Consider the following 57,671-nt stretch of genomic DNA (forward strand, 5'->3'; position numbering starts at 1 on the left):
CCCCAGAAAAGAATGGATAATACCCGTTAAAGCCTGGCTCAAACGTAAAAAGCCTCAGTCGTATTATATAAGATCTAAGCTCATACACCCGATAATTCAATTTGAACAATTTTAAAAAATAATAAGCTAGGGATTAAATCAACTTCATGGAAATTAGAAAATTAAACTCTCTAAGAGCTTTAGCTGCCCTTATCGTATTTGTTACCCACTTTTCAGATATAACTCATTGGCTAAATGGCTCTCTAGGAGGTGGCTCTGGTGCCTATGGTGTAATGTTATTTTTCCTTCTTAGTGGCTTTCTAATGTCACTTCTCTATTTAGACACCAAGTTTAGCAGAGCAAACATTGAACGATACCTATTAGCTAGAGCTGGCCGAATTTTACCCCTATACCTTGTAATTGTTTTTAGCTCTTACTTATTAACTCAAAATAATTATGACATTTTATATAACATCACTGACCTTAATTCGTTAATAGGGCACCTTTTGTTTATACATGGCGAAAGCGTGCTTTGGACAATTCCACCAGAAATACAATTCTATATTATATTTATCGCTTTCTGGTTTTTAGCAGGCGATAAAAAAGGGTGTATATATTTACTAATCGTAGCCTTTATGATTTTTTGGTATTTAGCTGATTTCCCGAGATTATTTGGTGAGATTGAAAGTATTCCTTACAACTTATTCAGTATTTTAAGAACGTTTCCGTATTTTTTTATTGGCGTTATATTTGGTTTGCATTACAAATCACTTAAGGTGCCGAGTTATATGAAGAGCAACTGGTTTATATTAGCTTTGTGTTTAATACCTCTGTTGTATCCTGATTTTTCACCTGTTAACGAGGCTGACAAGAAAAGAATGTGGCTTAGTTATGAAGTTCTATTTGTTATGAGCACTGTATTCTTTTGTGTTGTTTTTTTAGTACCGAACAACAATATTTTTTTAGCAAATAAGATTGGTGACTTTTTAGGTAAAGTGTCTTACTCATTCTATTTATTGCATTTGCCTATTATTGGAATGGTTAATAAATTTAATTTAGATACTGAACTTAAGCTGTTGTTATCACTGAGCTTGAGTGTATTTTTTGCGCATATATCTTACGTTTTCTTTGAAAGGCCTATTGCAAATAGAATTAGAAGCTTCTCGAATACAAAGAGGCTCAACATTTAGTTTTCACACATTTAAGGAAAAGAAGTAATGTTTAGTAAGTTTATTAAGCTGGCGCTTACTGCTGTTGTTTTTTGCTCTCTACCGTTAAGCGCGAAGGAGAGTACAGAGTTTAAAATTCGAAATACGCAAACCTTGCAAATAAAATCTGAAAAAAGTGGATTAGAATATGAGCTCTATATACGCTTGCCCAACAATTATGCACAAAGCAATAAAAAGTACCCTCTGGTATTATTGAATGACACGGGTTATTCCGTTGCTGCGGCAAGTGGCATTGTACATCTCATGGCAGGCAGAGATATTGAGGATGTGATTATAGTCGGGATTTCATACTCCAAAGGACATGACCCTTTGATTAGTCGTACTCGGGACTACACACCAACATATGCCCCAAATGAAGGAAGGGGGCATTCGCTCGAAGCTCAAAAGTATTCAGGTAAAGCTAGCCAGTACATTAGTTTCATTTCAGATGAAGTTTTACCTTTGATTAACCATACATACCGAATCAGACAAGATAAAAAAATATTTGTTGGTCATTCATATGGCGGGCTGCTTGGCGCCAACATTTTGATCACTCATCCTGAACTGTTTAATCACTACATTTTAGGTAGCCCATCGTTCTGGTATGACAATAAAGCAATGTTTCAGCTGGAAAGTAATTATGCAAAAAGTAATAAGGCCATGAAAGCACAGGTGTATATGTACATTGGGAGTGAAGAAGGCAACATGGTTAAGGAAATGCTAGCATTTGAGGAGCAGTTAAAGTCACGAAATTACCAAGGGTTAATTATCCAGTCCAAAGTACTCGAAGGGTTATCCCATCACAGTGCTTTTGCAGTGTTATTAACTTATGGTCTTCAAAAAGCTATCCCTAAACAAAGCAAAGACAACTAATAAGTTTAGACTGCGGCTGCCTAACAGGTTTGCTGCTAAAAGCATTATGAAGGACTCCAAATAATTTAAAAATATAACTCAATGGCTTTGCTCGGCTTGTGTTATGTCTATTTCAGGCATCTTATTTAGGTGGATATTTGTTTATACCTTGGTTCCTATGGTTAAAAACTAAGAGCAAGGCTAAACAAAACAGTAATCAGCATAGCGATCTATAACAAAACCAATTAGGTCATATCTTGACTTCATACATTATAATTTATCACTGATCGCTTTTCGCTCAAAACCGTCTTGCTAAAGTAAGTTTTTTCGTTCTACGTTGATTATATTCTAGTTGGCCAACCATCACGGTAGAGCCCCATATCGGCCGCGTATCCAACCGCACTAAATTTGCCATGGGCAAAAATGTCGTTGAAGTTGAAAATAAGCTTTTAAAAGTAGTGCCGAAAGAATTCAAAGTTGATGTTCACCACTGGCTGATTCTACATGGCCGTTATGTATGTACCGCCCGAAAACCGAAGTGTGGCAGCTGTATTATTGAAGATTTGTGTGAGTTTAAAGATAAGAGTGAGTGAGGCGACAATTATTGTAGCCTCACTAAATGGCTTGTTCTTTTGGGTTTACTTAAATATAAAAACTGTTGCTCGTCGTGAGAGGTATTAATCAACATCTCACCTTTTTCTGAGCCTTGATGAATAACTTCGGTTAAGCCGTTGCCCATATTAATCGTAACCAGCTTAAAACTCTCTTCCTTATCTAATCTTAACGATAACCTGCTATCCGCCACTCTCACTCCGCTGATATGTTCATCAGATGCTGACCACACATGCTCCTGCTGAGAGTGACTATTGATACGAAACACATTTTTGCTATTAGCAAAGTAAATTTGATCTTTTGAGTCCAGCGCCATTGAATAGCAAACAAGCCTTTCACCTTCGGTTTCATAAGTTTCTAACGTTAATGTATTTAGATTTAGCTTTGCAAGGTGAAAAGTAACGCCATCATCTGCTCTGTACGAAACCAGTACTGCATTTTCATGATAAAAATGTTCACGTAAACCAAATGGTTGATGACTGTGTTTGAACACTTCAAATGTTGCTGATTTCACATTAATTTTGAATAATTTGTCCTTACTGGCTGTGATAATGCCAGTGCCATCGGGAGTCCACACAACACCAAACAGTTCTTCATTATTAGGGTTAGAAAAAACCATCCGTTGTTGTCCACCTTCATAGATATAAAGCTGCTTTAGCCCTGTGCGATGAGATTCAAAAACAAATCGTTGATCATCAGGAGAAAAAATGGGTAAAAAATCTAAAGAAGAAGTATCCACTAAGGTTTCAAATTCACTGGGCGATGTCTTAGTCTTACGTAATATATCCACATCGACATTGCGCAGTTCCATGAAAATTTCTGTGCCCGCGGGATTAAACTGAGCATCTCGAACAAACTTGTAATTATTAAAATCGATCACAGAAATCTTTCCTTGCATATCGACCAACTGCAATTTAGTGCGATTACTGATCAGCAACGACTCTCTATTCGGGTGCCAACTGAGCCCCTGAATACTATCCTCAATTTCAACTAAATTAGAGATGCTAAGCGTCTGGGGATTAATTAAATCGATTCGATACCGGTTTAACCCCATTTCATAACCTAGCGCTATTTGGGCTTCGTCTGGCGATAATGCAAGTGCTTTCATCCAGTCTTTTCCTTGTGCCTTCAATAACTGTCGTTTTTCACCACTTTTTAAATCTATAAAAGACAGCCAAGTATCGTTATTCTCTTTATTTTTCTCGACAAAATAAATTCTATTCTTACTGTGCCACTGTAATTTACCGCTGCTAACCTGAAAATTAGCAAACGCTCGTAAATCAGTACTTTTTATCGGCGTTAATGTAAGTAAATCCAACGACATATAAGACATCACATCTTGGTCATTGCTATTTTCCATAAACGCCAAAGCAGTCCCTTCGGGATGCCAACCAAGACTGTAATAACTGGAGCTATTTTCAGTTAATTGAACTTCTTGCCCAGTTGCGAGCTCTCTAAGCCAAATGTTTCTTTGCTGTTCATTTCCTCGTACAAAAGCTAAATATTGACCATTTGGCGAAAGAGTTAAGAAGGCCTCGTTCGCTTCATTTGATGAGACAGGAAGTAATTGAAAAAAGTCGGTTTTGATTGACTGAGGCTTATGCAAGAGCCAAAAGCACAGCGTCACGACTGTGATTATCGCAATGAGGTAAGGCGTAATACGAGGCTTTTCGACGACATCACTCGGTAACTCCAAACAATATCCACGTTTGGGATGAGTAACTAAAAGTTTAGCATTTTTAGAATCTTCTTTTAACGCTTTTCTCAGTAAAGCAATACAACGTTGAACTGAACTCGGATTAAACGTGGATACAGGCCAAACTGAAGAAAATATCTGCTCCTGACTCACCACTTCTCCTTTGTGACGAAACAAGTAATGGAGTACATCCATCACTTTAGGCTCTAAAATAACCTCATATTCTCCAGATGAGATGCGACACCGACTGACATCGACATCAAATTTTCCAATTTGGAACCTGTCCATTACTTCCTCAAAAACAATTAAAAATCAATGCTTAAGGTTTTCTTAAGAAATTGATAAGGCCTATTTCATTGTCTCATCTCTTTCACTTCAAGAGACTTCAATCACCTAAAACATATTAACATTACACAACGTGAAACTAACTTTGTTTTTAATAATTATATTTTGCAGTGCCTTCTTGTTGTTTCAAATACAACCTATGCTAACGAAAGAGATGCTCCCACTCTTTGGTGGAAGTGCAACGGTGTGGTCCGCAAGCATGCTTTTTTTTCAAAGCATATTACTTTTCGGATACTTATACGCCCACTTGTTGAGTAAATTGAAGCTCAAATCACAGTTTTTAATTCAAGCTTCATTCCTAGGCATTTCCGTCTTTTTTACTTTTAATACCAACTTCCCCGCTATCGCGAACAGCTCTTATCCTGCACTTCAGGTAATAATGCTATTAATGCAACAAATAGGATTCGCATTTTTTTTATTAGCATCCACCAGTGTATTGCTGCAACATTGGTTTTTTAAAACATCTAACCGAGATGTCCCTTATCATTGGTACTCTCTGTCAAACCTAGGCTCTTTGATTGCCTTGATAAGTTACCCTTTGTTTGTTGAAGTTAATTTTCCAGTTCCTCAACAAAAAACTTATTGGTTCGTGGCCTTTGGTTTTTTCATCGTTTTACAGCTCATACTGATGGTTGCACTAAAAGACTCAGAGTTATCCACTCAAAAAGCCAATCAATCTGATAATCAAAGCAATATAGCTTCAAAAAACCTACTGTTGTGGATTGCTTTATCTGCAACCGGCACCATTATGCTCATAGCGACAACGCAAATGATCAGCACTAATATTCCGCCCATGCCATTTGTGTGGATCTTGCCTTTGGTCATCTACCTCTTGAGTTATACCTATTCTTTTTCGTCAAAGGGAGCCTATAAGCGCACTTTGCTGTCACCATTTTTATTGTTTGCCATTAGCGCTGGTTTGATGATGTATTTTCTGGGCAGTCAATTTAATGCCATTTCTCAATTAACAATGTTCAGTTTGATATTGCTCATTTGCTGTCTCGTATGTCATGGCGAGTTACGCATTCATGCTCCAAATGATGAAAATATGACTTTGTTTTACGTTGCTATTTCATTAGGTGGTGCATTGGGGAGTGTGTTTACTACCCTTTTAGCTCCTTTACTCTTTTTGCGAATCACCGAGTACGTGCTTGGGTTGTTGTTGGTACTTTTATTATTCGTTTGGTGTAGCGGCCTCAAAACTGTTAAGTCTTTATCGTGCAAAGCTTATGTCGGTTGGACTGGTGTGCTTGGCCTTTTCGCATGTGTATACTTCAACGTTGAACAAAGCTTTAGTCAATTCGATATTGAAAACAAAAGAAATTTTTATGGCTATGTCTCTGTTAAAGATATTGAAGTAGACAATATCAATGAAAGGCGCTTGATTGATGGTACAACAGTCCATGGTTCACAGCCTTTGGGAAATAAATCAACTAGCCGTGCTTCTTATTATCAAGATGATAGCGGCATTTCTAAGACTCTCAGTTATTTGCAGCGCAAAGATACGCTCAATATAGGGATTATAGGCTTAGGCGCGGGTGTATTGGCAAGTTACACTCGTCCAGGAGATAAATTTAGCTTTTATGAGCTGAACCCTGCTGTCTATGAGATGGCGAGCAAATATTTTACTTATTTAGACGATGCAAAGGGAAAAGTCGAAGTCATTATTAATGATGGGCGCATCGCTTTAAATGAAAGAAAAAAAGACCAAGGCTCACTTTTTGATGCTTTAATTATTGACGCATTTTCTAGTGATGTCATCCCAGCACATTTACTCACCCAAGAAGCGTTCGAGTTGTACTGGCACAATTTAAAGAAAGATGGCTTATTAATCCTTCATATATCCAACAACCATATAGATCTCATGCCAGTATTGCGGGCGCATAACCAACAATTTGAAAAAGGATTAATTCAATTCAAAAAATTAGGGCAACAAAGGGAAAGCTTCGGTTCTGATTGGGTCGTGTTAACTTGCAATTTATCCTTTTTAACTGCGTTCAGATCTAATAGTAACCTAGTTAAACCCGAAAACTTTGCCAATTACCCAATACGATGGACAGATCAACACTATAGTCTTTTACCCCTAATGAAATATTAGCGTGATACAAATCTACAATATTTCATGGTAGCATCAAGGAAAAAATATAACGCATTGAATTAAGGAGTGTTAATGCAAAATCTTTTCCTCAGTTTTATTATTCATTCCGCACTTTTATCAATTTTTGTGCTGGGATTAACAAAGCTTAAACTGGTGAAAATCAACATAGTATGGAGCGCGATTTCTTTTACATTGTTTGCAATATACTTTATAGCCTTATTTATGGGTGGCGATTTGATTCCGATTGCCAGCTACTTTCCTGATTTAGATTGGAATTGGTCGGGAAAAATCGCGGCAATATTAGTCTGGTTAATCGCTTTAGCCGCACTGCTTAGATTTAAAAAAGGCTTCCATGCAAGTGACGCAGGTTTCACTTTTAAGCAAAACGAAAACTCAACAGCTCCCGCTCTGTTAGTGATATTAAGTGCTTTAGCATTTCATGTAACTTTAGTTTCTTTTATTGGTAATGGGCCTGAATACACTACTGAGGAGTTATTTTTCCAAGCTACAATGCCGGGCTTTGATGAAGAACCAATGTTTAGAGGAATTATTCTCTACACTCTCTCTTTAGCGTTGATTTCAAAGCACTTTAGTATTTTTGGTGCCAAGATAAATGTGGCAGGATTAATTTTAGTTACACTATTTGGACTTGTTCACGGCGTGATGTACACAGAAGGGCAATTCATATTTAACCTAATACCATTATTTATAACGGGCTTTTACGGGTTCATCTTTTTATGGCTGAGAGAAAAAACTGGCAGCCTTTTATTCCCAATCGTTGCTCATAACAGTTTAAACTTTGTAGGACAATTTTTTTAACTATTACCATGGTTGTTTATCAAATGACAGCGCGTAATTAACCATATTGACTAATTGACTAATAAGGATAGCGTTGCATTCACCAGTTGAACTCACAGTATAAAACAGTCAATCAGGTAGATGTCACACATCTACCTGATTCAAACTTTGGTTAATCGACCATTGATAGCGTATCAATCACAGAAAATTTATGTGTATTTAAAAGAAAAATTGATGTGTAAATTGCACAATTAATTGAACACTTTCAAAGTATTAATTTCACAAGTCATACTGCTTTGGTTATGCTAGGGGACATTATAAAATGATATTGTGAAAATCCCCTATGCTACCATTACTTCGTATCTTACTCATCGAGCAAGATCCAAGCACTTTACAAGCGCTTTCTAAAAACCTATCTAAAGCGATTCCTAATTTTGAGCGAGACGATATTCATATCGACATTGTTGAACAACTCGAACTCAAACAAGCGCTCGAGTGTGTAGTCGAAGATGGTGATATTCAAGCTGTTGTGCTCAGTTGGGATGCGCACAACAAGGCGGGCGAGCGGACTTATAGTCGTTTTATCGAGCAATTAAAAGGGATCCGTCTTGAATTGCCAGTTTATGTGATTGGTGATGACAGCGAGGGGCTAGAAATCATCAATGAATCGGAAGAAATCGAGTCGTTTTTCTTTAAAGATGAAGTCATCTCTGATCCTGAAGCGATTTTAGGTTACATGATCAACGACTTTGATGATCGTTCCGAAACCCCATTTTGGACGGCATACCGCCGATATGTCGGTGAATCAAACGATTCGTGGCACACCCCCGGTCATAGCGGGGGCTCTAGCTTTAGAAACTCGCCTTATATCAAAGATTTTTATCAGTTTTATGGCCGTAATGTATTTGTTGGCGATTTGTCAGTGTCGGTCGATTCGTTAGGATCATTATCCGATAGCACCAATACCATTGGCCGTGCCCAAGAATCCGCAGCCGCCACTTTTGAGGTCAAACATACCTATTTCGTCACAAACGGTTCTTCGACTTCAAATAAAATTATTTTACAAACCTTACTGCGTAAGGGCGATAAAGTGATCATCGATCGCAATTGCCATAAGTCGGTGCACTACGGCATCTTGCAATCAGCCAGTTTACCTATTTATTTGTCGAGTATTTTAAATCCTAAATATGGGATTTTCGCACCGCCATCGTTGGCCGATATCAAACAAGCGATCGAACAAAATACTGATGCTAAATTGTTAGTGCTGACTGGCTGCACCTACGATGGCCTGCTCAGTGATTTAAAACAAGTGGTCGATTTTGCCCATCAACATGGTATTAAAGTCTTTATCGATGAAGCTTGGTTTGCTTATTCTCTTTTTCACCCCAGCTTGCGATATTATTCAGCCATTCATGCAGGTGCCGATTATGTCACTCATTCAGCACATAAAGTAGTCTCAGCATTTTCTCAAGCGTCTTATATTCATGTTAACGATCCTGATTTCGATGCCGACTTTTTCCGCGAAATTTACAGTATCTATGCCAGTACATCCCCAAAATATCAGCTAATCGCATCTCTCGATGTCTGCCAAAAACAATTGGAGATGGAAGGCTATAAATTGCTCAACACCCTTTTAAACCATGTTGATAAATTTAAACAGCAAATGGCGTCACTTAAGCATATAAAAGTGTTAGACAAACAAGACTTTATGAAAATTTTCCCGCACTTTAGCGGCGATAACATGGGTCATGATCCCCTAAAAATTCTTATTGATATTAGCGAGTTGCCCTACTCACTCAAGGATATTCATAAGTTTTTATTAGATGAAATTGGGTTAGAAATAGAAAAATATACTCACAGCACCATATTAGTATTACTGACACTTGGCGGTACACGTTCGAAAATTATTCGTCTGTACAATGCATTGAAAAAGCTCGACAGTGGTAAAGCTAAGTTGGCAAAATCAACAAGGCGTTCTCGCTTGCCTGAGAATTTACCTGCCATAGATTTAGCGTGTATTCCAAGCGATGCGTTTTATGGCGAACGAGAGTCGGTACCAATTGGTAAAAGCAACAACCGTATTTGTGCCGGTTTAGTGACTCCCTACCCACCAGGCATTCCGCTTTTGGTTCCCGGTCAGCATATTACTGAAGAACATATCGAGTATCTTAAAGAGTTGGCGGGACAAGGTTTGACCATTCAAGGCAGTTTCGATGGTGAAATCTATGTCCTTAAAGGCAAAGTAGACAAGTAAAGACCGCTGTTTAATACGATCGCAGTGCTTTCCACTTATGCAGCCATACCCTCTGGCATGGCTGCCACATCGAACCGTATATATATAATAATGCCCGTTATTTTAAGCCTTTATCGAGTGATCTATCACAACTTGGCAGCTTATCTGATGGAACGCTTCATTCCGCCTCAATGCCATTTAATAGGCATGCTTTATCAATGTAAAATCAAACAACATCGTTGGTATGCCTAAAACAACTCCTGACCTTAGAACGACGTTGCCTGAATAAACCATTTATGTGACTATACTCGCAAAAAATGAGGTAGTTTATTATGCGTTTACTCCATACCATGCTTCGCGTGGCTGATTTAGAAAAATCCATTGCTTTTTATACTCAAGTGCTCGGCATGAAAGAGCTGCGCCGTGCAGACAATCCCGAGTATCGTTATACATTGGCTTTTGTTGGTTATGCCGACGAGTCAGAGCAAGCTGTAATTGAGCTGACCTACAACTGGGATACTAACAGTTATGATCTAGGCAATGCCTATGGCCATATCGCCTTAGAGTTTGATGATATCTATCAAGCCTGTGAGCTAATAAAACAACGCGGCGGAATTGTGAGCCGAGAACCTGGCCCTGTGCTTGGAGGAACAACTGAAATAGCTTTTGTCAAAGATCCTGATGGTTATGCGATTGAGCTCATTCAAACAAAAACGAAGCTCGACGATTTTTAGTTTTTTGCTTTAAATGGAGTTACTGATTAAAAATGAGTTTTTTGATCAGTAACTCAATATCTGAGGATGCGTCGAGGTCAAATTTAATCCCTACATATTCATACTCGCCTTGTTTTTTAATGCTGCACACCATCCCCTTAGATGAAAAGCTATCCTCATGATTAAGCTCACCTAAGCGAACAGTGACACTGCCTCGCACCTCAAGCGTAAATGGATGATCTTTTTCTATTAATACACGGCATCCTTCTGCCGAAACATCTAAAATATTGACTTGCGAGCTATGCTCTGAACAACTCAAGCTGCCTTCTATTAACGTCGGGATCCGGATTTTCTCCCTTAAAGATTGACTTTCAACTGCTCGAGGCAATGAGCACACCAACATTTTAGTTGGCGCTTCAATAATTTTTTCAATCGTTGTCAAAAAAGCCATGACCGCTCCAGTGCCTTCTTCACATAATGCTCGCACAGTACAGACTGTTTGTGGCGTTAAATGCTCTTCAAGATCGTCATATTTTCTGCAATCTGGTTTTTGTAGAAATAAATATTGATTTGGTAAGTAGCCAATATAAACGCTTCGTGCAGAGATCCGCTTTCCAACTAGGTTCGTAATCTCAACCGTGATGGGCGATGCAGGCTTTAATTGAGTTAGGATATGATGTATCGGATTTTTCAACTATCTGACCTATCTAAAAAATAAATTGATAGAAAACAGTATAGGATAAAAAATCTGTTAATTAGAATTTAATGAAGAAAGATCAAAAGGATGGTGGAGCTATGCGGGATCGAACCGCAGACCTCTTCGCTGCCAGCGAAGCGCTCTCCCAGCTGAGCTATAGCCCCTTTATTACTACATACTTATAGTAAAGGTGGCGTCCCCAAGGGGATTCGAACCCCTGTTACCGCCGTGAAAGGGCGGTGTCCTAGGCCTCTAGACGATGGGGACGCAAAAACGCTGTTTTTGTGTCACTAGGACTGGTTATTTACACTCTCACCATACGAGCTTTAACGACCTCTACTCGCTTACGCAAATAAAGTGGCGTCCCCAAGGGGATTCGAACCCCTGTTACCGCCGTGAAAGGGCGGTGTCCTAGGCCTCTAGACGATGGGGACGCAAAAACGCTGTTTTTGTGTCACTAGGACTGGTTATTTATACTCTCACCATACGAGCTTTAACGACCTCTACTCGCTTTCGCAAATAAAGTGGCGTCCCCAAGGGGATTCGAACCCCTGTTACCGCCGTGAAAGGGCGGTGTCCTAGGCCTCTAGACGATGGGGACGCAAAAACGCTGTTTTTGTGTCACTAGGACTGGTTATTTATACTCTCACCATACGAGCTTTAACGACCTCTACTCGCTTACGCAAATAAAGTGGCGTCCCCAAGGGGATTCGAACCCCTGTTACCGCCGTGAAAGGGCGGTGTCCTAGGCCTCTAGACGATGGGGACGCAAAAACGCTGTTTTTGTGTCACTAGGACTGGTTATTTATACTCTCACCATACGAGCTTTAACGACCTCTACTCGCTTTCGCAAATAAAGTGGCGTCCCCAAGGGGATTCGAACCCCTGTTACCGCCGTGAAAGGGCGGTGTCCTAGGCCTCTAGACGATGGGGACGCAAAAACGCTGTTTTTGTGTCACTAGGACTGGTTATTTACACTCTCACCATACGAGCTTTAACGACCTCTACTCGCTTACGCAAATAAAGTGGCGTCCCCAAGGGGATTCGAACCCCTGTTACCGCCGTGAAAGGGCGGTGTCCTAGGCCTCTAGACGATGGGGACGCAAAAACGCTGTTTTTGTGTCACTAGGACTGGTTATTTACACTCTCACCATACGAGCTTTAACGACCTCTACTCGCTTACGCAAATAAAGTGGCGTCCCCAAGGGGATTCGAACCCCTGTTACCGCCGTGAAAGGGCGGTGTCCTAGGCCTCTAGACGATGGGGACGCAAAAACGCTGTTTTTGTGTCACTAGGACTGGTTATTTAAACTCTCACCATATGAGTAGAAAGTCACTCTAATCAGCACTCGAGGCTAAATTAGAATTGGCGTCCCCAAGGGGATTCGAACCCCTGTTACCGCCGTGAAAGGGCGGTGTCCTAGGCCTCTAGACGATGGGGACACAGTGCTTATAAATAAGCTGTATCACTAGGACATTACACGTGTATATATGGTGGAGCTATGCGGGATCGAACCGCAGACCTCTTCGCTGCCAGCGAAGCGCTCTCCCAGCTGAGCTATAGCCCCATATACTTTGCAAGACACATTCATGTATTGCTGAGTGCGGGGCGCATTCTATGCAGCCACTAATTTAAAGTCAACATTTTTTTAAAACACACCTACCAAATGCGGTATTTTTCAACAAGATGTTGATAAGTTGAACAACTTTACTTTAGCCACCTCGACAACGTTTATTTTTCAAACAAATATCACACTTCTTTCTAATAGCGATCAGACTCATTTATCCGCTAATACCCCAGCCCACGGTTTTTCTTTTTAGTGGTTTTAATCTGGCGCTGACTATACACCTTGTGTAATACAACAAAAAAGAGTGCATTTAATTAATAATAGTCATTGATTCCATCCATAAAGTTACCACCGTCCCATTTACACACGCTAATTTCCAGCTCCCCTCACACAAGTAAATGACTCTTCCCTGTATCTGAGCATCGTCAGTGGGCGCTTTTCAGCTCAACAAAGAAAATTATTTAAGTAACAAAATAAAATTGCATATTAATGTACCACTTTGTTCCTCTCTAAACTTTAGCCCATTCGGTGATTAAACACTTTCCCCTTGGACACGACAGCCTAGAATATTTTCAAGCGACTTTATATCTGGCTTCTTTCGCTATCACCTTGACACAAGCTCATGTTCCTAGAGCTAATAAATAACGACATGAAGTAGGGGTTAATTAATAGAATGAGTTAAAAAACAGCAAGGTGTTTATTTTACATCCGAACAACATCAATATTGATTATAAAAACCGCATCCAAACCAAAAAGTGACAATCTAGTATTGACACAAAAACAACTCAATCTATAATAGCGCCCCACAACGACAGCGATTAACCTTTAATTGTTAAGAGCTTTGTTGTACTAAATTAAGCGGGTCGTTAGCTCAGTTGGGAGAGCATCGCCCTTACAAGGCGAGGGTCACTGGTTCAAGTCCAGTACGACCCACCACTTAATTTAAGTTTCTTATGGGTCGTTAGCTCAGTTGGGAGAGCATCGCCCTTACAAGGCGAGGGTCACTGGTTCAAGTCCAGTACGACCCACCATAAGAAACAACCTGTAATTTGGGTCGTTAGCTCAGTTGGGAGAGCATCGCCCTTACAAGGCGAGGGTCACTGGTTCAAGTCCAGTACGACCCACCAAATTACACTTATCTAAATGGGTCGTTAGCTCAGTTGGGAGAGCATCGCCCTTACAAGGCGAGGGTCACTGGTTCAAGTCCAGTACGACCCACCATTTAGATACACTTTACGGGTCGTTAGCTCAGTTGGGAGAGCATCGCCCTTACAAGGCGAGGGTCACTGGTTCAAGTCCAGTACGACCCACCATTTAACTACAATGGTAACCGTAAAGAATTAAATTGATTATTTGGGGTCGTTAGCTCAGTTGGGAGAGCATCGCCCTTACAAGGCGAGGGTCACTGGTTCAAGTCCAGTACGACCCACCATTTAATCAATCACTTATATGTGGGTCGTTAGCTCAGTTGGGAGAGCATCGCCCTTACAAGGCGAGGGTCACTGGTTCAAGTCCAGTACGACCCACCACATATAACCCCTTCTAAGTCGTTCCAAGACAACTTATCAAAACAGTTTTTAAATCAACAAAATAGCACATCTACCTTCGATAAAACCTTGCTAGTTCGAGATCTGTTTTATATATTCATAATTACAGTTTATGGATAAATGAAGTCAATGGTCAGTAAAACTCTCTTTCAATCTAAGGTTCTGATCGTAGACGATCAACCCTTAGCTCAAAGCTATATGAAACAATCTCTAGAAAGTATTGGCTTTAGAGAACTGACTTGTGCAGAGCATGCCCATTCGGCAATTCGCTTATGTGAAAAACAAAAATTCGATTTAATTCTCTGTTCATTCAACCTAGGTCGCGATAAAGATGGCTATCACTTGTATGAAGAGTTAAAAAACAAACGTTTAGTCCGCCAATCAACAGGCTTTATCTTTATCAGTGCTGAAACAGATGCTAGCCTTGTTCGCAGTGTGGTCGAATTACAACCCGATGACTTTCTAGCCAAGCCGTTTGCCCTTCGTGAACTCAGTGTTCGCATTGAACGCTTACTCAAACGAAAACGTGCACTGGCAAAAATTTATGATTTTATTGATGTCGAAAACTATTCTAAAGCGCTCAAATACATTGAAAGTAGTTTAAGTGGCGATGGCATGGCTCATTACTCCCCTATTCTATTACGTTTAAAAGGAGAGTTACTCATCAAACTCAATCGCTTTGCTGAAGCGAAAGAGTTTTTTAAATCAGTGTTAAATTTGCAAAAATTTACTTGGGCTAAAGTGGGGCTTGTAGAATCGTTTATTGCAAATCATGAGTTTCAAATGGCTAAATCCCTCTTAGAAGCTATGGTGGAAAAACCTGAAACAAAACTAGTCTCTTATGATTTACTTGGCAAACTCGAATTGCGGCTGAAAAATTATCAAGAAGCGCAAGAATATTTGGCCTCAGCCTCTGAAATGTCGCCGCGGAATATTGCTCGTCAAACATCATTATTAAATGTTGCACGCATTAATCACGATTATGAGCAACACTACGATACAAACCGCACGATTTTAAAATATGCAAAACACTCCATTCACGATTGTCCAGATATTTATCTCAACGTTGCACGAGCCGGGGTCGATTATGCCTTAACCACAGAGCAATCCGACTTAATTAATCGGCTCACTCGGCAAACCAATGATTACTTATCAGAGCTAAAACAGCAGTTTCCCGATGCCGACACTCAAGAGCAACTTGATATTGTCCGAGCTCGTTTACACTACCTTAAAGACGAACGAGATAAAGCCGTAGCACTAATCAATCAATTAGTTGAAGACGATGGTCCTATTCGCTGCTTAGAAGATACACTCGATAAAGCAAAAGCCTTACACGAATTGGGGTTTCATCAACGCGCAGCTGTCTTGTTTGATAAAATTGCAGAGCACTGCGCTAAATATCCAAGTAAAGATGAAACATTCACAGCCTACATTCATCAAGAAAAACAAGAGCGCAACGACATAAAACATGGGCCTCGTGAGCTCAATAACAATGCAGTACAACAATATCAAAACGGCAAGTACCAACAGGCCGTAGAAACCTTTACGCAAGCATTTCGCGTTATGCCGCGTAACCAGAGCATTGCGCTCAATCTCCTGCAATGTATTCTAAATGCCAGCCACAATGGGCAATCGTTTAATACTGAGCTTATTAACAAGTGTACAAAAACGATTGAAACCAGCCGATTAGATAACGATCAACGGCTCCGGTATGACAAAATCAAAGAACAACTCCAGCAAAGTGGCTTATAACCCATTTGCTAAGTTTACTGACAAATAAAAACGACGACCAAGGCAGGCGTTTTTATTTGTCATCGGTCGGATTTTCTTTTTCAAGCGGCTCTGGCCAATCACTAAAAAACACCGATAAATAACGGCTATTTATTAAATATAAAATGACCCACAATAAAAGCATGGCTTGAATGGCGATAAAGTTTGAAAAAGCAAAATGGTTTTGTGAAGCGAGCCAGATTAACCAGCTCAAATCAACCAGCGCGCAAAGCACTACCGGCCACTTCATAAAACGCCAGATTTTACCTAGGGCAGGTTTCGCTTCGGGTCGTCTTAAAAAGTACAGCACTACCGTCGGCAAAGCGATAGATGCTATCGCCAAAGCAACAAAAAATTGCTGCTTATCACGGTAAAACAGTGTCATGATATCGAGCTCAGGTCGACGCGAAATGGCAGCCAAAATCCAAATCACATAACCTCGCATTAAAACCATCAGGGTTAAAATAAAGCCCAATGGCGCTTTGTAAAGACCATGTTTATCCCAATACTCAGGCCCGAACTTCTTCATAGCTGGTTTTTCCGATCGGCAATCACCCCTAGCACAACAAAAATCACTCCGATCACCGGTGTTAACCAGATATTTTTTAAGCTCGCTAATCCTTGTCCGATTAATGGAGAAAGCCAGAGTGTCAACGCACCATAACCAAATGCCGTGATCACAATAAACAGCACTGTCCGAACAATAAAATGCTGACGCCCAACGATACCTTTTATAAACTTATTAAGATCATTGGCATACAAAGCAATCAAACACACAGTAATCAGCATCGCAATTTGATTTAAATACGGATGTAAAAATTGGGCCGAAAATTGAAGTCCATCTAGCAACCATTGGGTCAGTTTATCCACCTAGTTGCTCCAATAGCGCGATTAAATCATCTTCAAGCAACACTGGAACACCTAAATCTTGTGCTTTGGTTAATTTTGAACCGGCTTTATCACCTGCCACCAGCGCATCTGTTTTTGCCGAAATACTGCCCGACACTTTAGCCCCTAATGCTTGCAAACGATTTTTTGCATCACTACGACCCATTTGCGACAAAGTTCCCGTTAACACGTACGTTTTACCAGCCAACGGTTGTTCATCTTGCGTTTTAACGGCAATCTCAGGCCACGTCACCCCTGCTGCAAGCAGTGCATCAACCACTTCTCGATTATGCGTCTCTTTGAAAAAGAAATTCACATGCTTTGCAACGATTTCACCTACATCAGAGACCTCTTGTAAGCTTTCTACAGAAGCAGTCATCACTTTTTCTAACGTGAGGTAATGATTAGCGAGATTCATTGCGGTTGCTTCACCCACTTCGCGTATACCAAGCGAATATAAAAAACGATTCAAGGTTGTATTTTTAGCTGTTTCTAACGCGGTAATTAATTTTTGAGCCGATTTTGGCCCCATTCGCTCAAGCGTTTCTAAATGGCCTTGTTTGAGTAAAAATAAGTCAGCCGGTGTTTGGATCAGTTCACGCTCAACCAACTGCTCAACAATTTTGTCACCCATGCCATCAATATCAAATGCTTTTCGTGAAGCAAAATGCTTAATCGCTTCTTTGCGCTGCGCCCCGCAAACTAAGCCGCCACTACAGCGTGCCACCGCTTCACCTACCGTTCGTTCTATTTGTGATTGGCAGATAGGGCATTCGGTGGGAAAATTGATGTCTTCAACCTCAGCTGATCTGCGCTCTAACACCACTTGAGTAATTTGTGGGATGACGTCACCTGCGCGGCGGATAATCACCGTATCACCAATTTTGACTCCTAAGCGCTCAATCTCATCTTGATTATGCAATGTGGCATTAGAAACTGTTACGCCGCCAACAAACACTGGCTCTAAACGCGCTACAGGTGTGACTGCACCAGTGCGCCCAACTTGAAACTCCACACCCAATAATTGGGTTATTTCTTCTTGCGCAGGAAACTTAAACGCAATGGCCCAGCGCGGCGCGCGTGCCACAAAACCAAGCGTTTGCTGTAATGCTTTTTCGTTAACTTTAATCACAACACCATCAATTTCATATTTAAGGGCACTGCGACGAGTCATAATATCTTGATAATAAGCCAGCGCTTCATCCACACCCGTGACGAGCTTCGTCTCTGGACTCATCGGTAAGCCCCATTCTCCTAAGGCCTGCAACTGGGCGTAATGATCATCAGGCACGACTCCCCCTTCGATGATGCCCATCCCATAAGCATAAAACATCAACGGCCGCTTAGCGGTCACTTTTGAATCGAGTTGACGTAAACTACCCGCGGCTGCATTTCGTGGATTTGCGAAGACTTTGCTGTCATTTTTCAACGCGTCTTCATTCATTTTGATAAAACCCGCGCTATCCATAAACACTTCACCACGCACTTCTAAACGCTCAGGGACCGCATCTCCGCGCAGTTTCAGCGGTACATTACGTATGGTTTTAACATTTTCAGTAATGTTTTCACCAGTTTGACCATCGCCACGGGTCGCAGCTCTGACTAATACACCGTTTTCATACAAAATCGACACAGCTAAGCCATCTAATTTAGGCTCACAGCAAAACGTCAATGTGCTGGTATCTTTTAATCTATCTTGCAGACGTTTATTAAAACTACGAAATTCCACTTCATCGAATGCGTTATCTAATGACAGCATCGGCACTAAGTGCTCAACTTGGCTGAAATGGCTCAGTGCTTCCCCCCCTACTTTTTGGCTAGGAGAGTCTGCGGTTAACAACTCTGGGTGAGCGGTTTCAAGCGCCATCAACTCTCGCATTAGGCGGTCATATTCAGCATCAGGGATACTTGGATTATCCAGCACATAATAGTGGTAATTGTGTTCTTCTAATTGCGTTTTAAGAGCTGAAATAGCATCGGTGACTGCGTGTGTCATACTTACCTCTTGGACTGCCACATCCATAATCTTTTAATGGCCAATTGTTGGCTCAAAATGAAAAAGCCACCAAAGATTGGTGGCCAATTTTTTAAATAGCTTGAAGCTGTTTATTGGTCAAATTCACGTATTTTTTCAACATATTGGCGAACCATTGCCACTGTCAAAAGCTCTCGGTTATGATCAAATACTTGAGCTTCGAATTCATCGGCTAACTTTTTCGCCGCACTATGCAACATATTAAATGCAGGTAAACTATCCCCTTCACAAGGCAACGTCATAAATAAACTCACCCCAGCAGTGCTGAGTTGTTCCATATTGTCTATATCAAACGTACCTGGGTTGAACATATTCACTAAACGAAATAACACCGGTCCGTTACCTGATGGGTCTTGATGGCGATTAAAAAAACCTTCAGGTGAAAACTTAAAGCCAAGCGAAAGTAACAATGGTAAAAGTGACGCACCTTGCATACTCAAACCTTCAGGCATTTGAATATGAAGAATAATAAAATCAGCCGGTACATCAGTGTTGCTGGCTTGAGTACTTACTGGCTCAGCCTCTGCTTCAGGCTGAACATAATCATCATCTAAGTCATCAAGATTATTTAAATCAATTTTATCAAGTTCAGCATTCGGTACATCATTGTTGACATTAATAGAAATATTGCCTAATTCGGGCTCATCGCGATCTGCACTAAAACGTGGTTGTACTGAAGATTCGACAGGCTCATGCTCGGGCGTTGGCGTCGATGCAGCTGGCGCTTCAGCTTGATCTTTTTTACGCACTGACCACAGGCCATGTAATAATAAACCACCAATTACCAGTGCACTGATAATCACTAACACCCATCTTAATTCGTCGGCCATCCGAATACCTTTATATTATTGATTCCAAGAGTATATCTATATTTGTACTGCGTTGTTAGTCCGCTTTTTACCGTTAGCAACACAATCAAGCTTAAAAATTGTAGACCCTATATAAATAGCAGACTATTCATTGATTTTAAATAGTTTTTGCCATTTCTACGGCCTGTTCTATATCAACAGAAACCATTCTTGACACGCCAGGCTCCGCCATCGTAACGCCTGTCAGTCTTCCTGCCATTTCCATCGCCACTTTGTTATGGCTGATATAGATAAATTGTACCGTTTGCGACATTTCCTCGACTAAACGGCAAAAGCGCCCCACATTTGCATCATCAAGCGGGGCATCCACTTCATCCAGCATACAAAAAGGCGCCGGATTAAGCCTAAAAATTGAAAACACCAATGATAATGCGGTCAGCGCTTTTTCTCCACCACTTAACAAGTGAATTGTCGAGTTTTTCTTACCTGGAGGGCGCGCCATGATGGTGACACCACTTTCAAGCATGTCATCTGAAGTTAATTCTAGGTACGCTTGCCCCCCACCAAACACTTTGGGGAACAAATCTGCCAACCCCTGATTGATTTGATCAAACGTTTGTCGAAACAAACTTTTTGTTTCACGATCGATTTTCCCTATCGCGCCTTCTAATGTATCCAAAGCATCGACTAAGTCTTGGTATTGTTCATCTAAATACGCTTTGCGCGTTTTAGCTTGTTCAAACTCATCAATCGCCGCAAGATTAATAGCTCCTAACAGGCGAATTTTTTCGCTGACTTGATTCAATCGAGCCTGCCAACGTGTTGGATTTGCATCCGCACTTAGCTGTTCGAGCACATCTTTGAGCTGCACATTCATTTCACCAAGTGGCTCAAGAGCCGCGTTTGCCTTTAATTGACTCGCTTGTAAGGTCAGGGCTAAGTCTTGACGTTGTGTCTCAAGGGCTAAGAGTTGCTGCTGCGACGCTTGCAAACTTTGCTCTTTTTGCTGTAATTGCTGTTTTTTCTCCTCTCGCTGCTGGTCCAACTCTACCTTACTTGCTTGCGCAATGATTTCTTGATCAAGTGTCTCTTGTATCGATTGCGCAAGCGCCTCTAATGGCGAGGTCAGTTCATCCAATCGCTGGGTTAATTGTGAACATTGTACTGTTAGCTGCTGATCCGCTTCTTGAGTGGCAGCTTGCTGTTGCACAATCAGCTGATGAGCACTTTTGAGACTTTCTATATTCAATGACTGTTTATGCAACTGTGCTTTTGCTTGATTTAACGTACTTTGTTGATGATTAATATTCAGTTTATGGCTTTGGTAAGCTTGCTCTGCTGATTGCGCCTGCTCAGCAATATGCTCAATTTGGGCTTCTAAATCAATTAAGGCTGACTGCGCCACCTCAACATCGAGGTGTAACGTCTGCTCAGTCTCAGTGAAACTTGCCATTGCAGCGGCTAGATGGTCATGCTGTTGCTGCCATTGATGTTGCGAGAGGGTTTTGACTTCTATTTTACTTTGTAACGCCGCATCTTGCTGCGCAGCAGTATGAATAGTGTGTTTAATTTCGATTAATTGCTGATTAAACTCATGGACTTGCCGTTGCTGTTCAGCTAATTTTTTTTCGCTCAACTTCAGTTGATGTTCCACAGTCTGTTTTTGCGTTGTGAGCTGAGCAATTTTACTCAATTTGAGTAAAATTGAGTCAGCATGGGCATACTCGTTTGGTTCAATATGCCAATTAGGGCCGATGAAACGACCCGATGAAGTCATCGCACCCAGCCAAGGATGTTGTTCCCAATCAATTGGCTGTTCAGCATCCTCAAGATATAAAATACGGTCTAACCACTGCGGATAAACCCCAGTGATAATAAATTGACTTAACGCATTGTCTGGCACTGTTGTATCGTGGGGCCATATAGCCGAATTCTCATTTTGCGGGTGTTCAGCAATAATTGCATGGCTAAACTGCGCCAACGCCTGCTCTATCACACACTCAAACCCTGGCTGGACTGCCAGCTGATGCAACAAGGTTGTGCGTGTTTGAGTATGTTGTTCAGATTCAACCACGTCGCCCAATGCAGCTAAATGCGCATTTAAATTCGTGAGAACTTCTTGTTCAGTACGCACCTGCTGCAACGCAACCTCAAGGGCGCGCTGCGCTTCTTGCAAGCCCTTTTCTACTTGCTCTTGTGTCGCTTTATCGTTTGCTAATTGGGCTTTACAGTGCTGTACCTGTAGTTTAAGTTCATCTAATTCAGTGCGTAAATCTTGCTCAAGCAACACTGATAATTGTTGATTTTTATCCTGCTGCTGATGCTGTAATTGCTGCAACTTTAGCTCAGCAGCTTGCACGTGATGCTGACTAGTTTGTAATTGTTTTTCTATTTGGTGATTTTGGCGCTGAGCATCTTGCCAACGAGCAAATAACCCGACTTCATGTTCAGTTAATTCATCAAGGGTTGTCTCGAGTAATGCTACCTGTTCGCGTTGCGTTTCAATTGCTAGCTCAGCGTCATCCAATTGAACTTGTGCATCAGTGTATTGCAGTGCTAAAGATTGCTGAACAACGGTATTGCGACTTTGCTGAGACTGTGCCGTCGATAGTTGCTGCGTAATGTCACCCTGTTGCTGTTGCAGACTAATTTTTTGCTGCTCAAATTTTGTGTGCTGATTGGCCAACAAAAAAACCTGTTGTTGTGCTGCTTGAAATTGCGCTTCTAGCTCGCTTAGTGCCGTTTTTAACGCTAATAACACATCGTCGTGGCCCGAGTGGGCTTGTTTAAAAAATGTAATTTGTTGTTCAAGTTCAGTCAGCGCTTGCTCGGTTTGTAAGGATTTATCGTTTTGCTGCTGCCAACGAAGGACCGCCAGCTCGCTTTTAAATTGTCGCTCACGATGTTTAAGTTCTCGATACTGAGCTGCTTGCTCTGCTTGCACAGTGAGTTTGTCGAGTTGCGTTTGTAATTCTTGGCGCAGATCGAGTAGGCGCTCGAGGTTTTCTTTCGTACTGCGTAAACGGGTTTCCGTTTCTCGTCGGCGCTCTTTGTATTTAGACACTCCCGCCGCTTCTTCGATAAACACACGCAATTCTTGCGGCTTGCTCTCGATTAAGCGCGAAATCATCCCTTGTTCAATAATCGCATAACTGCGAGGACCTAAACCAGTGCCTAAAAAGATATCCGTGATATCCCGTTTACGGCATTTCGTCCCATTTAGGTAATAAAATGATTGTCCATCGCGGGTAACCAAGCGCTTTATGGCCACTTGATTTCGGTCGACTAACGAGCCAGCCAAATACCCTTGAGTGTTATCAAACAACAATTCAACGGAAGCTTGTGAGACAGGTTTGCGGTTAGTCGAGCCATTAAAAATAACATCCGTCATCGCATCGCCACGCAAATTTTTAGCTGAGCTTTCGCCAAGCACCCAACGCACCGCATCGATGACATTGGATTTGCCACAGCCATTGGGCCCGACAACACAGGTCATTTTATCTGGAAAAGGGATCTTGGTTGGCTCTACAAATGATTTGAAACCAGCTAATTTTATGGTGCTTAAGCGCATCTTTTTATTTATTAAGTTCGACAGCGTTGACTGTAGCAGATCGGCCTTATAATTTTAATACTTTTGCCATCATTTGTATGCTTGACTATGCAACATGGTGTTACAAATCAACTTCTCACGCTATTCCCATTAAAAATATCCCACCTTATAATGAAAAAAAATTCCTCGGTGGTAGATAATGCAACTTTCTCAAGGTTTTCAATATTTTTTAAGTGGTTTTAGCTTAATTTCTAATAAAGGGCTTAAACGCTTTGTGTTTATTCCATTGCTAATCAATTTACTGATTTTCGGTGGCTCCCTGTTTTTTATTGTCGACTGGCTGACGCAAGGTATCACTTACTTTAATGGCTTTTTACCTAGCTGGTTAAGTTGGCTTGAATGGTTGATTTGGCCCATTGCTATTTTAGTCATTTTATTTACCTATTCGACCGTATTTTCGGTGATCACGAATTTCATCGCCGCTCCTTTTAATGGCTTATTGTCAGAAAAAGTTGAGCTGCACCTAACAGGCCAGCGCGTCAATGATGATGGTTTTGCCGATTTACTCAAAGATGTGCCTCGTATGCTCGGCCGCGAACTCAGTAAACTGCTCTACTATTTACCAAAAGCGATTGGCTTTTTTATTTTGCTGTGGATTTTACCTGTTGCTGGGCAAATTCTTTGGATAGGCTTTACCTGCTGGATGTTTGCGGTGCAATACAACGATTACCCGTTTGATAACCACAAAATTAAATTTACCGAAACACGCCACAAGCTCAAGCAAAATCAGGGCTTATCTTATGGCTTTGGTCTTGCAGTTATGCTGTTTACTATGATACCAATAATAAATCTAATTGTGATGCCGGTTGCAGTCTGTGGTGCAACACGGTTGTGGGTCGAACAATTTAGAAGTGACTATCGCAATTAATGGGCTTAATAACGCATTCAGTCGTGTATTGAACTAAGCTCATTAGCTTATCACTGAACCAACAATAAATAACAACAAGGAGAAAGTGACTATGCGGATCCCGATTTTTCAAGTAGATGCGTTTTCAGAGCACCAGTTTAAGGGCAACCCAGCTGCGGTAATGCCACTTGATGCATGGCTCAGTGATGAGCAATTACAATGCATTGCCGCGGAGAATAATTTGTCTGAAACCGCTTTTTACATTGTGGATACCGATCATATTCACTTACGTTGGTTTACACCCACAACCGAAGTTGACTTGTGCGGTCATGCAACATTGGCCACCGCGTGGGTATTGGTGAACGAGTACCACTACCCAGAACAAACCATGCGTTTTAAAACGCGCTCAGGGCTATTAACGGTCAAGCACGACAATGGCTTATTTGAGCTTGACTTTCCGACCAATCATGCCAAAGAGTGCTCGGTAAAGGCACCGTTGTTAACTGCTTTTGGCGAAACACCGTTGGAAATCTTATCGGCCGATGATTATTTATTGCTGTTTAAAGATGAACAGACAATCCGCGATTTAACCCCTGATTTTGCTTTGTTGTCGCAATTGCCTCTTCGTGGTGTGATTGCAACCGCACGGGGCGATAAAGTAGATTTTGTTTCACGCTGGTTTGGGCCAAATGTCGGCGTTGAAGAAGATCCTGTCACAGGATCAGCCCACACCGTACTTACGCCTTACTGGGCAAATAAACTCGACAAAACTCGACTGAGCGCAACCCAAGTTTCGCAGCGCAGCGGGGATTTAATCTGTGAGCTCAAAGGAGAACGGGTTTTAATTAGCGGCAGAGCGAGCCTCTATTTAAAAGGCGAAGTGTTTTTAGCTAGCTAATTTCAATGCCGATAGAATAAAGCACTCAGCCTTACCTATCGGCAACACACCGCTAAAGCACGATATTAGCAGCAAGATAACCTAAATAACCGACTAATAATATCCCGCCTTCTAACCGCCCTATTTTACGGCCAGTATATAAAAATAGCAGCAGTAATACAGACGCCACCAGCAGTACCCATTGATCAAAATCGAGCACTCGCTGGTTTACAACTAATGGATTAAGTACCGCAGACACACCTAAAATACCAAATAAGTTAAAAATATTGCTGCCTAAAATATTTCCTACCGCGACATCACCATGTTTACGAATTGCTGCAATGAGCGAAACCGACAATTCAGGAAGTGATGTGCCAACTGCAATAATTGTTAGACCCACTAAGGATTCCGACATCCCAAAAAAACTGGCCAAACTTGTTGCGCCAAGTAGCAATAGTTTTGAACCAACAATCAGAAACGTCAATCCTAACACCAGCATGCTGATCGTCAGCCACATAGATGGCGGTAACTGAGTGATTTCCTGCCCTTCATCGACATGCATTTGCGCTTCTGGACTTTGTAAGGATTTTTCGGTGTAGTATGTAGCAACGATATAAACCAACAAAATAGATAGCAACAGCCCCCCCTCGAAGGCTGAAATTGCGCGATTATAGGCCAGCCAAACAAAGATGAGCGATGAAGTCAGCATCACTGTTGCATCACGTTTTAACGCTAAAGGCGAAATTGTCAGCGGAGTAATCACCGCACATAGACCTAAAATCAGAAATATATTCCCAATATTACTGCCAACAACATTTCCAATTGCTATCTCATCTTGGTGATTAGCGGCAGCATCTAATGAGACAACCAACTCAGGAGCTGACGTTCCAAACCCCACAATGATTAAACCACTGATCAACGCAGAAACATTAAATCGCTTTGCGATTGCTAACGAACCACGGATCAGCGCCTCACCGCCAGCCGTTAGGAGTGCTAAACCACACAAAATCAAAAATAAATCGAACATGGACATCACCCACTGACATAAAGTTACGACATTATTGAGTAATTAATAGAACAAGTTAATCAATTCCATTGAGTAATTAACAAGAGTTTTTATATTTATCTTCAGAAAGCTGCTAAATTTAAGGGTTAGTGATAGATAATTTGGCAAAGATAACACTCTGGTACTCGTCAATCTAGGGTCGAAAGACGACACAGTGAACACTTTGTTCTCGTTAAAGAGAAAGACCGATAAACATTCACAGAATTGATAGTGAACATTTATTTCATATATACAAATTATTATACAAGTACGATACAATTTGCAGCCGTGTAAAAGGTATCGTCAAAATATCGCAAGTAAAACCAGCTTTTAGTGTGCTGGAAAAAAAAGCTTTTTCATTAGGGCATTACGAGACACTGTAAAATCAGTTAAAATGCTTAACTTCATATCTAGTTAAAATACCGAGAGTTTTCTATGAGTTTGTATACTAAGTACATGGAAGAAATCCAAACCCGTAAAGCGGAACTTGGATTAAGCCCAAAACCAATCGATAGTGCTGATCTACTATCTGAAATCATTGCTCAAATCAAAGATACAAATAATGAGCACCGTAAAGATTCATTGAATTTCTTTATCTACAATACCTTACCAGGTACGACTAGCGCCGCTGGCGTGAAAGCACAGTTTCTAAAAGAAATTATCTTAGGCCAAGAAACAGTTGCAGAAATCACTGCAGAGTTCGCTTTTGAGCTGCTTTCTCACATGAAAGGTGGTCCTTCAATCGAAGTACTACTTGACCTAGCTCTTGGCAATGACGCCGCCGTTTCGGCACAAGCTGCAGACGTACTTAAAACTCAAGTATTCTTATACGATGCAGATACTGCACGTCTTGTCGCAGCATATAAAGCCGGTAATGCGATTGCAAAAGAATTACTTGAAAGCTACGCACAAGCTGAGTTTTTCACTAAATTACCAGACATCGCTGAAAAAATTGACGTGGTCACTTACATTGCTGGTGAAGGTGATATTTCAACAGATTTACTGTCTCCAGGTAATCAAGCGCACTCACGTGCAGACCGTGAATTACATGGCAAGTGCATGATCACCCCTGAAGCACAACAAGAAATTGTTGAACTTCAAAAGCAACACCCGAATGCAAAAGTAATGTTAATTGCTGAAAAAGGCACCATGGGTGTAGGTTCATCACGTATGTCGGGTGTCAATAACGTGGCGCTTTGGGCTGGTAAACAAGCAAGCCCGTACGTGCCATTTATTAACATTGCGCCAGTTGTTGCGGGTACTAACGGTATTGCGCCAATCTTCTTAACCACGGTTGATGTAACCGGTGGTATTGGTCTTGACCTGAAAAACTGGGTGAAGAAAGTCGACGCAAACGGCAATACAGTTACTGACGAAAATGGTGACGCAGTCCTTGAAGAAGCCTACTCGGTTGCAACGGGCACGGTGTTAACTATTAATACTAAAGAGAAAAAACTGTATAACGGTGACAAAGAGCTTGTTGATGTATCGTCAGCATTCACACCACAAAAAGTTGAGTTCATGAAAGCTGGCGGTTCTTACGCTGTTGTTTTCGGTAAAAAACTCCAAACGTTTGCTGCTGAAACTCTGGGTATTGATACACCACTTGTTTATGCGCCTTCAAAAGAAATTTCACACGCAGGCCAAGGCTTAACTGCCGTTGAAAAAATCTTCAACCGTAATGCTGTGGGTGTATTGTCTGATTCTCCACTTCATGCAGGCTCTAACGTGCGTGTTAAAGTGAATATCGTTGGTTCACAAGATACAACCGGTCCAATGACTTCTCAAGAGCTTGAAGCAATGGCTGCTTCAACCATTTCACCATTGGTTGATGGTGCATATCAATCAGGTTGTCATACCGCATCTGTTTGGGATAGCAAAGCACAAGCGAATATTCCAAAGCTCATGGCGTTTATGAATAAATTCGGTTTGATCACAGCACGTGATCCTGAAGGTATTTACCATTCAATGACTGACGTTATTCACAAAGTACTCAACGATATTACCGTTGACGACCGCTCAATCATCATTGGTGGTGACTCACATACGCGTATGTCTAAAGGTGTTGCGTTTGGTGCCGACTCAGGCACTGTGGCTATTGCACTGGCGACGGGTGAATCAGCAATGCCAATCCCTGACTCAGTTAAAGTGACCTTTAAAGGTGCAATGGCTAAGCACATGGATTTCCGTGATGTTGTTCACGCTACACAAGCACAAATGCTTAAGCAATTCGGTGGTGAGAACGTTTTCCAAGGCCGCATCATTGAAGTACACATTGGTACGCTCATGGCTGACCAAGCGTTTACGTTCACTGACTGGACTGCAGAAATGAAAGCGAAAGCTTCTATCTGTATTTCAAATGACGAAACACTGATCAAGTCAATTGAACTGGCGAAGAGCCGCATCCAGATCATGATCAACAAAGGTATGGATAACAAAGCGCAAACGTTACAAGGTCTTATCGACTTAGCAGACAAGCGTATTGCTGGTATTAAGTCTGGTGAGGAGCCTGCATTGGCACCAGATGAAAACGCGAAATACTTCGCTGAAGTTGTGGTTGACTTAAACGAAATCGTTGAGCCAATGATTGCCGATCCAGACGTTAACAATGACGACGTATCAAAGCGTTATACGCACGACGTGATCCGTCCAGTATCTTTTTACAACGACAAGCCAGTTGATTTAGGCTTTGTTGGTTCGTGTATGGTGCATAAAGGCGACATGAAAATCATCGCTCATATGCTTCGTAACCTTGAAAAGAAAAACGGTTCAATCGAATTTAAAGCACCGTTAGTTGTTGCGCCACCAACGTATAACATTGTTGATGAGCTAAAAGCTGAAGGTGATTGGGATATTCTAGCTAAGTATGCAGGTTTTGAATTTGACGATGCTAATCCAAAAACTGCTGCTCGTACAAAATACGAAAATATTTTATACCTAGAACGCCCAGGCTGTAACTTATGTATGGGTAACCAAGAAAAAGCAGAGCCTGGCGACACAGTTATCGCAACTTCTACACGTCTTTTCCAAGGTCGTGTTGTAGCCGATACCTCAGAGAAAAAAGGTGAATCTTTACTTGGTTCAACACCGTTAGTTGTGCTTTCCACTGTACTTGGTCGTTTCCCTACAATGGACGAGTATAAATCTGCAGTAGAAGGCATTGACCTCACTGCATTTACCCCTGTTGAAGAAGCAATGACAACTAAGTTCAATGCTGGTCAAGCTGTTCCAGTAAAAGTTGTAAACTAATTCGAACGAATTAAGTCACTAAAAAAGCGCGTTTCAAACGCGCTTTTTTTATTTCACCAATCTGGTTACTGCCTTGGCACGTTATTCTGCCTGAGCAAGTAACAAGGTTGTGTTATTTAGACAACTCCTCTAAGGCTACGACAGCCGCATGCGCTTTACTCGCTTGAACAAAAATATGGTCATGGTAATAAGCCGCAACGACATTCGCACTGATCCCTTTTTCGCTGAGTTTATTCGCAACCGCAGCAGTTAAACCCACCGCCTCAAGACTTGAATGCACCGTTAAGGTGATTTGGCGATAAGTGCTTTCAAAGGCAATACCTTGTTGAACCGCCACCGCTTTTTCGATCACTAAGGTTAATCCTTCTGACTCTCTAAAACTTGCAACAGGGTTCAGCACCACATACTCCATCAACGAACCCCGTACGGAGCAAAATATAAACTCTGGTTCTGTCAGCTCAGGGCGCATCGAGAGTAATAGCTCATTGAGATCGGTTATTCCTGACATGATTATCTGTCCTATGTGTTGATTAACCTTAATACTGCAGGGAAAACTTCTTAGCCAGAACTGAAGTTAATCAAATGAGTTTTGAGCAATGCTTAATTAATCTGCATTACCCTCATAAATGGATTTTAAGCTGGGCTTTTAAATACAACTTTAAACTGTTCGCACACTATCGGCATTGATTCATGGGGTGCAAAAGATGTACCGGCAAGCTCACGATGATAATAAGCCCAATGCACGCGCTGCCAATAAGCTAAGGTTTTATCTCCTTCACCTTCTAATTGTGCATACGCTTCACTAACAGCATTAAAAGCCACAATAGACACTTGGGTGGTTTCAATAATACATTGCGCTTCACCTTGCCAGTTCGTCACAATATTAAGATCCCCAACTTTGGGTAAAGGCACGTGGTGAGCTTGGTGCCACCACAATGAGGGCGAAGTCGCCCTTTTAATGTTATTCAATACTAAATCGGCACATGTATTGGCATCGAGCTCATTATCACAAAAATGCCAACTATCAATCGCCCTCATTGGTATGCCAACCCATTGACAGTAATGTTGTATCATTTGAGTGATCGATGAATGCATAGTCTGCCCTGATGTATTTATCAATCCATTTTACACTATGGCTTTGATGTTGCCCTGCTCTTTATAAAAAAGGGAAGCAGTTGCTTCCCGTTTTTAATATTACGAATAAATGCTAAAGAGCTCGGCATTGACCCAAAGATGTACAAGAATACTCGCAGCATAACCTAGCGCGATAACCGGAGCCCATTTTAAATGGCCAAAGAAAGTATAATAACCACGTGCTTGCCCCATCAATGCCACACCCGCAGCAGAACCAATAGAGAGCAAACTCCCGCCGACACCAGCAGTAAGAGTGATCAACAACCACTGACCATGTGATAACTCTGGAGACATCGCAAGCACTGCAAACATCACCGGAATATTATCGATAACCGCCGAAATCAATCCTAATAACACATTGGCCGTGGTGGCAGACATGCCGCCATACAGCACTTCAGACATTAATGTTAAGTAACCTAAAAAGCCCAATCCGCCCACACAAATAACAATGCCATAAAAGAATAACAAGGTATCCCATTCCGCGCGTGAGACTTTCGCAAACACATCAAACGGCACCACACTGCCTAATGATTGCAAACGTTTATCATCTCCTTTGCTCTCTGCCAACGCTTTTTTGCGTGCCAATGACCCTGGTAATGTCATGCGTAAGAAATAACCAAAGAATTGTAAGTACCCTAAGCCCATCATCATGCCAAGAACAGGGGGTAAATGCAGTAAACTATGGCACAATACTGCAGTTGTGACGGTTAATAAAAATAAGCACAAAATACGGATTGCACCACGCTTTAGCTCGACATCTTCTTGCGCGGCAGCAGGCTGTTTACGCTCAACAAAAAAGCTCATCACCGCCGCTGGCACTAAATAATTCGCAACAGCAGGCAAAAACAAAGCAAAGAACTCAATAAATTCAACTTTTCCAGCTTGCCATACCATCAATGTTGTAATATCGCCAAATGGGCTAAATGCCCCGCCCGCATTGGCCGCAATTACAATGTTAATACAACATAAATTTATAAACTTTTTATCGCCTTCTGCGACTTTCATTACCACAGCGCACATCAACAAGGCGGTCGTGAGATTATCGGCAATGGGAGAAATAAAGAACGACAACCAGCCTGTCAGCCAAAAAAGTACCGGGTAACTAAACCCTTTACGTACCATCCATGCTCGTAACGCGTCAAACACCCGCCGCTCTTCAAGCGCATTGATATAGGTCATCGCCACCAGCAAAAATAACATCAGCTCAGCAAATTCAAGTAAATTGTGCCTGAACGCCGCTTCAGTTACACCTGGTAAGTCATTATTAATGTAATAACTACCAATTAAAATCCAAATTAATCCCGCCGCGACTAAGACAGGTTTTGACTTTCGCATATGCAGCTTTTCTTCGAGCATGACTAAGGTATACGCCAAGACAAAAATGGCGATACAAATAAAGCCCACTGTACTCGTTGTTAAATCGAGCGGTTGGAACCCAGTTGCAGATGCAGCCAGTAAGGAAGGGGTATACAGCAAAGAGCCGAACAGGAGTAAACACAAATACAGCTTGTTAATCATCAGTAATGCCTTGTATTGAAGTTACAGCGGTTGTAATAAAATCGCGCGCACTTTAACACAAAAAATTAACAACCTGCATACGACAGAAGTCTAAATGGCTATTTTTATGTAAATAATCACTATCACACAAAAGAATGCACCAAATTACGAAAGTTTGCTCTTTCAACCTTAGGGTGAAAAGCAAACTTCATATTTGCAAATACAGGGGTGAAAATTGAATATGTATTTTAGCTCTCTTCGTTTTTCTCAACTAAACAGGGGCTAACTCAAAAAAACAACCTGATGTAAGCAGACTCTCAGGGTTGGATTGGGTTTAATACAACATCCTGCTTTGCCGCCTGTGTTTTATATAAATACCACTGTGCAATCAGTAAATTTGGCACCCACGCAGCCCACGATATCGCGGTATACGAAGTGATAAAATCAACATTGAATAACCATGGAAAAGTCGGTAAATACACCCGTAAAGTAATGGCCGAGCACGTCAGAGAGTAATTGAGGATCATCCAATATCGATGAGCATTTACATCCCCTTTTCGGATATAAAACACCGCCATGCAGGCCGTCAATAACCATAATACCGCCATAGTACCAAAGCCAAAATGAGCAATCGTCCCGCCCATGGAATTTGTCGCTAAAAAGAGCCCTGCACAGCCCGAAATCAATACCGCCATCATATACACTCGCCCACCTATTTTATGTAACGTGAGGTGCTGATTGCGAAAACGACGATTAAGTTGCAGCGCGCCTAGCGTTAAGGCTATAGCCCCACCAATCATATGACTGTACATGGCCAGCGGCGTTAACAAAAACTTATTTTTGAGGTACTGTGAACCAACCCAATCTATGCTAACAAACAAAATTGCATAAATACTGACACCTAGCGCTAAAAAATAAAACAACCCATAACCACACTTTTTCAACACATTCATCGGCCCGAACCTCTTAGATAATAAAACGACTTAATTACTGTCAAACCACTGATTTAATTTACTATTAATATAAAAAACGTTTCCATAATGGCAACTTAACAGAAAATGGTAAACAAGTGCTTATAAAACTGATGAAGGATTTAATAAAGAATAAAGAGTTCCTTTCAGACTGCAGTTAGAACGATAGCAATAAAAACATGCTTTACCAGTGCCACTTTGACCCGCAAAGCATGAGAGTCTGAGAACCATTCAACCATCGCGGCTTTATGAGTCAGCAGCTGACCACCACTTTTTCGACTCCATAAGTACGTTTATGTATGGCGAGACGCTAATAATTCCCTAAGTGCTCTAGGTAAAAATTGCCGCGTTTTAGATGTAATTGCTGATTCATTTTTTTGCCACAACACCCCAAAATAAATCACTAATAAACCGAGTAAGGTTAACGTTATGGGGAATAACCAACTGTCTTTAAATATATGAGATGCCAAATAGCCAATGTAACCCGCTGAGCCTAAAGCCCCAAAGACAACAAATACCCTTCTAACAATTAATACACCCGTAAAAATCATCAGCAAATTAATAACGAAATAAACCAACTTAGCGAACTCACTGTCAGAATGTTGAAGTGACAAGCCGCCCCAAAATGCAATGACACCGAATAGATAAATCCAAAAGGAAAAATCCGCTTTTTGGTGCGAGCGCATGTCCACCCAAAACGCCAGCCCTATCATCAATAAGCCAGCATACATAGATACTAGTTTTCGAAGTTCCCAACTATAATCACCACCGTTAATCATCACGGCTAAATCCATCGATAAATACCACAGCGTCACTGCAATTGGCATTATTAAAAAGGGATATTTATATCGCCAAGCAATGATGACTCCAACGGCTAGCGTCGCCAATTCAAGATAGAGCCAATGCCATTGTATGTACCGATGGTAATCGCGATACACACTGTCATCAGGCCACACACCCAGCGCCTGTTGCAGCCCATAAACCGCAAGCGGCGTAAGTGCAATAACAAACGTGCCACAGATCCCCGCGGGGATCACCAACCCTTTAGATTGGAAATGATTAGTAAGTGCTAACCCAACCACTGCGTACAACAGAGCAATACATAAAATACCTAAGCCACCAAACGACTCCCAGCCTAAGGTCATAAATAGCGTCATCGCACCAATGGCAATCATACCTCCGATGTAATAAAGCACATGGGTAAAATCAAACTTTGCCGCGGTATTTGGCTGCTTCTTTAAAAATTCGAACAGCTGTTCAGACTGCGCGTAAGAGATAATATTCTCACTCACCGCATCTTCTAAATTTTGTTTAGTGACGTGCACTCAAAGCTCCTTCTTATGTTGTTCAGCTGATTATCTAAACCATATTGGGTATTGCTACTGTTTCAGCTCACTATTAAAGAGCACGTTATTATTTATAGCACCATAAACGTGCATTAATTTATGAGCTAAATCGACAGCCATTCTTAACTTATCCACTATCTAACTCCTGAAATAATGTCTACTTCAGTGTCGAGGCTGGGAGTTCAATTATCTTGTTATACAGACTACTTACGATTAAAAACTTTAAGCATATAGCTCTCGTTTAAAGTTTTATAATTAACACCTACATCATCGCAAATTGCTTTTAGCATCGTAACAATAGAGTCATTAACATGAGGTTTTCCAGGAACATCAAGTGCTTTAAATAGTTCTTCAACTGACTTTAAAACCTTTGGATTTTTGTGAAACACAAAATACGCCTCATTCATAGCTCGACTAAATTCATCTCCATTTAAATCAAACCGATTTCCAAATAGTTTTTTGGCCGTTTCTAGGCGAAATTTCTTTTTTTCATATCGCAAAAAAAGGAATGCGCTAGCTATTGCACCTAATAAACCTGAAATTAAAGAGGCGAAAATGAGTTCCATGTAATTGACAGCTCCTGTGTGTATAACGCCGTTGTAACCGGCTAATAATAGTTGGCTAAAATTTGTGAAGCACGAACAAAGCCAACTGTTATTTGTCCGTGTTTACAACTTTGATAATCATTGAGCCTCCTCCCTAGCAAGCCGCATCAGCGGTATGCTTAAGGCAACCAAACCTACAGGAGAAAGCTCAATGAGATTTTATAATAACGCACATCCATACTACTGCGGTATCGATTTACATGCACGCTTACTTTATGTCTGCATCATTGATTCTCATGGCGAAGTAGTTGTCCATAAAAAGATTGGCGCTGATAAAAATGATTTATTACGCCTACTCGAACCTTACATCTGCAATGTGATTGTCGGCGTTGAGTGCATGCATTGTTGGTATTGGGTGTCAGACTGGTGCGCTGAACTCGGGATTGATTTTGTTTTAGGCCATGCCTTGTACATGAAAGCCATTCACGGTGGTAAAACCAAAAACGATAAAGTCGACTCATTTAAAATTGCCACTTTATTGCGCGGTGGTAACTTTCCTGTAGCTTATGATTACCCAAGTGAAATGCGCGCTACTCGTGATTTATTACGTCGACGAATGAAGATTGTCCGCCACGGGGCCATGCTCAAAGGTCATGTTGTAAACACCAACAGTCAATACAACCTGCCTGCAACTGAGTTAAATCTTAAAAATATTTCAGCAAGACAAAAGCTTCGCGAGCAATATCACGACCCAATCGTGCAGCGCAATATCGATTTAGACATGGCACTCCTTGATTGTTATGCAAAAGAACTCGCACAGGTTGAATGGTTCATCGAAAAACAAGCTAAAAACCACAACCCTGTTTATTTAGAATTACTGAAAACCGTGCCTGGTATTGGCAAGATTTTATCGCTGACAATCTTGTATGAAATTGGCGAAATCCGTCGTTTTGAATCAGTACAAAAATTTGCTTCTTACTCACGGTTGGTCAAATGCAAAGCAGAGTCGGCCGGTAAAACCTACGGTACTCAAGGCAATAAAATCGGCAATGCACATTTAAAATGGGCTTTCTCTGAAGCCGCTGTACTTTATCTTCGGGGCAATGACAAAGCACGTAACTACCTCAATCGATTACAAAAACGAATGAGTAAAGCGAAAGCATTATCTGCACTGGCCCATAAGTTAGGGCGCTGTGTCTATTTCATGTTAAAAAACAAAACGGTGTTTGATGAGCAACGATTCTTAAAGGGATAAGTCGCGCAATAAGGTGAGCTGAACGTCTAACTAGATACTCTTGAAAAAGAGAAACGAGCATGACCGTGAATGAGGTGGCTAATGAAGCAATGACTTCTCACCATCATCACTATGCCAAATGCTATTTAAGCTACATCGCCTTGATTAGACACCTTATTGGCGCGCACTAATACAATCAACAAAGTCGTTTACACCTTAAATGAGCCTGAAACTAACTGTGCAAAAAGCACCTCTGACTTGAATAGTGCCATCTTAGGGTTAACCGATAAATGTCTAGTGCCCCTAACATTTCAATGGATTGAAAAGCGTTAGGCAGCGATAAGATCGCACTAAGAGAGCCTCTATATGTGTTTGCTGTAAACGACGATTTAACAGCTAACCGACAGACGAAGTAGATGAGTTTGTTGATTGATTTGGATTTGACCGCTTGCGCGGTCAAAAAGATAAGTAATGCCTATTGACGAGAGATCGGCTCATATGTGTTAGATTTAAATTACGCTGTTCATATCAATGGTATAGCCAGCAGTTCTTAGTTCCTTTGCTAAATCAACCGACCAACTATTTCCTCGATCAAGTCCTATATAGACAATGCCACTGATATCATTTGGGATCTCTAACTCTTCTTTAACTAGAGCACAAACTTTAGACCTACCTAATTTAGCTATCATGTAACCATGTTCAAATACAACATTCTGTCTAGCTCTAAATTCAAGCTTATCAGAAGTCTTAACACTTCCATGATCGTCTGGTGTATATAAAATAATACCAAAGCCAACGTCGGAGTATTCTTCAATTTTCTCAATGATGGTTTTACCTGAACTTGATTGCTCATGTAGTATTATGGCTTCAAGCCCTAATTTTTCGATAAAGCGAGCAACTCTATTTTTTTCAAGTTCATCATGGCCATGAACAATAAAAACCTTCTTCAGAGGGACTCCTTCAACAACACCTTTACTTACTTCTGATTTCTTTTTGACACTAGCTTCGGATTCTGGTTTATTACTTTTTAAAATAAAGCGTTTTTTTCCTATTTCAGACAAGATAGCATCAATAAAGGAAAGTATTTTATCTCCTTTTTCTCTGAAAAATTTATCGGCATCAGACTCTCTTCTACTAGATACAACTCCATAAGGCGAAAAGAAAGCTTTATAACCTGAAACCTCAGATGGGAAAGTCTGATTAACAAAACTTTCGAAGCGGCTATTCCAGCGACCAAAATTTTGATCGCCGTAATTTTTTCCTCTTTGTTCGTATGCAACAAAGACTTCATCCATAAACTCTTGACGAAATTGTTCCATTTCTTTTAACACGCTATTTATATCATCAGATACAACTTCAATCATTTGAAAAACTCTCCTTAAATCTAACGCTTACATTAACGGGCAAGCTTGCCTTGTCCAAGTTAAATGTTTGTATGGATAATAAACCCATCTAATTATTCTTTTAAACCGGGTTAGGGTAATGTGAGACCCAGGCTTTAGCTGCAACTAAAGCTCTCTTTTGTGGTAGTTCGATTGAGCGATGGCTCCTCTGTTGAGAGACCGATAACAAGAATGAACGCCACAAAAGACTCCAAGCATCACACTCGAATAGTCTACTGGGTCTCGAACCCGCATTATGCAAGCAAGAGTTAGCTTATTATGAAAACAAATACTAATCAAAACATTAATGTCGGTGTCGATACCGGCAAATTTCAACTCGATATTTATATTCGCCCTCTTGATATCTATTTCACCGTTAAGAACGATGAAAAAGGGATTGCTGAGGCAATTAAAAAAATCAAAATTCACTCTCCAAAACGTATCATTATTGAAGCCACTGGCCGCCTTGAAATGCCCTTTATTATTGCATGTGCAAAGGCCAATTTACCTTTTGTCATTGCCAACCCAATACACATAAAACGCTTTGCTGGTGCCATTGGTCAACGCGCTAAAACCGACAAGCTAGATGCACAGTTAATTGCACATTATGGCGAGGCAATTAAACCCACACTCTCCACCCTAAAGCCTGACATCATGCAGACTATGAGTGATTTGGTTGCCAGAAGAAATCAGCTGTTAGTCATGCAAACGATGGAAAAAAACCGCCTGCAAATTTTACCAAAAGAGCTGATTTCAACCATCAAACCTATTTTAACGGCCTTTAAAAATCAGATTGAAAAAATTGAAAATAAAATTCTAAAACTCATTGAATCATGCCCTGAATATTCAGCCAAAAACACGATTCTACAAAGCATGAAAGGCATTGGTAAAATTGCCGCAGCCTCCATCATCAGTAACTTACCTGAGCTTGGCTATATGTCGAATAAAGAAGCCGGTGCATTGGTTGGCGTTGCGCCTATGAATCGCGAAAGTGGCCGCTATAAAGGGCTTCGAAAAATTCAAGGTGGGCGACATCAAGTACGCACCGTTTTATACATGGCGATGATGTCAGCCATCCAATCAAACCCTGTTTTTAAATCAACTTATCAGCGATTAGTTGCTGCTGGGAAACCGAAAAAAGTAGCGCTTATTGCGTGTGTCAGGAAGATGATTGTGATCTTAAATTCGATGCTCAGAGACGGAGTAATGTGGGAAGCGCCAAAAGTTTAAAATTAGCTATTGACGCCATAGTCTCTTGTTAGGCTTACTTTTCAAACTTTGGGTTAAAGAGTAAATGTAAATGGGTTTCAAGCGCATGAGCAAGTGGTTTATTAAAGTCACCAAAAACTATGTTAACTCTATACGTATTATTTTTTATCCACTCTTTAGCATTATCAGAGCATAAACCGCTTTTTAATAGTGACTTTGCTAAATTAGAATTGGCTGAATTTTCATTGTAATGTTGGTTCGAAAAGCGAGCTGCGCTTTTAGGGCCAGCAACCCCAATCTTTAAAGCTTCATTGGTATCATTTAGCCAAAACGAATAAATGTGCCACTTACCAGTAGTAAATTTTTGAGTGTGATCTTTATCGATTACACATTCAGGAATTTCAAAATCAAAATCGGTAGTTTCATTTATAAACTTAGCCCAACTCTCAATTGCAGACTGCATGAATACTCCTGTAAGCCTAACAGCTTATTCGATCCCATAATGGGGTGATAAAATCCCCCAAAACGGCGGATAAAACATTTCCACAATATTTACATCATTTTTATTCTTAGTAAACAAACAATTATAATATCTATCGATACTAAGCTTGTTATTATCCGACAAAACGGCGACTAATAATGTTATTGGACATATCATCAACTGCTGCGTATAAAAGCAGTGGTTACTTTACTCATGCTACAAATAAAAAGCTCGATCATGGCTTTTTTCTGTATGCCAAATCGCGACGTAAAATCCTTGCTACACAAAACCCGAAATTCACACCGATGCCAATCCCCCCGTGATCACGCCCTGAAAATAACCAATTGATGAGTCATGTATTTCATGGATGAAATGTAAGGTGAAGCTTGGCCATGGATGGCCTATCTTCGCCATTGACGTTCACATCAATTAATTATTTGCAGAATAAAACGTGATGTCGGGCGCAGGGGTGACGAAAGACCAATGCACTGATTTGCAGCTTGAGGAAGTGGAAGCATGGATGCTGACAGGAACCAAGCTTCAGGATCAAATTCTAACAACAGAGCCAATCGTAGATACCTCCCCTCTTTGGCTGCCCAAGCCCGCGCGACACCGGTGTTAATTTAAAAAGCGCTCTGAAATTCAACTCGATGGTTGTTTTAGTTAGTTGTTGGACTTACGCCCAACCTATATTTACCAGCTCAATCAGCCCATCGGCAACTCATTTCGAACATCCGTCACGACGATTTAAAATGGGCGAATAAATACAAAAAAGCCGAGTTTCCTCGGCTTTTACATTTTTTATATCGTTTAAATCACTTAACTGTATAGCTTTTGCGGCACTTTTAAAATGCGCAAATGAACCGTCACTTCTTCGCGGTCATGGTATAAATGCTTCGCTTGAAGCTGAAAATCAACATTATATTTTTTTAGCTCTGAATGAATTAACTGAATGCACTCATAAACAGTGTCAAAACGCTTTTTCATCGGCAATTTTAAGTTAAAGATAATTTCTTTCACAAAATCATTTACCGCCCAATCAATCATCAACTGGGTCACTTTGTTTGGTTTTTCAATCATGTCACATACTAGCCAATCGATATTTCGTTTGTCAGGGCGAAACTTAAAGCCATCAACGGTGTAGTGTTTTACTTGTCCTGTTTCCATCAACGACTCGGCCATTGGCCCGTTATCGACAGCTTGTACAAACATACCACGGCGCACCAGTTGGTATGTCCAGCCACCCGGGCAAGCACCTAAGTCAACGCCACGCATACCTGCTCGTAAGCGATTGTCTTTTTCATCGTCTGGCACAAATACAATAAAGGCTTCATCTAACTTAAGTGTTGAGCGACTTGGAGCTGCGTTTGGAAACTTTAACCGCGGGATCCCCATAAAAAAGTCAGAATTATTATCGTTATACGAATAACCCACATAGGCATTGGCGTTATCTAAAAACAACACATGCAAGGTCGGCAGTTTTTTAGGCCCATCTTTGACTAGCGAATGTTGTTTGATGAGCTTATTTCGCAGTGGCACGCTGATTTTTTTACAAAACTTAAGTAGCTCTTTACCTTCGTTAGTATCGGGTGTTTCTGCGCGTAGTTCTGATCCTTTTGGCATCTCTGCAAACGCTTCGGCAATCGCCGATACGCGATCGTCTATGGGCATATTTTCAACCGCAACGCCACAAAACCACTGGCGTGCAAACACCAGTTGCGCGAAGCGGATATTTTTTATCAGTGAAGCACTGTCATCAACACTAAAGCATTGAAAAATAACAAACCCTGTATTGGGTTTTGTTTTAACGTAGCCACCGATATTGTGCTCACCAGCATGATGGGTGATCTCTGCTGCGGCATCATTTTCAAAACCGGGACGACAATAAATAACAATACAGGACATTAACTTTGATACCTTACGTAAATAATAAGTGAGTTACTTAAACTCAAAACGAATAATTTGATAAACAAACACCAGCCAGCCAACGATAAACATCAACCCACCTAATGGTGTAATCGGGCCAAACCACTTTACTCCAGTGGTGGCCAATAAATACAGGCTACCACTAAAACAAATAATCCCGGCACTAAGCAGCCCTGCAGCCCATTGCAATGGCACGCCCTGCTTGGCCAATAATGCAAATAAAATCAACGCGAGTGCATGGCTCATTTGATACTGCACACCCGTCTGAAAAACCGCAATCGCCGACGGTGCCAAGCTGTTTTTTAAACCGTGCGCTGCAAAGGCGCCCAATATTACTGCTAGGCCAGCAAACACGCCCCCTGCCACGAACATCCATTTAGCCATTGAGCACCTCGTGGATATGAGCAACTGCAAGCGACGATGCCTGTTGCCAATTTTGATAACTGGTTAAGCCGGAGCGCTTGGTTGGCACTAACGAATGGTCGCCATTGCTGATCCAATCGACTGTGACTGTATCAGGAAGTGGCAATGCGGTCACAAACTCGCGATTGCCAAACGTATCGCGCTCGCCTTGGATCACAAACAACGGTGCTAAAAGATCGGCAAAATGGGCGGTGCGCAGTTTATCGTGTTTCCCCGGTGGATGAAACGGATATCCAAATGCAATCACCCCTTTTACAGACTGCTCACATGCCAATAACGAGGCCATGCGCCCCCCCATCGATTTTCCACCAATAAAAAGCGGTAAAGCAGGATCGACTTGAGCTAGGATATTGCTGTAATAGGCAAGCAGTTTATCGGCTTTTTGTGGAGGTTGTTTTCGGCCAAGCGCAATGGATTTGTCCATATATTCAAAATTAAACAAACCAACATTAATACCCAATTGCGATATGTTATGGGCCATAGTTTGCATAAACTCTGACTCTTTGCCCGCGCCAGCACCATGTGCGAATATAAATTGTGCTTTTGGCTTAGCGTGTTTAAACCACTGTATGGTCATTATTCAAATCCTGCTTCTATTTGTTCGACTTCAACCATACTCAGCATCCACTCTTTAAATGAGACGATTTTACCCAGCTCAGACTGAGACTCCCTGCAGACTAAATAAAATGCGTTTTTACTTTCAAGGGTATGACTAAATGGGATCACCAATCGGCCTGAATCGATGTCGGGGCGGGCTAATACGCTATTGCCCAGCGCCACTCCCTGACCGTGGATAGCCGCTTGCAACACCATCGAAGAATGACTAAAAATGGGCCCAGTATTGACTTTAATATTGCGGACTCCCGCGGTTTTCATCCACGTTTTCCAGTTTTTTCGGGTGGTATCGTGTAATAAAGTATGATTTTCTAAATCGTTAATATTAAAGAGCGGTTTCGGGCCATTGAGCAACATAGGGCTACACAGCGGTACTAAATATTCGGTATGCAACTTATGCGTTTGCACACCATTCCAGTGGCCACGGCCATAATAAATGGCGACATCGACATCGTCGGTGAGCGAGTTTTCTTCGAGTTCTTGTGCTTTGATACGAATATCGATTTCTGGGTGGGCTTCATTAAATAAATTAAGCCGCGGGATCAACCATTGAATGGCAAAACTTGGCGTCAAACTGACCGTAATTGAGCCTTTTGCCCCTCGGGCGAGCAAGCGCTCAGTGGCATCGACCAGTTGGGTAAAGATATCTTTAATATCCAAGAAATAAGCTTGCCCTTCTTCGGTCAGCAATAACGAGCGGTTTTTTCTTAAAAAAAGTTTTAAACCAAGGTGCTCTTCGAGGGTTTTAATTTGATGACTCACGGCCGCTTGTGTGACAAACAACTCTTCTGCTGCTTTAGTGAAACTGAGGTTACGTGCGGCTGCTTCGAAGGCTTTCAGCGCATTGAGCGGGGGTAATCGTCTAGACATGCCTGACCTGTTTTATTCATTAGTTTTTTTTATCTGACCGCATTATAAATGATCGTTTTTAAAAGACAATTTATTTGCTTAATATTTACCCGAAGCCAAGGAAGACTCTCCAACCAAGAGTTTGGCTTATGTTGAATTTAGATAAATTTTAACTTAGGTAATACTTATGCCCCCAACCTGCATAAATATTACTATTGAATATCGAGGACGATATGAACACAATTGCATTGTTTATGGCATTAAGCTTAAATCCTTCACCGACTTCAGTCGATACTCAATCTTATGATCTGCAAGTTAAGCACTTGCTAGCAAACAGTATCAAAGATGAACTTAAGCATGAATTTTCATTTTCAATCAAAACTGATGCACTGTTACTACCTCGGCACGTCGACCAACCAACGACGGCCATCAAAGCAACAGTAAAAGCTGACTCTCAACCAGCAGCTGCGGTATCGACTCGCTTGTCTGATTAGGATTTAATCTATGGCTGGCACAAAAAAGGAGGCGCTGAGCCTCCATTTTTATAAGTGCAATGATTAACTGCAGCTTTTTAAATATTAGCTCGCACTGGTATCAAGCGGTGGAAAGCTTTTAATTAAATCATCGACCGCTTTCATTTGCTTGAGGTAACCTTCGAGTTTATCAAGTTGCAATGCACACGGGCCATCGCACTTGGCTTCATTTGGGTTTGGATGCGCTTCAATAAATAAACCAGCAATCCCAAGCGCCATGCCACTGCGTGCCAGCTCAGCCGCTTGCGCACGACGACCATCGGCAGAATCACTACGACCACCAGGGCGCTGTAATGCATGCGTTGCATCAAAAATGACTGGGGCTTGTTGCTTCATATCATCCATCCCCAGCATATCAACAACTAAGTTATTGTAGCCAAAGCTTGAACCGCGCTCACATAAAATCACCTGCTCATTACCCGCTTCTTTGAACTTCTGGATAATATGGCGCATCTCATGTGGGGCTAAAAACTGCGGTTTTTTTACATTAATCACCGCGCCAGTCTTTGCCATTGCCACAACGAGATCGGTCTGACGCGCTAAAAAGGCCGGTAGCTGAATCACATCGACAATTTCAGCAACCGGTGCTGCTTGATGCGGTTCATGCACATCGGTAATTAATGGGACATTGAAGGTTTTTTTGATTTCTTCAAAAATTTTCAGTCCTTCTTCCATACCAGGGCCACGATATGAATTAATGGATGAACGGTTTGCTTTATCAAACGAGGCTTTAAACACATATGGAATGCCTAACTTGCTAGTCACTTCTACATAATGTTCAGCAATGCGCATCGCCAAATCGCGAGATTCCAAAACATTCATGCCACCAAACAAAACAAACGGTTTATCGTTTGCTACTTCAAGAGATTGAATTTTTATAATATCAGTATTCATTTTAATTTCCTTATGGTGCAACTGCTTGCATCATTAAGCCACAAATATAGGCCATATACGTCCCAACACCATAGCCAAGTACGGCTAATAATACTCCAACCGGCGCAAGTGATGGATGAAATGCTGAAGCCACAACCGGTGCCGATGCTGCACCACCGACATTGGCCTGCGAGCCGACTGCCATATAAAATAATGGCGCTTTAATCATTTTTGCAATAATCAACATTAAGCTTGCATGGATGAGCATCCAAATGGCTCCGACTAAAAACAGCCCAGGGTTATTAAAAATTGCAGTAATGTTCATATGCAAACCAATTGAGGCCACCAAAATATATAAAAAGCTCGACGCAACTTTTGACGCACCAAACGCTTCAATTTGGCGTACTTTTGTAAACGATAAACTAATGCCGATGGTGGTTGAAATGACAATTAGCCAAAAGAACTTACTGTTTAAGCTGTACTCTTGAGCCCAAGCAAAGTTATTTCCAAAGTACGGGCCTAAAATATCCGCCATCAAATGGGCAAAGCCCGTAATACCAAATGCAATGGCAATTAATGTCATGTAATCGTTAAGTGTTGGCATCCGCGCATGCTCTGCGTGATAGGCCTCTACACGACGCTTTAGATCTTCAATGGCGCTGGTATCTGCACCTGTTGCAGCATCGATTTTCTTATGGTTTGCGGCCATTAATAACAACACCGCCATCCAAATATTGGCCACGATGACATCGACTGTTACCATGACAGAGAAAATATCGCCGCCGACTTCAAACATTTCTTTCATTGAAGCTTGGTTCGCTCCGCCGCCAATCCAACTACCTGCGACCGTTGTCATGCCACGCCAGACTGCATCGGGGCCATGCCCACCAACAATCTCAGGGTTGACCATGCTGACCACTAAAATGGCGATAGGACCGCCGATCACTATCCCGAGCGTGCCAACTAGAAACATAATTAAGGCTTTGGGCCCCAAATTGAGAATGGCTTTTAAATCAATACTAATGGTCAGTAAAATCAAACAGGCAGGCAATAAATAGCGCGAGGCAACGTAGTACACATTCGAACTGTGGCCATCAACAATACCAAACGTGTTCAAAAGCGAAGGTAAGAAATAACACAATAACAATGCGGGTACGTATTTATAAAATTTTAGCCAAAAGCGATGTTGGCTATGGGACGTTTTAAAAACAACGCCCAAAATAATGGCTAATAAGCCAAGAACGACTGCGTCATTAGTGACTAACGCACTATGCGGATCGGCCATGTGTGTTCCTCATTATTATTTTAGTGCAGCGTATTATGCTGGTATTCCATTTCTTCTAATTGATGTTGGATAAGCTCAGTGGCCGGATCATCTGGGCATTCACTGACAAAAAACTCAAAGTCATCCCGTGCAATGTTATGACAGTCGAGCTGGCGCAATAAATAACCACGATCGCGCCGCTCATACGGATCATCTCCAATTAATTCCATCAGGAACTCAACACAATTAAGTGCATCAGCATAACGTTTTTCACTAATAAACGCCCACTTTTGATGGCCCACAAACAGTTTAATTAAATCATCTGGTGGAATATGCTGAAAATAATCACTGGTGTCTTCTTCGCTGCCGTTTTCAGGTTTTACATACCATGTTTGGTGCCCCGAGACGGGATCAACAAAGTATCCTTCTTGCTCACTACACAATACGTGGATCACTAGTTCGCCATCTTCGACCACTATTTCAGATGCAAAGCCCGTTTCTGTTAATACGTAATTGAGGATCATCGCTAATGCAAAGCTACTCCCTGTGCGATACCCTAAAGTATAAGAAATTGTATTAAGTTTGCTCTCTGCAATAGCTTGATTGGTGCCACTAAACGCCCATTCGCCATAAAATAAATCAACGACCCCATTGAGTGCTTCATCTGTATTAGGGAAACTTTGACTAACAGCATTCGCTTGTACAACAAGGGCATCGAGCGTATTGAGGCTCGCAGTTAGATCAAAATCGGCTTGCCAATGATGCTCTACTTTCAAACAACTATAGATAGGCGTGAGATATTCATCTTCGTGCTCATCTGACCAAATATCTGACATGAATCTCGATTAACTCTAAATAATTCATAAAATGGCTGCCAGTTTACCTTCTTTACTGGCGCCTTTCACCCCTAGGTAGCATAAAATCAGCTTTTTTCCAGCTTTAAGTTTTCTCACATGTTCAATCGAGGAAATCTGATCGCGGGATTATTCATATTTCATTAATAGCTAGAAAATTAACTCATTGATATATATCAACTACAAAATCACACCTTCAGAGTTGCCTTATTCTTAAAAAAGGCGAAATGATCATTTTTAAGGTTCGCTACTGTGTTGTTCAATCACAAAAAAATTGCATTTTTGGTCAAAGCTAAATAAGCAATCATCCCTAAGCACCCTGTCGATACAGCAAGGAAGAGATATTGCCGCGAGGCGTGCGTTTGTTTTGCTAATACGAAACCGACCCCAATATAGACAAGAAGCCAACTGAGCTTTTCAGCTAACCATGGATGACTCAGTGGGTTCCATTGCGTGAGAGAAATCAGATATAAGCCACTGAGTAGTAAACCAGTATCGACACTGTGGCTAAATATATAAATACGCTTATTACCAGCTATTTTCAGGGAGAAGATCCGCGCAAATGCACGCAAGTAAAAAAGCCCGACACTTAAGCTAAGCAAACTTAAATGCAAAAGCTTGGCATTTGCGTAATCAACCATAAGTTAGTCAGGGTAAACCGTTAGGATATGCTCATATTTGTCTATATTAGCTAAGAAAATATCGACCAATTTGGGTTCAAAGTGACGGCCTCGTTGTGCGGTAATTTCTTCGACAACTTTATCTAATGACCAAGCCGATTTATAACAACGCTGATGTCGCAGTGCATCGTACACATCAGCTAAGGCGACAATGCGACCAAAAATATGTATTTGCTCACCACTTTTACCTTCAGGATAACCTGAGCCATCCCATTTTTCGTGATGGTCACGGGCTAACAACGCCCCAGCTTGAATAATTGAACGTCGAGAATCTTTCAGAATCTCATGTCCTTTGAGTGCATGAGATTGCATCACTTGCCACTCTTGCTCATCTAAGCTAGCAGGTTTGTGTAAAATAGTGTCTGAAATACCAATTTTGCCTACATCATGCAATGGTGCGGCATGTTTTAGGGTTTCAGCATCTGCTTCAGCTAAGCCATAATCACAGGCCAATTCGTATGAGATGAGCGACACACGCTTCACGTGATTGCCGGTTTCTTCAGAACGCTGCTCTACCGCTTCACTTAATCGGTAGACGATTTCTCGTTGTGTGTCTTCAATTTCAGATTGCAACTGGACATTTTCGTAAGCAACTTGTACATTTTGGGCAAAAATTTCAATGAGATTTTTATGCACATTATTGAGCTGCTTGGGGATCCCTGAGACATAGAGCATCGAATTATGATTACAACGGCTCGAACAAAAAGCAAACAAGTAATTATCTTTATAAACAATGGTTTGTTTTTTTAATGCCTCTTTACAAGCATCGAGTTGTTCACCCGACAACACATCTTCGATTCGTTTACCTTCACTTTTTTCAAAATCTCCTTGCCCTGCAAAGACTACCAATTTTGATTCTGCATCATCGGGGTTGCTGGCCACAAGTGAGGTCGCATACATGGCTTCATCAACGGTGCCTAAAATTGAGGTCAGCTGTTGCATGACACCATGAATAAAATTATCCATTGAATGGGCAGAAAAGATATTGCGTGATGCGATGATAATTTTTTCTAAGCCTTGTCGAGACTTTTCGATAGAAAGGATATCTCGGTAAGAACGTAAACTAGACATCACCACAGTAAAGAGTTTTTGGGCCGTGAGTTCTGTTTTGGATTTATAATCGTTAATGTCATAATTAACGATGACTTGACGCTCAGGCGCTTGCCCTGGCTGCCCTGTACGCAGAATAATGCGGGCATGGTAATTTTTTGCGTCTTCACGAATAAACTGCGCAACTTTCAAACCTGCGTCATCGGTTTCCATCACGACATCAAGTAGCACGATGGCCGCGTCAGGGTGCTGAACAATTATTTCTTTCGCTTCTTTACCCGAATAAGCGCTAATAAATTGTAGTTTTTTATCTTGGAATTCAAAGTCGCTCAGAGCAAGCTTGGTCACTGCGTGCACTTCAGGCTCATCATCAACAATAATAATTTTCCAATACCCTTGATTGACTCGCTCAGCGGGCTTCTCGGGCTCTTCAGAAAATAAAAAGTCATTGGCCATGGTGCTTCCTTATTTAACTGCTATTGCTTAAGTTTCATTAAATATCATAGACCTAAGTGTGCCACTTCGCTAGGGTGACGCGATCATTGCCGCCCAGATCTTTGATAGTTGTAATCTCTTTATATGCCATTTTTGTAAAGATTGCACTTACTTGTTGCGCTTGCTTATAACCATGCTCTATCAATAAGTAGCCGCCATCAATTAAGTGATCTCGTGCATCGGCAATAATGGTGTTGATATCAGCTAAACCATCTTGAGGTGCCACTAAGGCAGATAATGGCTCAAAGCGTACATCACCTTGTGCTAAATGCGGGTCATCTTGTTCTATATACGGTGGATTAGAGACAATGAGATCATATTGTTGACCAATCAAAGCACTGAACCAATTACTTTGAACAAACCGAGCATTTTTAATCGCTAAATTGCGTTGATTTGTTATTGCTAAGGAGACTGCTGCATCAATACGATCACAACCCACGACTTGCCAAGATGGGTGCTCTGAGGCTAACGCAAGTGCAATCGCGCCGGTGCCAGTGCCTAAGTCGAGGACTTTTGCTGCCTCATTTACAGGTAAGCTTAAAGCGGCTTCAACTAAGGTTTCTGTATCAGGCCGTGGGATAAGCGTGTCAGGAGTCACTTTGAGTTTAAGACTCCAAAACTCACGGTAGCCAATAATATGGGCAACGGGCTCTCCTGATAATCGCCTCTCTAGATAGGCATCAAATCGCTGTTGCTGCTCATTTGATAAATATTTATCAGGCCAAGTGAAGAGAAAACTACGCGGTTTATCGAGAATATCGAGCAAAAGAACTTGTGCGTCGAGTTTGGCTGTATCACTCATTGAGCTAAATGCATTAGCCGCTTGGGCTAATGCTTGTTCAATGTTAAGGGGCACGATTAATCGTCGCTCATTGCAGCCAATAAATCGGCTTGATGCTCTTGTACCAGCGGGTCAATAATAGGCGCAAGATCACCCCCAACAATTTCGTTTAACTTGTATAGTGTAAGATTGATACGGTGATCCGTAATTCGACCTTGTGGGTAGTTATAAGTACGTATACGCTCAGAACGATCACCACTGCCCACTAAATTACGGCGCTGAGTTGCTTCTTCTGCTTGGCGCTTTTCATCTTCAGCTTGTTGTAACCGTGATGCCAAAACTGACATCGCTTTAGCACGGTTTTTATGCTGCGAACGCTCATCCTGACACTCTACAACCACTCCGGTTGGAATATGGGTAATACGAATAGCTGAATCCGTTTTATTAACGTGCTGACCACCGGCTCCTGAAGCACGAAAAGTATCAACTTTAATATCGGCAGCATTAATTTCGATTGCTTCGGCTTCTGGGATTTCAGGCATAACAGCAACGGTACAAGCCGAGGTATGCACACGGCCCTGAGACTCTGTCTCTGGTACACGTTGTACACGGTGAGCGCCTGATTCAAATTTTAGTTTTCCATATACGCCATTACCCACGATATTGGCAATGACTTCACGGTAGCCTCCATGTTCACCTTCATTGGCACTGACAATTTCAACTTTCCACTTTTGAATTTCAGCGAAACGGCTGTACATACGGAACAAATCACCGGCAAAAATAGCGGCTTCATCACCCCCCGTGCCCGCACGTACTTCTAAATAAACATTATTATCATCTTTTGGATCTTTTGGCAGCATGAGGACTTGTAAGTCATCTTCTAATATTTCTATCTGCGCTTTGGCTGCTTTAAATTCTTCTTGCGCCATTTCGCGAATTTCAGGATCGCTGTCTTTTAGCATTTCTTCTGCTGTTTCAACATCTTCTTCTGCTTGACGGTACGCATTAAACGCTTTGGTGACATCTTCAAGCTCAGAGTATTCTTTTGATAAGGCACGAAAACGATCTTGGTCGCTAATCACACTGGGATCACTCAGTAACGCTTGGACTTCTTCATAACGCTCTACCAGCGTTTCTAACTTGCGATAAACGGATTCTTTCATTTATTTGCCTATTGGGGTTCAATACCTAAAATTTTTCTCAACTGCGCCAACTCAGACAATTCCCCCGCTTCTGCGGCTTCTTTGATTGCTTTGGTTGGTGCATGCATCATGCGATTGCTAAATTTATTGGCAAATTCTAGCAATACTTTTTCGGCTGGTTTACCAGCTAACAATTGTTGCTGTGCTTTTTGTAATAAGTGTTGTTTGATCGTTTCGGTTTCGTCACGATATAGCTTAATTACATCAACAGAGCCAAGCGAATTTAACCACAACCTGAACTCATCAACTCGTTCAGTAATGATTGCTTGTGCTTCTTCGGCCGCTTTTTCTCTTGATGCCATATTTTCGCTGACTATTGCTTGTAAGTCATCAACTGTATACAAATATGCATCATCTAATTCTGACACTTGGCTTTCGATATCGCGAGGTACAGCAATATCAATAAATAACATGGGTTTATAACGACGCGCTTTCAGCGCTTGCTCCACCACGCCTTTACCAATAATCGGTAGCGTACTGGCTGTTGAGCTAATCACGATATCTGATTTAACTAACTGCTCGGGAACTTGGGCAAGCGAAATGACGTGCGCGGCAAATTCATCGGCTAGGTTTTGTGCTCTCGAAACAGTGCGATTCGCAACGGTCATACGCGCAGAGCCATTTTGATGTAAATGACGCGCCACCAGCTCTATTGTTTCTCCCGCGCCAATTAATAAGACATTGGTTTTATCTAATTTTCCGTAGATGTGTTTGGCCAAACTCACCGCGGCATAGGCGACAGACACTGCACTTGCGCCAATCTCAGTTTCTGTTCTCACTTGTTTGGCGACCGCAAAGGTTTTTTGAAATAAACGCTCAAGGATCACATCCACAGCTTTAAACGATTTCGCGCTGGTGTACGCTTGTTTAATTTGCCCAAGAATTTGCGGCTCACCTAAGACTAAAGAATCCAGCCCACACGCAACACGCATTAAATGATTAATGGCGTCATCTTCGCGATAACAATAAATGTGTTTACTTAATTCAACAGCATCAAGTTGATGGAATTTCGCCAACCAGCTTAATAGTGTTTGGGTATCTGAGCCCTCAAGGCTACAATAGATTTCGGTTCGATTGCAGGTAGACACAATCACAGACTCCAAAACTAAATTGGCTTGCTGTAATTGTTGCTGTGCAACGCTTAACTGCTCTGAAGAAAACGCGACTTTTTCACGTAATTCAACTGGAGCTGTTTTATGATTTATGCCGAGTGCAACTATAGTCATAGTGCCAAAAAATCGCCTAACCGAGTATGAAAGCGAATAATTTTACGAAAATCAAGCGAATAAGGAAAGTAAGGAACGTAAATAGATGCGATTACATTTGATTTTTATCATCTTTTTTTTATTCATTAGTGGTTGTGCGAGTCAAAAAACACCATTAACTGCCCCACACCCTGATTGGAAGTCCCGATTAGAACAACAAAGCCAGTGGCAAGTTGCGGGAAAATTAGCCTTTATTAGCCCTGAAAAACGCCAGTCGGTAAATTTCAATTGGCATAATCAAGACATCTCGAGCAAATTAGCACTTACAACCTTTATTGGTAGTCATGTACTCACTCTTGAACAATTTGACAATCATGCCACTCTGTTAATGAAAGGCGAAGAACATCAGGCGGATAACGCTCAGCAATTATTGTATCAATTAACAGGGATGATGCTGCCCATCGATAACGCTCCTAACTGGTTAAAAGGCGTACAACATCAAAGTAATAGTGAACTTGACCAACTTGGACGTGCCACTAAAGGCTCTGTGATTAATCAGTTTGGTCAAATGTGGCATATTGACTATCAGCATTTCCAATTAGTCGATGGCCTGTGGGTACCCAATAAACTCACCCTAAGTCATCAATCCATTAAAGTAAAAATTCAAATTTATTCTTGGCAGTTTAATTCATGACCACTCTTTCACTCATCGCCCCTGCAAAACTTAATTTGTTTCTCCACATCAATGGTCGCCGAGAAGATGGTTATCATGAGCTAGAAACCTTGTTTGTATTTTTAAATTACGGTGACCGACTGGAATTTACGCTCAATGATAACCATCAAGTCCGCTTAAGTTGCGATAATCAAACCCTTGCAAATAGTGATAATTTAATTGTCAAAGCCGCGAATGCCTTAAAGAAGCAAAGTGGTACTTTATTAGGCGTCGATATCCACTTAACCAAACGGTTGCCAATGGGAGGCGGCGTTGGTGGGGGCTCGTCTGATGCGGCCACAACGTTGCTGGCACTGAACCATTTATGGCAATGTGATTACACATTGGATCAATTAGCTGAAATTGGCTTATCGCTCGGTGCCGATGTGCCGGTATTCGTAAGAGGTTTTGCTGCAATTGCGCATGGTATCGGTGAACAACTTGAGCCTGTCGAGCTCTCACCTACATGGTATTTAGTTGTTCATCCCAATGTGCATATCTCAACCCAAGCGATCTTCACTCACCCTGAGTTACCAAGGGATACACCTAAATTATCCGGTCCTTGGCAATCAGCTAAATTGTATAATGATTGTGAATCTCTGGTGAAAAAGCTTGCTCCCGAGGTTGAAAAGACCCTACTGTGGTTGTTAGAATACGCGCCGTCAAGAATGACAGGCACAGGTGCTTGCTGTTTTGCTTCTTTTGCCGAAGAAGCCGACGCATTAAAAGCGCTCAATGCCTTGCCAGCACATTGGCAAGGATTTGTTGCCCAAAGCGTCAATCTGTCTCCAGCACATTTGGAGCTAAACGCTAAACTAAACTTACTCTAGTTATTTCGGTGTTATACTATGACTCCGATCTAACCCAAAATTCAGTGCCTGAGGAAACCTACCGTGCCGGACATGAAGCTCTTCGCTGGTAATGCAACACCTGAGCTCGCTCAAAAAGTTGCTAAGCGTTTATATATTGAATTAGGTGATGCCGAAGTTGGTCGTTTTAGCGACGGCGAAATCAGTGTTCAAATTAATGAGAATGTACGTGGCTCGGATGTATTCATCATCCAATCTACGTGTGCACCTACAAATGATAACCTAATGGAACTCATCGTAATGGTTGACGCCTTACGCCGTGCTTCAGCAGGTCGTATCACTGCTGTGATTCCATACTTTGGTTATTCACGTCAAGATCGTCGTGTTCGTTCAGCCAGGGTTCCAATCACAGCTAAAGTCGTTGCTGATTTCCTTTCAAGTGTTGGCGTTGACCGTGTTCTTACGGTTGATTTGCACGCAGAACAAATTCAAGGTTTCTTTGATGTTCCTGTTGATAATGTTTTCGGTAGCCCTGTGTTACTTGACGACATGAAAGCAAAGAACTTTACAGATGTTGTCGTGGTCTCTCCTGACATCGGTGGTGTTGTTCGTGCCCGTGCCATCGCAAAATTGCTTAATGATACTGACCTAGCCATTATCGATAAACGTCGCCCTCGTGCTAACGTTTCTCAAGTAATGCATATCATTGGTGATGTGGAAGGCCGTGATTGTGTCATCGTTGACGACATGATCGATACCGGTGGCACACTCTGTAAAGCCGCTGAAGCGCTAAAAGAGCATGGTGCTAAACGTGTATTTGCTTATGCAACTCACCCAATTTTATCGGGCAATGCTGCTGAGAACATTCGTAATTCAGTGATTGATCAAGTAATCGTGACTGATTCAGTGCCATTATCAGATGAAATCAAAGCGCTTGATAAAGTGAAAGTACTGACTTTAGCCGACATGCTGGCTGAAACGATTCGTCGTATTAGTAACGAAGAGTCTATTTCGGCGATGTTTGAACACTAAGTTCAAACTCGCTTAAAAAAGCGCTGCCTTGCAGCGCTTTTTTTGTATCTGTTATTTCTTTTGTACAACAGTAGTGGTAATATTACGCGCCTTTTTTAGGTGATACCTTTGGTCGCAAAGGGTATCCACTTTTATTTTAAATATTAATTGGAGACATTATGTCTAACAATACTTATACATTAGATGCCGAACTTCGTGTTGAACTAGGTACAGGTGCGAGCCGCCGCCTACGTCGTGAAGGTAAAGTACCAGCTATCCTTTACGGTGCAGACAAAGAAGCGGTTTCTCTAGTATTAGCACACAAAGCAGTAATCAAAGCGCAAGAAGACGAAGGTTTTTACACGCATATCCTTACTTTAAACATCGGTGGCGAGAAAGTTGAAGCTATCCTTAAAGATATGCAACGTCACCCGTTCAAGCCTATGGTTACTCACTTAGACTTACAACGTGTTGATGCTAACCAAAAAATTCACACTAAAGTTCCAGTTCACTTCATCAACGAAGCGATTGCAACTAAACTAGGTGCTACTGTTGCTCACCACATTTCAGAAATCGAAATCACGTGTTTACCAGCTAACCTTCCTGAGTTTGTTGAAGTTGATGTAGCTGCATTAGAATTAGGTGCGACTTTACACCTATCTGACGTTGCTCTTCCAACTGGTGTTGCTTCTGTAGAGTTAGCTAAAGGCGCTGATCATGACCAAGCTGTTGTGACTCTTAACGCTCCTAAAGGTAATGCTGCGGAAGAAGAAGAAGCTGCTGAATAATTAAGGTGTTAGCACCTTGAATTCGATTCAAATGCTTGTGGGCCTGGCAAATCCAGGCCCCGAATACGCAAAAACTCGCCATAATGCAGGTGCTTGGTTTATTGAAGAACTCGCAGCACGTTATAACTGTATCTTAAAGCACGATCCAAAATACCACGGTTTAACGGGTAAGATTATCATCCAAGGCCAAGAGTTCAAACTACTGATCCCCACTACTTACATGAACTTAAGTGGTAAATCAGTGAGTAGCTTAGCCAATTTCTTTAAAATTCCTGTTGAAGACATATTAGTCGCCCATGACGAAATGGATTTACCGCCTGGTATCGCTAAATTTAAACGCGGTGGCGGCCACGGTGGTCATAATGGTCTCAAAGATATCATTGCAAAAATGAGTAATAATAAGGAATTTATGCGCCTTCGCATTGGTGTTGGGCATCCAGGTCATAAAGAACTGGTCACAGGCTGGGTGTTAGGTAAAGCGCCTCAACCTGAACAACAACAGATGGATGCCGCCATTGATGAAGCCGTCCGTTGTATGGAAATCGTTGCAAAAGAAGGTGTGCTAAAAGCACAAAACAGATTACATTCATTTAAAGCGTAAGACACGCAAGATGAACTACTAAAAAGGTATCCGAAAATGGGTTTTAAATGTGGCATCGTTGGCCTACCAAATGTTGGCAAATCGACTCTTTTTAACGCGTTAACAAATGCTGGAATCGAAGCAGCTAACTTTCCATTTTGTACAATTGAACCGAATACAGGTGTTGTTGCAGTTCCAGATAACCGCTTACAACAACTCGCTGAGATTGTGAATCCACAACGCATTTTGCCAACCACGATGGAATTTGTCGATATTGCAGGTTTAGTTAAAGGTGCGTCAAAAGGTGAAGGCCTTGGAAACCAGTTTTTAGCAAACATCCGTGAAACTGACGCGATTGGTCATGTTGTACGCTGCTTTGAGAACGAAAACATTGTTCACGTTGCGGGTCAGATTGATCCTGCCGAAGATATTGATACGATCAATACAGAATTAGTACTCGCTGATATGGATGCGGCAGATAAAGCCGTCAACCGTGTAGCTAAAAAAGCTAAAAGTGGTGATAAAGACGCCAAATTTGAGCTATCAGTACTCGATAAAGTAAAAGCTCACCTTGATGAAGGTTTGACGCTGCGTTCGTTAGAATTAACAAAAGAAGAGTTTGCTGCAATTAAGACAGTAAATTTTTTAACAATTAAACCCACCATGTACATTGCCAATGTCAATGAAGATGGTTTTGAGAATAACCCTTTCTTAGATAAAGTACGTGAAATTGCAGCTGCAGAAAATGCCGTTGTCATCCCTGTATGTGCAGCTATCGAAGCTGAGCTTTCTGAATTAGAAGAAGAAGATAAGCTTGAGTTTATGGAAGATTTAGGTCTTGAAGAGCCAGGCTTAAATCGTGTGATCCGCGGTGGATATGAGTTACTGAAGTTACAAACTTATTTTACTGCGGGTGTAAAAGAAGTTCGCGCTTGGACGATTCCAATTGGCGCAACGGCCCCCCAATCGGCTGGTAAGATCCATACCGATTTCGAAAAAGGCTTTATCCGCGCACAAACAATAGGTTTTGATGACTATATAGCGTGTAAAGGTGAAAGCGGTGCTAAAGAAGCCGGAAAAATGCGTCAAGAAGGGAAAGATTACATCGTTAAAGATGGCGATGTCATGAACTTCTTATTTAACGTGTAAGCATAATACTTTCATTTAAAAAACCCGCTTGAGCGGGTTTTTTTATCCCTGAGTTTCGCCATGACTCGCCCGTGACTTTAAATCTTCTGTTTTTATCGAATTTGTTTTCAATCCTATTCAGACCTTCCTTTGCGCAAAAAAACGCCATAAGTGCAGTTAAAATTAGCAATGTACACTAAGCGCTCACCTATGTACGATTAGATTTTTGTAAATATTGCCAAAAACAACCTCAAACTAAGCCACTTTAAGCCCCATCAAACAGACTGTTTTCTATCTAAAGCCTATTATTTAATAATGAAATTTCGTAGAAAAAGCGAAATATCAGCGCTTTTTTGTTCAGTTAGTTTAAAAATGCTGCAAACAAACTGTGATAGCTACTTTTTTGCAAAAAAGGTGTTGACGGATTTGGGGGTAATCAGCATAATACGCCCCGCATCAGCAAGATGTGAAACACAATTTAAATGGCTAAGTAGCTCAGTTGGTTAGAGCACATCACTCATAATGATGGGGTCACAGGTTCGAATCCCGTCTTAGCCACCAAATTGTCTTCATTGCTGATTGTAAAGTTTTGCGGGGGTGGCGGAATTGGTAGACGCG

General features: G+C 41.5%; 48 protein-coding genes, 19 tRNA genes and 1 pseudogene (2 of these 68 only partly in view). 30 read left to right on the plus strand and 38 right to left on the minus strand.

Features of this window, described 5'->3' with window-relative positions; genetic code table 11:
* From AC3KVK_RS10285 to AC3KVK_RS10300, 4 genes and pseudogenes are all read left to right on the plus strand, one after another.
* Positions 1-115, plus strand: partial view of an alpha/beta hydrolase family protein gene (locus tag AC3KVK_RS10285; RefSeq protein WP_490313534.1) — the 3' portion only. The gene continues 608 nt to the left of window position 1, outside the view; 115 of the gene's 723 nt are visible here — the last part of the coding sequence; its start codon lies off the left edge, out of view; it ends in the stop codon at positions 113-115.
* Between the two features lie 31 nt (positions 116-146).
* The gene (locus AC3KVK_RS10290) at positions 147-1,169 is read left to right on the plus strand and encodes an acyltransferase family protein (protein ID WP_490313535.1); all 1,023 of its coding nucleotides are present in this window, start codon (positions 147-149) and stop codon (positions 1,167-1,169) included.
* A 27-nt stretch (positions 1,170-1,196) separates the two neighbouring features.
* Positions 1,197-2,060, plus strand: coding sequence for an alpha/beta hydrolase (locus tag AC3KVK_RS10295; RefSeq protein WP_490313536.1), 864 nt, complete (start codon positions 1,197-1,199; stop codon positions 2,058-2,060).
* Positions 2,061-2,392: 332 nt separating this feature from the next.
* Positions 2,393-2,632 (plus strand): annotated as a pseudogene (locus AC3KVK_RS10300) (iron-sulfur binding domain-containing protein); the annotation flags it as partial.
* Positions 2,633-2,640: 8 nt separating this feature from the next.
* On the opposite strand, the gene AC3KVK_RS10305 reads toward AC3KVK_RS10300, so the two are convergent.
* Complete coding sequence (locus AC3KVK_RS10305; RefSeq protein WP_490313537.1) at positions 2,641-4,635, minus strand: winged helix-turn-helix domain-containing protein; 1,995 nt, start codon at positions 4,633-4,635, stop codon at positions 2,641-2,643.
* A 445-nt stretch (positions 4,636-5,080) separates the two neighbouring features.
* On the opposite strand from AC3KVK_RS10305, the gene AC3KVK_RS10310 reads away from it, so the two are divergent.
* The 4 genes from AC3KVK_RS10310 to gloA all read left to right on the plus strand — a co-directional run bounded on the left by AC3KVK_RS10310 (position 5,081) and on the right by gloA (position 10,555).
* Complete coding sequence (locus tag AC3KVK_RS10310; protein WP_490313538.1) at positions 5,081-6,790, plus strand: spermidine synthase; 1,710 nt, start codon at positions 5,081-5,083, stop codon at positions 6,788-6,790.
* 72 nt (positions 6,791-6,862) lie between these two features.
* Positions 6,863-7,609: a CPBP family glutamic-type intramembrane protease gene (locus AC3KVK_RS10315; RefSeq protein WP_490313539.1), complete on the plus strand. Its 747-nt coding sequence runs from the start codon at positions 6,863-6,865 to the stop codon at positions 7,607-7,609.
* Positions 7,610-7,931: 322 nt separating this feature from the next.
* Positions 7,932-9,842, plus strand: coding sequence for an aminotransferase class I/II-fold pyridoxal phosphate-dependent enzyme (locus AC3KVK_RS10320; RefSeq protein WP_490313540.1), 1,911 nt, complete (start codon positions 7,932-7,934; stop codon positions 9,840-9,842).
* A gap of 311 nt (positions 9,843-10,153) precedes the next feature.
* Positions 10,154-10,555, plus strand: coding sequence for a lactoylglutathione lyase (gene gloA, locus AC3KVK_RS10325; protein WP_490313541.1), 402 nt, complete (start codon positions 10,154-10,156; stop codon positions 10,553-10,555).
* A 19-nt stretch (positions 10,556-10,574) separates the two neighbouring features.
* On the opposite strand, the gene AC3KVK_RS10330 is transcribed toward gloA, so the two are convergent.
* The 11 genes from AC3KVK_RS10330 to AC3KVK_RS10380 form a co-directional block, all read right to left on the minus strand.
* Complete coding sequence (locus tag AC3KVK_RS10330; RefSeq protein ID WP_490313542.1) at positions 10,575-11,228, minus strand: PilZ domain-containing protein; 654 nt, start codon at positions 11,226-11,228, stop codon at positions 10,575-10,577.
* A 91-nt stretch (positions 11,229-11,319) separates the two neighbouring features.
* Positions 11,320-11,395, minus strand: a tRNA-Ala gene (locus AC3KVK_RS10335).
* A 27-nt stretch (positions 11,396-11,422) separates the two neighbouring features.
* Positions 11,423-11,498: transfer RNA gene (locus AC3KVK_RS10340), tRNA-Glu, on the minus strand.
* Between the two features lie 91 nt (positions 11,499-11,589).
* Positions 11,590-11,665: transfer RNA gene (locus AC3KVK_RS10345), tRNA-Glu, on the minus strand.
* 91 nt (positions 11,666-11,756) lie between these two features.
* Positions 11,757-11,832, minus strand: a tRNA-Glu gene (locus tag AC3KVK_RS10350).
* Between the two features lie 91 nt (positions 11,833-11,923).
* Positions 11,924-11,999 (minus strand) — tRNA-Glu (locus tag AC3KVK_RS10355).
* 91 nt (positions 12,000-12,090) lie between these two features.
* A tRNA-Glu gene (locus AC3KVK_RS10360) sits at positions 12,091-12,166 on the minus strand.
* 91 nt (positions 12,167-12,257) lie between these two features.
* Positions 12,258-12,333: transfer RNA gene (locus tag AC3KVK_RS10365), tRNA-Glu, on the minus strand.
* 91 nt (positions 12,334-12,424) lie between these two features.
* Positions 12,425-12,500, minus strand: a tRNA-Glu gene (locus tag AC3KVK_RS10370).
* A gap of 98 nt (positions 12,501-12,598) precedes the next feature.
* Positions 12,599-12,674 (minus strand) — tRNA-Glu (locus AC3KVK_RS10375).
* Between the two features lie 49 nt (positions 12,675-12,723).
* Positions 12,724-12,799, minus strand: a tRNA-Ala gene (locus AC3KVK_RS10380).
* A gap of 860 nt (positions 12,800-13,659) precedes the next feature.
* Between AC3KVK_RS10380 and AC3KVK_RS10385 the strand changes: the two genes are divergently transcribed.
* The 8 genes from AC3KVK_RS10385 (at position 13,660) to AC3KVK_RS10420 (ending at position 16,098) form a co-directional block, all read left to right on the plus strand.
* Positions 13,660-13,735: transfer RNA gene (locus AC3KVK_RS10385), tRNA-Val, on the plus strand.
* A 19-nt stretch (positions 13,736-13,754) separates the two neighbouring features.
* Positions 13,755-13,830 (plus strand) — tRNA-Val (locus tag AC3KVK_RS10390).
* A 20-nt stretch (positions 13,831-13,850) separates the two neighbouring features.
* Positions 13,851-13,926, plus strand: a tRNA-Val gene (locus AC3KVK_RS10395).
* An 18-nt stretch (positions 13,927-13,944) separates the two neighbouring features.
* Positions 13,945-14,020 (plus strand) — tRNA-Val (locus AC3KVK_RS10400).
* 16 nt (positions 14,021-14,036) lie between these two features.
* A tRNA-Val gene (locus tag AC3KVK_RS10405) sits at positions 14,037-14,112 on the plus strand.
* 43 nt (positions 14,113-14,155) lie between these two features.
* Positions 14,156-14,231, plus strand: a tRNA-Val gene (locus tag AC3KVK_RS10410).
* Between the two features lie 21 nt (positions 14,232-14,252).
* Positions 14,253-14,328, plus strand: a tRNA-Val gene (locus AC3KVK_RS10415).
* Positions 14,329-14,475: 147 nt separating this feature from the next.
* Positions 14,476-16,098: a response regulator gene (locus AC3KVK_RS10420; RefSeq protein ID WP_490313647.1), complete on the plus strand. Its 1,623-nt coding sequence runs from the start codon at positions 14,476-14,478 to the stop codon at positions 16,096-16,098.
* Between the two features lie 52 nt (positions 16,099-16,150).
* Here AC3KVK_RS10420 and AC3KVK_RS10425 read toward each other — a convergent pair whose 3' ends face one another.
* The 5 genes from AC3KVK_RS10425 to AC3KVK_RS10445 form a co-directional block, all read right to left on the minus strand.
* Positions 16,151-16,645 (minus strand): DUF2919 domain-containing protein, encoded by a 495-nt coding sequence (locus AC3KVK_RS10425; RefSeq protein ID WP_490313646.1) that lies wholly within the window; start codon positions 16,643-16,645, stop codon positions 16,151-16,153.
* Positions 16,642-16,986 (minus strand): DUF3392 domain-containing protein, encoded by a 345-nt coding sequence (locus tag AC3KVK_RS10430; protein ID WP_490313645.1) that lies wholly within the window; start codon positions 16,984-16,986, stop codon positions 16,642-16,644. The genes AC3KVK_RS10425 and AC3KVK_RS10430 overlap by 4 nt, the downstream gene beginning before the upstream one ends.
* On the minus strand, positions 16,979-19,000 hold the full coding sequence (ligA, locus tag AC3KVK_RS10435; RefSeq protein WP_490313644.1) for an NAD-dependent DNA ligase LigA: 2,022 nt from the start codon (positions 18,998-19,000) through the stop codon (positions 16,979-16,981). The genes AC3KVK_RS10430 and ligA overlap by 8 nt, the downstream gene beginning before the upstream one ends.
* Positions 19,001-19,110: 110 nt before the next feature.
* Positions 19,111-19,869: a cell division protein ZipA gene (gene zipA / locus AC3KVK_RS10440; protein ID WP_490313643.1), complete on the minus strand. Its 759-nt coding sequence runs from the start codon at positions 19,867-19,869 to the stop codon at positions 19,111-19,113.
* Positions 19,870-20,005: 136 nt separating this feature from the next.
* Entirely contained in the window at positions 20,006-23,419 is a 3,414-nt protein-coding gene (locus AC3KVK_RS10445; protein ID WP_490313642.1) for an AAA family ATPase, read from the minus strand.
* Between the two features lie 178 nt (positions 23,420-23,597).
* Here AC3KVK_RS10445 and cysZ point away from each other — a divergent pair, with 178 nt between their 5' ends.
* Positions 23,598-24,326, plus strand: a complete 729-nt coding sequence (gene cysZ, locus AC3KVK_RS10450; RefSeq protein WP_490313641.1) for a sulfate transporter CysZ — start codon at positions 23,598-23,600, stop codon at positions 24,324-24,326.
* A gap of 91 nt (positions 24,327-24,417) precedes the next feature.
* A complete protein-coding gene (locus AC3KVK_RS10455) occupies positions 24,418-25,203 on the plus strand; it encodes a PhzF family protein (RefSeq protein WP_490313640.1) in 786 nt (261 codons plus the stop codon).
* A gap of 52 nt (positions 25,204-25,255) precedes the next feature.
* On the opposite strand, the gene AC3KVK_RS10460 is transcribed toward AC3KVK_RS10455, so the two are convergent.
* Positions 25,256-26,209, minus strand: a complete 954-nt coding sequence (locus tag AC3KVK_RS10460; RefSeq protein ID WP_490313639.1) for a calcium/sodium antiporter — start codon at positions 26,207-26,209, stop codon at positions 25,256-25,258.
* Positions 26,210-26,662: 453 nt separating this feature from the next.
* Between AC3KVK_RS10460 and AC3KVK_RS10465 the strand changes: the two genes are divergently transcribed.
* Positions 26,663-29,476, plus strand: a complete 2,814-nt coding sequence (locus AC3KVK_RS10465) for a bifunctional aconitate hydratase 2/2-methylisocitrate dehydratase (RefSeq protein ID WP_490313638.1) — start codon at positions 26,663-26,665, stop codon at positions 29,474-29,476.
* A gap of 112 nt (positions 29,477-29,588) precedes the next feature.
* Here the strand turns inward: AC3KVK_RS10465 and AC3KVK_RS10470 are convergent, their stop codons facing one another.
* The 6 genes from AC3KVK_RS10470 to AC3KVK_RS10495 form a co-directional block, all read right to left on the minus strand.
* Positions 29,589-29,984, minus strand: coding sequence for an ACT domain-containing protein (locus AC3KVK_RS10470; protein WP_490313637.1), 396 nt, complete (start codon positions 29,982-29,984; stop codon positions 29,589-29,591).
* 125 nt (positions 29,985-30,109) lie between these two features.
* Complete coding sequence (locus AC3KVK_RS10475; protein ID WP_490313636.1) at positions 30,110-30,514, minus strand: ASCH domain-containing protein; 405 nt, start codon at positions 30,512-30,514, stop codon at positions 30,110-30,112.
* Between the two features lie 156 nt (positions 30,515-30,670).
* Positions 30,671-32,128, minus strand: coding sequence for a sodium:proton antiporter NhaD (gene nhaD, locus AC3KVK_RS10480; RefSeq protein ID WP_490313635.1), 1,458 nt, complete (start codon positions 32,126-32,128; stop codon positions 30,671-30,673).
* Positions 32,129-32,424: 296 nt separating this feature from the next.
* Positions 32,425-33,060: a DUF2306 domain-containing protein gene (locus AC3KVK_RS10485; RefSeq protein WP_490313634.1), complete on the minus strand. Its 636-nt coding sequence runs from the start codon at positions 33,058-33,060 to the stop codon at positions 32,425-32,427.
* 311 nt (positions 33,061-33,371) lie between these two features.
* On the minus strand, positions 33,372-34,403 hold the full coding sequence (locus tag AC3KVK_RS10490; RefSeq protein ID WP_490313633.1) for a DUF2157 domain-containing protein: 1,032 nt from the start codon (positions 34,401-34,403) through the stop codon (positions 33,372-33,374).
* A 224-nt stretch (positions 34,404-34,627) separates the two neighbouring features.
* The gene (locus tag AC3KVK_RS10495) at positions 34,628-34,990 is read right to left on the minus strand and encodes a hypothetical protein (RefSeq protein WP_490313632.1); all 363 of its coding nucleotides are present in this window, start codon (positions 34,988-34,990) and stop codon (positions 34,628-34,630) included.
* Positions 34,991-35,180: 190 nt separating this feature from the next.
* Between AC3KVK_RS10495 and AC3KVK_RS10500 the strand changes: the two genes are divergently transcribed.
* Complete coding sequence (locus AC3KVK_RS10500) at positions 35,181-36,224, plus strand: IS110 family RNA-guided transposase (RefSeq protein ID WP_518526905.1); 1,044 nt, start codon at positions 35,181-35,183, stop codon at positions 36,222-36,224.
* Positions 36,225-36,712: 488 nt separating this feature from the next.
* Here the strand turns inward: AC3KVK_RS10500 and AC3KVK_RS10505 are convergent, their stop codons facing one another.
* Positions 36,713-37,567: a TIR domain-containing protein gene (locus tag AC3KVK_RS10505; RefSeq protein WP_490313769.1), complete on the minus strand. Its 855-nt coding sequence runs from the start codon at positions 37,565-37,567 to the stop codon at positions 36,713-36,715.
* A gap of 297 nt (positions 37,568-37,864) precedes the next feature.
* On the opposite strand from AC3KVK_RS10505, the gene AC3KVK_RS10510 reads away from it, so the two are divergent.
* Entirely contained in the window at positions 37,865-38,815 is a 951-nt protein-coding gene (locus tag AC3KVK_RS10510; RefSeq protein ID WP_518526906.1) for an IS110-like element ISPtu2 family transposase, read from the plus strand.
* 34 nt (positions 38,816-38,849) lie between these two features.
* Here the strand turns inward: AC3KVK_RS10510 and AC3KVK_RS10515 are convergent, their stop codons facing one another.
* The 5 genes from AC3KVK_RS10515 to AC3KVK_RS10535 form a co-directional block, all read right to left on the minus strand.
* Positions 38,850-39,257: a hypothetical protein gene (locus tag AC3KVK_RS10515; protein ID WP_490313687.1), complete on the minus strand. Its 408-nt coding sequence runs from the start codon at positions 39,255-39,257 to the stop codon at positions 38,850-38,852.
* 837 nt (positions 39,258-40,094) lie between these two features.
* Complete coding sequence (rlmM, locus tag AC3KVK_RS10520) at positions 40,095-41,180, minus strand: 23S rRNA (cytidine(2498)-2'-O)-methyltransferase RlmM (protein ID WP_490313688.1); 1,086 nt, start codon at positions 41,178-41,180, stop codon at positions 40,095-40,097.
* Positions 41,181-41,213: 33 nt separating this feature from the next.
* Positions 41,214-41,585 (minus strand): DUF423 domain-containing protein, encoded by a 372-nt coding sequence (locus AC3KVK_RS10525; protein ID WP_490313689.1) that lies wholly within the window; start codon positions 41,583-41,585, stop codon positions 41,214-41,216.
* Complete coding sequence (locus AC3KVK_RS10530; protein WP_490313690.1) at positions 41,578-42,201, minus strand: alpha/beta family hydrolase; 624 nt, start codon at positions 42,199-42,201, stop codon at positions 41,578-41,580. The genes AC3KVK_RS10525 and AC3KVK_RS10530 overlap by 8 nt, the downstream gene beginning before the upstream one ends.
* Positions 42,201-43,109 carry a transcriptional regulator GcvA gene (locus tag AC3KVK_RS10535; protein WP_490313691.1) on the minus strand — a complete coding sequence of 303 codons (909 nt, stop codon included), beginning with the start codon at positions 43,107-43,109 and terminating at the stop codon, positions 42,201-42,203. The genes AC3KVK_RS10530 and AC3KVK_RS10535 overlap by 1 nt, the downstream gene beginning before the upstream one ends.
* A 212-nt stretch (positions 43,110-43,321) precedes the next feature.
* On the opposite strand from AC3KVK_RS10535, the gene AC3KVK_RS10540 reads away from it, so the two are divergent.
* A complete protein-coding gene (locus AC3KVK_RS10540) occupies positions 43,322-43,582 on the plus strand; it encodes a hypothetical protein (RefSeq protein ID WP_490313692.1) in 261 nt (86 codons plus the stop codon).
* 84 nt (positions 43,583-43,666) lie between these two features.
* Here AC3KVK_RS10540 and kdsA read toward each other — a convergent pair whose 3' ends face one another.
* The 8 genes from kdsA to hemA form a co-directional block, all read right to left on the minus strand.
* Positions 43,667-44,515 (minus strand): 3-deoxy-8-phosphooctulonate synthase, encoded by an 849-nt coding sequence (gene kdsA / locus AC3KVK_RS10545; protein ID WP_490313693.1) that lies wholly within the window; start codon positions 44,513-44,515, stop codon positions 43,667-43,669.
* 10 nt (positions 44,516-44,525) lie between these two features.
* Positions 44,526-45,779 carry a DUF819 family protein gene (locus AC3KVK_RS10550; RefSeq protein ID WP_490313694.1) on the minus strand — a complete coding sequence of 418 codons (1,254 nt, stop codon included), beginning with the start codon at positions 45,777-45,779 and terminating at the stop codon, positions 44,526-44,528.
* 20 nt (positions 45,780-45,799) lie between these two features.
* Positions 45,800-46,594: a tetratricopeptide repeat protein gene (locus AC3KVK_RS10555; RefSeq protein ID WP_490313695.1), complete on the minus strand. Its 795-nt coding sequence runs from the start codon at positions 46,592-46,594 to the stop codon at positions 45,800-45,802.
* Between the two features lie 281 nt (positions 46,595-46,875).
* Entirely contained in the window at positions 46,876-47,253 is a 378-nt protein-coding gene (locus AC3KVK_RS10560; protein ID WP_490313696.1) for a SirB2 family protein, read from the minus strand.
* 3 nt (positions 47,254-47,256) lie between these two features.
* Complete coding sequence (locus tag AC3KVK_RS10565) at positions 47,257-48,798, minus strand: DUF3369 domain-containing protein (protein WP_490313697.1); 1,542 nt, start codon at positions 48,796-48,798, stop codon at positions 47,257-47,259.
* A gap of 52 nt (positions 48,799-48,850) precedes the next feature.
* Entirely contained in the window at positions 48,851-49,693 is an 843-nt protein-coding gene (prmC, locus tag AC3KVK_RS10570; RefSeq protein WP_490313698.1) for a peptide chain release factor N(5)-glutamine methyltransferase, read from the minus strand.
* 2 nt (positions 49,694-49,695) lie between these two features.
* Positions 49,696-50,781, minus strand: a complete 1,086-nt coding sequence (gene prfA / locus AC3KVK_RS10575) for a peptide chain release factor 1 (protein WP_490313699.1) — start codon at positions 50,779-50,781, stop codon at positions 49,696-49,698.
* 8 nt (positions 50,782-50,789) lie between these two features.
* Positions 50,790-52,046 (minus strand): glutamyl-tRNA reductase, encoded by a 1,257-nt coding sequence (hemA, locus tag AC3KVK_RS10580; RefSeq protein WP_490313700.1) that lies wholly within the window; start codon positions 52,044-52,046, stop codon positions 50,790-50,792.
* An 85-nt stretch (positions 52,047-52,131) separates the two neighbouring features.
* Here hemA and lolB point away from each other — a divergent pair, with 85 nt between their 5' ends.
* From lolB to AC3KVK_RS10620, 8 genes are all read left to right on the plus strand, one after another.
* Positions 52,132-52,719 carry a lipoprotein insertase outer membrane protein LolB gene (gene lolB / locus AC3KVK_RS10585; protein ID WP_490313701.1) on the plus strand — a complete coding sequence of 196 codons (588 nt, stop codon included), beginning with the start codon at positions 52,132-52,134 and terminating at the stop codon, positions 52,717-52,719.
* On the plus strand, positions 52,716-53,567 hold the full coding sequence (gene ispE / locus AC3KVK_RS10590; RefSeq protein ID WP_490313702.1) for a 4-(cytidine 5'-diphospho)-2-C-methyl-D-erythritol kinase: 852 nt from the start codon (positions 52,716-52,718) through the stop codon (positions 53,565-53,567). The genes lolB and ispE overlap by 4 nt, the downstream gene beginning before the upstream one ends.
* Positions 53,568-53,630: 63 nt before the next feature.
* The gene (locus tag AC3KVK_RS10595; protein ID WP_490313703.1) at positions 53,631-54,578 is read left to right on the plus strand and encodes a ribose-phosphate pyrophosphokinase; all 948 of its coding nucleotides are present in this window, start codon (positions 53,631-53,633) and stop codon (positions 54,576-54,578) included.
* A 158-nt stretch (positions 54,579-54,736) separates the two neighbouring features.
* The gene (locus tag AC3KVK_RS10600) at positions 54,737-55,345 is read left to right on the plus strand and encodes a 50S ribosomal protein L25/general stress protein Ctc (protein ID WP_490313704.1); all 609 of its coding nucleotides are present in this window, start codon (positions 54,737-54,739) and stop codon (positions 55,343-55,345) included.
* A gap of 16 nt (positions 55,346-55,361) precedes the next feature.
* Positions 55,362-55,946: an aminoacyl-tRNA hydrolase gene (gene pth / locus AC3KVK_RS10605; protein WP_490313705.1), complete on the plus strand. Its 585-nt coding sequence runs from the start codon at positions 55,362-55,364 to the stop codon at positions 55,944-55,946.
* A 36-nt stretch (positions 55,947-55,982) separates the two neighbouring features.
* Complete coding sequence (gene ychF, locus AC3KVK_RS10610; RefSeq protein ID WP_490313706.1) at positions 55,983-57,074, plus strand: redox-regulated ATPase YchF; 1,092 nt, start codon at positions 55,983-55,985, stop codon at positions 57,072-57,074.
* A 463-nt stretch (positions 57,075-57,537) separates the two neighbouring features.
* A tRNA-Met gene (locus AC3KVK_RS10615) sits at positions 57,538-57,614 on the plus strand.
* A gap of 30 nt (positions 57,615-57,644) precedes the next feature.
* Positions 57,645-57,671, plus strand: a tRNA-Leu gene (locus AC3KVK_RS10620) (it continues 58 nt past the right edge of the window).

The organism is Pseudoalteromonas sp. J2K-J979, from assembly GCF_058169715.2.

Bases quoted from the DNA above. Each gene is read 5' to 3' on its own strand.
- AC3KVK_RS10515 (WP_490313687.1), bottom strand. From the start codon at position 39,257: ATGCAGTCTGCAATTGAGAGTTGGGCTAAGTTTATAAATGAAACTACC.
- AC3KVK_RS10500 (WP_518526905.1), top strand. From the start codon at position 35,181: ATGAGATTTTATAATAACGCACATCCATACTACTGCGGTATCGATTTA.
- AC3KVK_RS10475 (WP_490313636.1), bottom strand. From the start codon at position 30,514: ATGAGGGCGATTGATAGTTGGCATTTTTGTGATAATGAGCTCGATGCC.
- AC3KVK_RS10485 (WP_490313634.1), bottom strand. From the start codon at position 33,060: ATGAATGTGTTGAAAAAGTGTGGTTATGGGTTGTTTTATTTTTTAGCG.
- cysZ (WP_490313641.1), top strand. From the start codon at position 23,598: ATGCAACTTTCTCAAGGTTTTCAATATTTTTTAAGTGGTTTTAGCTTA.
- gloA (WP_490313541.1), top strand. From the start codon at position 10,154: ATGCGTTTACTCCATACCATGCTTCGCGTGGCTGATTTAGAAAAATCC.
- zipA (WP_490313643.1), bottom strand. From the start codon at position 19,869: ATGGCCGACGAATTAAGATGGGTGTTAGTGATTATCAGTGCACTGGTA.
- kdsA (WP_490313693.1), bottom strand. From the start codon at position 44,515: ATGAATACTGATATTATAAAAATTCAATCTCTTGAAGTAGCAAACGAT.
- AC3KVK_RS10505 (WP_490313769.1), bottom strand. From the start codon at position 37,567: ATGATTGAAGTTGTATCTGATGATATAAATAGCGTGTTAAAAGAAATG.
- AC3KVK_RS10445 (WP_490313642.1), bottom strand. From the start codon at position 23,419: ATGCGCTTAAGCACCATAAAATTAGCTGGTTTCAAATCATTTGTAGAG.
- AC3KVK_RS10315 (WP_490313539.1), top strand. From the start codon at position 6,863: ATGCAAAATCTTTTCCTCAGTTTTATTATTCATTCCGCACTTTTATCA.
- AC3KVK_RS10465 (WP_490313638.1), top strand. From the start codon at position 26,663: ATGAGTTTGTATACTAAGTACATGGAAGAAATCCAAACCCGTAAAGCG.
- ligA (WP_490313644.1), bottom strand. From the start codon at position 19,000: ATGACACACGCAGTCACCGATGCTATTTCAGCTCTTAAAACGCAATTA.
- AC3KVK_RS10420 (WP_490313647.1), top strand. From the start codon at position 14,476: ATGGTCAGTAAAACTCTCTTTCAATCTAAGGTTCTGATCGTAGACGAT.
- AC3KVK_RS10460 (WP_490313639.1), bottom strand. From the start codon at position 26,209: ATGTTCGATTTATTTTTGATTTTGTGTGGTTTAGCACTCCTAACGGCT.
- lolB (WP_490313701.1), top strand. From the start codon at position 52,132: ATGCGATTACATTTGATTTTTATCATCTTTTTTTTATTCATTAGTGGT.
- AC3KVK_RS10425 (WP_490313646.1), bottom strand. From the start codon at position 16,645: ATGAAGAAGTTCGGGCCTGAGTATTGGGATAAACATGGTCTTTACAAA.
- prfA (WP_490313699.1), bottom strand. From the start codon at position 50,781: ATGAAAGAATCCGTTTATCGCAAGTTAGAAACGCTGGTAGAGCGTTAT.
- AC3KVK_RS10310 (WP_490313538.1), top strand. From the start codon at position 5,081: ATGCAACAAATAGGATTCGCATTTTTTTTATTAGCATCCACCAGTGTA.
- AC3KVK_RS10600 (WP_490313704.1), top strand. From the start codon at position 54,737: ATGTCTAACAATACTTATACATTAGATGCCGAACTTCGTGTTGAACTA.
- AC3KVK_RS10525 (WP_490313689.1), bottom strand. From the start codon at position 41,585: ATGGCTAAATGGATGTTCGTGGCAGGGGGCGTGTTTGCTGGCCTAGCA.
- AC3KVK_RS10455 (WP_490313640.1), top strand. From the start codon at position 24,418: ATGCGGATCCCGATTTTTCAAGTAGATGCGTTTTCAGAGCACCAGTTT.
- AC3KVK_RS10530 (WP_490313690.1), bottom strand. From the start codon at position 42,201: ATGACCATACAGTGGTTTAAACACGCTAAGCCAAAAGCACAATTTATA.
- AC3KVK_RS10290 (WP_490313535.1), top strand. From the start codon at position 147: ATGGAAATTAGAAAATTAAACTCTCTAAGAGCTTTAGCTGCCCTTATC.
- AC3KVK_RS10305 (WP_490313537.1), bottom strand. From the start codon at position 4,635: ATGGACAGGTTCCAAATTGGAAAATTTGATGTCGATGTCAGTCGGTGT.
- AC3KVK_RS10560 (WP_490313696.1), bottom strand. From the start codon at position 47,253: ATGGTTGATTACGCAAATGCCAAGCTTTTGCATTTAAGTTTGCTTAGC.
- AC3KVK_RS10565 (WP_490313697.1), bottom strand. From the start codon at position 48,798: ATGGCCAATGACTTTTTATTTTCTGAAGAGCCCGAGAAGCCCGCTGAG.
- AC3KVK_RS10535 (WP_490313691.1), bottom strand. From the start codon at position 43,109: ATGTCTAGACGATTACCCCCGCTCAATGCGCTGAAAGCCTTCGAAGCA.
- AC3KVK_RS10295 (WP_490313536.1), top strand. From the start codon at position 1,197: ATGTTTAGTAAGTTTATTAAGCTGGCGCTTACTGCTGTTGTTTTTTGC.
- AC3KVK_RS10470 (WP_490313637.1), bottom strand. From the start codon at position 29,984: ATGTCAGGAATAACCGATCTCAATGAGCTATTACTCTCGATGCGCCCT.
- nhaD (WP_490313635.1), bottom strand. From the start codon at position 32,128: ATGATTAACAAGCTGTATTTGTGTTTACTCCTGTTCGGCTCTTTGCTG.
- ispE (WP_490313702.1), top strand. From the start codon at position 52,716: ATGACCACTCTTTCACTCATCGCCCCTGCAAAACTTAATTTGTTTCTC.
- rlmM (WP_490313688.1), bottom strand. From the start codon at position 41,180: ATGTCCTGTATTGTTATTTATTGTCGTCCCGGTTTTGAAAATGATGCC.
- ychF (WP_490313706.1), top strand. From the start codon at position 55,983: ATGGGTTTTAAATGTGGCATCGTTGGCCTACCAAATGTTGGCAAATCG.
- AC3KVK_RS10550 (WP_490313694.1), bottom strand. From the start codon at position 45,779: ATGGCCGATCCGCATAGTGCGTTAGTCACTAATGACGCAGTCGTTCTT.
- AC3KVK_RS10510 (WP_518526906.1), top strand. From the start codon at position 37,865: ATGAAAACAAATACTAATCAAAACATTAATGTCGGTGTCGATACCGGC.
- AC3KVK_RS10540 (WP_490313692.1), top strand. From the start codon at position 43,322: ATGAACACAATTGCATTGTTTATGGCATTAAGCTTAAATCCTTCACCG.
- AC3KVK_RS10555 (WP_490313695.1), bottom strand. From the start codon at position 46,594: ATGTCAGATATTTGGTCAGATGAGCACGAAGATGAATATCTCACGCCT.
- AC3KVK_RS10320 (WP_490313540.1), top strand. From the start codon at position 7,932: ATGCTACCATTACTTCGTATCTTACTCATCGAGCAAGATCCAAGCACT.
- hemA (WP_490313700.1), bottom strand. From the start codon at position 52,046: ATGACTATAGTTGCACTCGGCATAAATCATAAAACAGCTCCAGTTGAA.
- AC3KVK_RS10495 (WP_490313632.1), bottom strand. From the start codon at position 34,990: ATGGAACTCATTTTCGCCTCTTTAATTTCAGGTTTATTAGGTGCAATA.